The 57,671-nt window shown below is 62.6% G+C and carries 56 protein-coding genes (1 of these 56 running past the window's edge); 45 read left to right on the top strand and 11 right to left on the bottom strand.

Annotated elements, in window-relative coordinates:
* The 3 genes in view from GY725_14320 to GY725_14310 are tightly spaced (at most 12 nt apart) and all read left to right on the top strand, a layout consistent with a single transcriptional unit that may run on beyond the window.
* Positions 1-309, top strand: partial view of a MaoC family dehydratase gene (locus GY725_14320; GenBank protein ID MCP4005364.1) — the 3' portion only. The gene continues 186 nt to the left of window position 1, outside the view; 309 of the gene's 495 nt are visible here — the last part of the coding sequence; its start codon lies off the left edge, out of view; its stop codon occupies positions 307-309.
* 12 nt (positions 310-321) lie between these two features.
* A complete protein-coding gene (locus GY725_14315) occupies positions 322-738 on the top strand; it encodes a hypothetical protein (protein MCP4005363.1) in 417 nt (138 codons plus the stop codon).
* Between the two features lie 5 nt (positions 739-743).
* Positions 744-1,373, top strand: coding sequence for a hypothetical protein (locus tag GY725_14310; GenBank protein MCP4005362.1), 630 nt, complete (start codon positions 744-746; stop codon positions 1,371-1,373).
* Here GY725_14310 and GY725_14305 read toward each other — a convergent pair.
* Positions 1,370-1,960, bottom strand: coding sequence for a hypothetical protein (locus GY725_14305; GenBank protein MCP4005361.1), 591 nt, complete (start codon positions 1,958-1,960; stop codon positions 1,370-1,372). The genes GY725_14310 and GY725_14305 overlap by 4 nt on opposite strands.
* Before the next feature lie 19 nt (positions 1,961-1,979).
* On the opposite strand from GY725_14305, the gene queG reads away from it, so the two are divergent.
* The gene (queG, locus tag GY725_14300) at positions 1,980-3,068 is read left to right on the top strand and encodes a tRNA epoxyqueuosine(34) reductase QueG (GenBank protein ID MCP4005360.1); all 1,089 of its coding nucleotides are present in this window, start codon (positions 1,980-1,982) and stop codon (positions 3,066-3,068) included.
* A gap of 8 nt (positions 3,069-3,076) precedes the next feature.
* Here the strand turns inward: queG and GY725_14295 are convergent, their stop codons facing one another.
* Complete coding sequence (locus tag GY725_14295; GenBank protein ID MCP4005359.1) at positions 3,077-3,862, bottom strand: glycerophosphodiester phosphodiesterase; 786 nt, start codon at positions 3,860-3,862, stop codon at positions 3,077-3,079.
* A gap of 121 nt (positions 3,863-3,983) precedes the next feature.
* Between GY725_14295 and dcd the strand changes: the two genes are divergently transcribed.
* The 12 genes from dcd to GY725_14235 all read left to right on the top strand — a co-directional run bounded on the left by dcd (position 3,984) and on the right by GY725_14235 (position 15,656).
* A complete protein-coding gene (gene dcd, locus GY725_14290) occupies positions 3,984-4,499 on the top strand; it encodes a dCTP deaminase (GenBank protein ID MCP4005358.1) in 516 nt (171 codons plus the stop codon).
* Positions 4,496-4,945, top strand: coding sequence for a D-tyrosyl-tRNA(Tyr) deacylase (locus tag GY725_14285; protein ID MCP4005357.1), 450 nt, complete (start codon positions 4,496-4,498; stop codon positions 4,943-4,945). Before dcd ends, GY725_14285 begins: the two co-directional genes overlap by 4 nt.
* A gap of 14 nt (positions 4,946-4,959) precedes the next feature.
* Complete coding sequence (locus GY725_14280; protein MCP4005356.1) at positions 4,960-5,310, top strand: hypothetical protein; 351 nt, start codon at positions 4,960-4,962, stop codon at positions 5,308-5,310.
* Positions 5,311-5,426: 116 nt separating this feature from the next.
* On the top strand, positions 5,427-5,915 hold the full coding sequence (locus tag GY725_14275; GenBank protein ID MCP4005355.1) for a TlpA family protein disulfide reductase: 489 nt from the start codon (positions 5,427-5,429) through the stop codon (positions 5,913-5,915).
* A 131-nt stretch (positions 5,916-6,046) separates the two neighbouring features.
* On the top strand, positions 6,047-6,634 hold the full coding sequence (locus GY725_14270) for a Crp/Fnr family transcriptional regulator (protein MCP4005354.1): 588 nt from the start codon (positions 6,047-6,049) through the stop codon (positions 6,632-6,634).
* 60 nt (positions 6,635-6,694) lie between these two features.
* Positions 6,695-9,124, top strand: coding sequence for an LPS-assembly protein LptD (locus tag GY725_14265; protein MCP4005353.1), 2,430 nt, complete (start codon positions 6,695-6,697; stop codon positions 9,122-9,124).
* Between the two features lie 63 nt (positions 9,125-9,187).
* Complete coding sequence (gene trpE, locus GY725_14260) at positions 9,188-10,687, top strand: anthranilate synthase component I (protein ID MCP4005352.1); 1,500 nt, start codon at positions 9,188-9,190, stop codon at positions 10,685-10,687.
* A 2-nt stretch (positions 10,688-10,689) separates the two neighbouring features.
* Complete coding sequence (locus tag GY725_14255) at positions 10,690-11,274, top strand: aminodeoxychorismate/anthranilate synthase component II (protein ID MCP4005351.1); 585 nt, start codon at positions 10,690-10,692, stop codon at positions 11,272-11,274.
* The gene (trpD, locus tag GY725_14250) at positions 11,271-12,284 is read left to right on the top strand and encodes an anthranilate phosphoribosyltransferase (GenBank protein MCP4005350.1); all 1,014 of its coding nucleotides are present in this window, start codon (positions 11,271-11,273) and stop codon (positions 12,282-12,284) included. The genes GY725_14255 and trpD overlap by 4 nt, the downstream gene beginning before the upstream one ends.
* Positions 12,281-13,060, top strand: coding sequence for an indole-3-glycerol phosphate synthase TrpC (gene trpC, locus GY725_14245; protein MCP4005349.1), 780 nt, complete (start codon positions 12,281-12,283; stop codon positions 13,058-13,060). The genes trpD and trpC overlap by 4 nt, the downstream gene beginning before the upstream one ends.
* Positions 13,057-14,853 (top strand): tryptophan synthase subunit beta, encoded by a 1,797-nt coding sequence (trpB, locus tag GY725_14240; GenBank protein MCP4005348.1) that lies wholly within the window; start codon positions 13,057-13,059, stop codon positions 14,851-14,853. The genes trpC and trpB overlap by 4 nt, the downstream gene beginning before the upstream one ends.
* On the top strand, positions 14,850-15,656 hold the full coding sequence (locus GY725_14235) for a tryptophan synthase subunit alpha (protein MCP4005347.1): 807 nt from the start codon (positions 14,850-14,852) through the stop codon (positions 15,654-15,656). The genes trpB and GY725_14235 overlap by 4 nt, the downstream gene beginning before the upstream one ends.
* Here the strand turns inward: GY725_14235 and GY725_14230 are convergent.
* Positions 15,625-16,284 (bottom strand): dephospho-CoA kinase, encoded by a 660-nt coding sequence (locus GY725_14230; protein MCP4005346.1) that lies wholly within the window; start codon positions 16,282-16,284, stop codon positions 15,625-15,627. The two genes, GY725_14235 and GY725_14230, sit on opposite strands and share 32 nt — an antisense overlap.
* 157 nt (positions 16,285-16,441) lie before the next feature.
* Between GY725_14230 and pheA the strand changes: the two genes are divergently transcribed.
* The 12 genes from pheA to GY725_14170 all read left to right on the top strand — a co-directional run bounded on the left by pheA (position 16,442) and on the right by GY725_14170 (position 27,446).
* The gene (gene pheA / locus GY725_14225) at positions 16,442-17,503 is read left to right on the top strand and encodes a prephenate dehydratase (protein ID MCP4005345.1); all 1,062 of its coding nucleotides are present in this window, start codon (positions 16,442-16,444) and stop codon (positions 17,501-17,503) included.
* A complete protein-coding gene (locus GY725_14220) occupies positions 17,500-18,600 on the top strand; it encodes a histidinol-phosphate transaminase (protein MCP4005344.1) in 1,101 nt (366 codons plus the stop codon). Before pheA ends, GY725_14220 begins: the two co-directional genes overlap by 4 nt.
* Positions 18,597-19,457 (top strand): prephenate dehydrogenase, encoded by an 861-nt coding sequence (locus GY725_14215; GenBank protein ID MCP4005343.1) that lies wholly within the window; start codon positions 18,597-18,599, stop codon positions 19,455-19,457. Before GY725_14220 ends, GY725_14215 begins: the two co-directional genes overlap by 4 nt.
* A gap of 1 nt (position 19,458) precedes the next feature.
* The gene (locus GY725_14210; protein MCP4005342.1) at positions 19,459-21,204 is read left to right on the top strand and encodes a 30S ribosomal protein S1; all 1,746 of its coding nucleotides are present in this window, start codon (positions 19,459-19,461) and stop codon (positions 21,202-21,204) included.
* A gap of 48 nt (positions 21,205-21,252) precedes the next feature.
* The gene (locus GY725_14205) at positions 21,253-21,579 is read left to right on the top strand and encodes an integration host factor subunit beta (GenBank protein MCP4005341.1); all 327 of its coding nucleotides are present in this window, start codon (positions 21,253-21,255) and stop codon (positions 21,577-21,579) included.
* A gap of 38 nt (positions 21,580-21,617) precedes the next feature.
* Positions 21,618-22,121 carry an HIT domain-containing protein gene (locus tag GY725_14200; protein MCP4005340.1) on the top strand — a complete coding sequence of 168 codons (504 nt, stop codon included), beginning with the start codon at positions 21,618-21,620 and terminating at the stop codon, positions 22,119-22,121.
* On the top strand, positions 22,118-22,438 hold the full coding sequence (locus GY725_14195; protein ID MCP4005339.1) for a LapA family protein: 321 nt from the start codon (positions 22,118-22,120) through the stop codon (positions 22,436-22,438). Before GY725_14200 ends, GY725_14195 begins: the two co-directional genes overlap by 4 nt.
* 6 nt (positions 22,439-22,444) lie before the next feature.
* Positions 22,445-23,530, top strand: coding sequence for a tetratricopeptide repeat protein (locus GY725_14190; protein MCP4005338.1), 1,086 nt, complete (start codon positions 22,445-22,447; stop codon positions 23,528-23,530).
* Positions 23,531-23,728: 198 nt separating this feature from the next.
* The gene (locus tag GY725_14185) at positions 23,729-24,403 is read left to right on the top strand and encodes a TraB/GumN family protein (protein ID MCP4005337.1); all 675 of its coding nucleotides are present in this window, start codon (positions 23,729-23,731) and stop codon (positions 24,401-24,403) included.
* A gap of 62 nt (positions 24,404-24,465) precedes the next feature.
* Entirely contained in the window at positions 24,466-25,476 is a 1,011-nt protein-coding gene (locus GY725_14180) for a hypothetical protein (GenBank protein MCP4005336.1), read from the top strand.
* A gap of 113 nt (positions 25,477-25,589) precedes the next feature.
* Positions 25,590-26,561: a DUF4097 domain-containing protein gene (locus GY725_14175; GenBank protein MCP4005335.1), complete on the top strand. Its 972-nt coding sequence runs from the start codon at positions 25,590-25,592 to the stop codon at positions 26,559-26,561.
* Between the two features lie 9 nt (positions 26,562-26,570).
* Entirely contained in the window at positions 26,571-27,446 is an 876-nt protein-coding gene (locus GY725_14170; GenBank protein MCP4005334.1) for a DUF4097 domain-containing protein, read from the top strand.
* A 42-nt stretch (positions 27,447-27,488) separates the two neighbouring features.
* Here GY725_14170 and GY725_14165 read toward each other — a convergent pair whose 3' ends face one another.
* The 3 genes from GY725_14165 to GY725_14155 all read right to left on the bottom strand — a co-directional run bounded on the left by GY725_14165 (position 27,489) and on the right by GY725_14155 (position 29,835).
* Positions 27,489-27,962 carry a VOC family protein gene (locus tag GY725_14165; protein ID MCP4005333.1) on the bottom strand — a complete coding sequence of 158 codons (474 nt, stop codon included), beginning with the start codon at positions 27,960-27,962 and terminating at the stop codon, positions 27,489-27,491.
* Positions 27,963-27,974: 12 nt separating this feature from the next.
* Entirely contained in the window at positions 27,975-29,066 is a 1,092-nt protein-coding gene (locus GY725_14160) for a 3-deoxy-7-phosphoheptulonate synthase (protein MCP4005332.1), read from the bottom strand.
* 199 nt (positions 29,067-29,265) lie between these two features.
* Positions 29,266-29,835, bottom strand: coding sequence for a hypothetical protein (locus tag GY725_14155; GenBank protein ID MCP4005331.1), 570 nt, complete (start codon positions 29,833-29,835; stop codon positions 29,266-29,268).
* Positions 29,836-29,889: 54 nt separating this feature from the next.
* On the opposite strand from GY725_14155, the gene mutS reads away from it, so the two are divergent.
* From mutS to glnD, 3 genes are read left to right on the top strand one after another with little or no spacing between them, the layout of a single operon-like run.
* Positions 29,890-32,466, top strand: coding sequence for a DNA mismatch repair protein MutS (gene mutS / locus GY725_14150; protein ID MCP4005330.1), 2,577 nt, complete (start codon positions 29,890-29,892; stop codon positions 32,464-32,466).
* Positions 32,463-33,608 carry an N-acetylmuramoyl-L-alanine amidase gene (locus GY725_14145; GenBank protein ID MCP4005329.1) on the top strand — a complete coding sequence of 382 codons (1,146 nt, stop codon included), beginning with the start codon at positions 32,463-32,465 and terminating at the stop codon, positions 33,606-33,608. Before mutS ends, GY725_14145 begins: the two co-directional genes overlap by 4 nt.
* Before the next feature lies 1 nt (position 33,609).
* Positions 33,610-36,318 carry a [protein-PII] uridylyltransferase gene (gene glnD / locus GY725_14140; protein ID MCP4005328.1) on the top strand — a complete coding sequence of 903 codons (2,709 nt, stop codon included), beginning with the start codon at positions 33,610-33,612 and terminating at the stop codon, positions 36,316-36,318.
* Between the two features lie 21 nt (positions 36,319-36,339).
* Here the strand turns inward: glnD and GY725_14135 are convergent, their stop codons facing one another.
* Entirely contained in the window at positions 36,340-37,023 is a 684-nt protein-coding gene (locus tag GY725_14135) for a peptidylprolyl isomerase (protein MCP4005327.1), read from the bottom strand.
* Between the two features lie 174 nt (positions 37,024-37,197).
* Here GY725_14135 and GY725_14130 point away from each other — a divergent pair, with 174 nt between their 5' ends.
* The 11 genes from GY725_14130 (at position 37,198) to GY725_14080 (ending at position 47,273) form a co-directional block, all read left to right on the top strand.
* Positions 37,198-38,088: a tyrosine recombinase XerD gene (locus tag GY725_14130; GenBank protein MCP4005326.1), complete on the top strand. Its 891-nt coding sequence runs from the start codon at positions 37,198-37,200 to the stop codon at positions 38,086-38,088.
* On the top strand, positions 38,085-39,359 hold the full coding sequence (locus tag GY725_14125) for a CCA tRNA nucleotidyltransferase (protein MCP4005325.1): 1,275 nt from the start codon (positions 38,085-38,087) through the stop codon (positions 39,357-39,359). Before GY725_14130 ends, GY725_14125 begins: the two co-directional genes overlap by 4 nt.
* A gap of 35 nt (positions 39,360-39,394) precedes the next feature.
* The gene (locus GY725_14120) at positions 39,395-40,327 is read left to right on the top strand and encodes a segregation/condensation protein A (protein ID MCP4005324.1); all 933 of its coding nucleotides are present in this window, start codon (positions 39,395-39,397) and stop codon (positions 40,325-40,327) included.
* A gap of 3 nt (positions 40,328-40,330) precedes the next feature.
* Positions 40,331-41,086: an SMC-Scp complex subunit ScpB gene (gene scpB, locus GY725_14115; protein MCP4005323.1), complete on the top strand. Its 756-nt coding sequence runs from the start codon at positions 40,331-40,333 to the stop codon at positions 41,084-41,086.
* Entirely contained in the window at positions 41,028-41,846 is an 819-nt protein-coding gene (locus GY725_14110) for an rRNA pseudouridine synthase (protein MCP4005322.1), read from the top strand. The genes scpB and GY725_14110 overlap by 59 nt, the downstream gene beginning before the upstream one ends.
* 132 nt (positions 41,847-41,978) lie before the next feature.
* Positions 41,979-42,863, top strand: a complete 885-nt coding sequence (locus GY725_14105) for a hypothetical protein (protein MCP4005321.1) — start codon at positions 41,979-41,981, stop codon at positions 42,861-42,863.
* Between the two features lie 207 nt (positions 42,864-43,070).
* Complete coding sequence (locus GY725_14100; protein ID MCP4005320.1) at positions 43,071-44,330, top strand: hypothetical protein; 1,260 nt, start codon at positions 43,071-43,073, stop codon at positions 44,328-44,330.
* Positions 44,327-44,818, top strand: coding sequence for a CAP domain-containing protein (locus tag GY725_14095; GenBank protein MCP4005319.1), 492 nt, complete (start codon positions 44,327-44,329; stop codon positions 44,816-44,818). Before GY725_14100 ends, GY725_14095 begins: the two co-directional genes overlap by 4 nt.
* A gap of 30 nt (positions 44,819-44,848) precedes the next feature.
* Entirely contained in the window at positions 44,849-45,355 is a 507-nt protein-coding gene (locus GY725_14090; GenBank protein MCP4005318.1) for a GNAT family N-acetyltransferase, read from the top strand.
* A 527-nt stretch (positions 45,356-45,882) separates the two neighbouring features.
* Positions 45,883-46,539 carry an HAD family hydrolase gene (locus GY725_14085; protein ID MCP4005317.1) on the top strand — a complete coding sequence of 219 codons (657 nt, stop codon included), beginning with the start codon at positions 45,883-45,885 and terminating at the stop codon, positions 46,537-46,539.
* A complete protein-coding gene (locus GY725_14080) occupies positions 46,536-47,273 on the top strand; it encodes a hypothetical protein (protein MCP4005316.1) in 738 nt (245 codons plus the stop codon). The genes GY725_14085 and GY725_14080 overlap by 4 nt, the downstream gene beginning before the upstream one ends.
* Before the next feature lie 31 nt (positions 47,274-47,304).
* Here GY725_14080 and GY725_14075 read toward each other — a convergent pair whose 3' ends face one another.
* A complete protein-coding gene (locus GY725_14075; GenBank protein MCP4005315.1) occupies positions 47,305-48,681 on the bottom strand; it encodes an MATE family efflux transporter in 1,377 nt (458 codons plus the stop codon).
* A gap of 318 nt (positions 48,682-48,999) precedes the next feature.
* On the bottom strand, positions 49,000-49,338 hold the full coding sequence (locus GY725_14070; GenBank protein MCP4005314.1) for a PEGA domain-containing protein: 339 nt from the start codon (positions 49,336-49,338) through the stop codon (positions 49,000-49,002).
* Between the two features lie 144 nt (positions 49,339-49,482).
* On the opposite strand from GY725_14070, the gene efp reads away from it, so the two are divergent.
* The gene (gene efp, locus GY725_14065) at positions 49,483-50,031 is read left to right on the top strand and encodes an elongation factor P (protein MCP4005313.1); all 549 of its coding nucleotides are present in this window, start codon (positions 49,483-49,485) and stop codon (positions 50,029-50,031) included.
* 45 nt (positions 50,032-50,076) lie between these two features.
* Here efp and GY725_14060 read toward each other — a convergent pair whose 3' ends face one another.
* On the bottom strand, positions 50,077-53,874 hold the full coding sequence (locus tag GY725_14060; GenBank protein ID MCP4005312.1) for a hypothetical protein: 3,798 nt from the start codon (positions 53,872-53,874) through the stop codon (positions 50,077-50,079).
* Positions 53,871-54,539, bottom strand: a complete 669-nt coding sequence (locus tag GY725_14055; GenBank protein MCP4005311.1) for a TetR/AcrR family transcriptional regulator — start codon at positions 54,537-54,539, stop codon at positions 53,871-53,873. Before GY725_14055 ends, GY725_14060 begins: the two co-directional genes overlap by 4 nt.
* 98 nt (positions 54,540-54,637) lie before the next feature.
* Between GY725_14055 and GY725_14050 the strand changes: the two genes are divergently transcribed.
* Both GY725_14050 and GY725_14045 read left to right on the top strand, forming a co-directional pair.
* Positions 54,638-57,091, top strand: a complete 2,454-nt coding sequence (locus tag GY725_14050; GenBank protein MCP4005310.1) for a beta-glucosidase — start codon at positions 54,638-54,640, stop codon at positions 57,089-57,091.
* A 16-nt stretch (positions 57,092-57,107) separates the two neighbouring features.
* Positions 57,108-57,527: a lactoylglutathione lyase gene (locus tag GY725_14045; GenBank protein ID MCP4005309.1), complete on the top strand. Its 420-nt coding sequence runs from the start codon at positions 57,108-57,110 to the stop codon at positions 57,525-57,527.
* Positions 57,528-57,671 lie beyond the last annotated feature (144 nt).

Below are 57,671 nucleotides of genomic sequence, written 5' to 3'. Positions count from 1 at the left end.
CCCTGTTATCTGGGTACGCCCGTGTTCATTCCCGGTCGATCCAGTGACACGTTCAGCGGTCCCGTCGATGGCCAGCCACGGGTCGATCACGGCCTGCCAGGTTTGCTCGACGGTGGCACCGAGACCGAGTATTTCGACCAGGTCTGCGCCGGTGACACGCTGACGGTCGTCAGCAAGGTTGCCGATCTGACCGTTCGTCAGAGCGGGAGTCTGGGCAAGATGTTGCTCGTGACCAACGAAACCACATACACCAACCAGCAGACCGGAAAGCTCGTCGCGAAGCAGACTTCGCAGGCGATCTTCTACTAGGGGTTCAAGACCATGGCTGTTACCTGGGACACGATTTCAGAGGGACAAGAACTGCCGGTGCTCGAGAAGAAGCCGGGGGTCACGCAACTCGTGAAATACGCCGCCGGTTCTGGCGATTTCAACCCACTTCATCACGACTACGCCTTCCCGCAGGCCAAACAGATTGGATCGATCATCGTGCACGGTCGTTTCAAGTACGCGGCGTTGGGAGAACTGGTGTCGAACTGGCTCGGCCACAACGGTCGAATCCAGAAACTGTCCTGCCAGTACCGGGGCATGGACATGCCCGACCAGCCCGTCACGTGCAAAGGCACGGTGGCGAAGAAATTCGAAGAGGGCGGGCAAAAGCTGGCGCAGTTGAAGATCTGGACGGAAAATGGTGAGGGCAAGAAGACGACGCCGGGCGAGGCGTTCGTCGTCTTCGACTGATGCCGGTGAGTTCACCCGGAGCTGAACTGGTCGGTCGGCTGCGCGAGCGGCCGATCCGGCCCCGAGCGATCGCGAGTTTTCTCGATGCGCTTGCGCACGGAGAACGCGTGGCCGCGATTCGCGCCGTGGGTCGCACGGATCAGCGCGCCCTCTACGAAGCGGTCGAAGGTATTGCGGAACTCGAACTGGCCGATTTCGTTCCTTCCGTTTGCGGAGATCTCGAACAGGTTCGCCATTTCGGCCACAACTCGCTGCCGTTGTTTTCCGATTTCGAGAAGCGCTTCTGTCGACCGGCGAACATGGAGCCGAAACGGCCCGAGGCCTTGTACGGCTTCAATTTCCAGCCTCGCCGTGCCCTCGTGGCCGTCACCGGTCCCGGTTTTTTCGTGGCGCGAGACGACGAATCGCGGCGCGAAGTGCTGATCGACTACACACTATTGCCAGTCACCCGGCCCGAGCAATGGCCGGAGATCCGACGCAACGATGCCGGCCTTTCTCGTTTCGTCTACGGATATATGGTCGATACGATGCGGCGCGTATCGGAGCACGTGACGATTGGCTCGGCCGCGCGCAGGGGCAAGGACCTGGGCAGTTGGTTTCTGTTGACCCGCGAAGACCGGAGCGCGACCTGCTAGAAGGAATTCTCGCGTCGGAGTCGGTCTGCGTCTCGCTTGAGTTCGGCCAGCACCTGACGTGTTGCCGTGCGCGCCAACGTGTCTAGCGCCTCGGTTTGCATGCGCTTCTTGTTGGCGTAGATCTGGTAGCGGTGGCGGATCGTCGAACGGGCGCGGTAGGTCTCGACCAGTTTCCGGTTCTTCAAGAGCAGCGCTTGAAGCTCCAGTGTGTAGTCGTTCTGGAAGTAGACGAAGATCGCGACCGGAGGCACGGCCTGGGTGAAGAACCCCTTCCAGAAATTCGAGTCGGGTTCCACGCCTCCGTCGCTCGCCGAAAGTTCCAGTTGCCACATCGGGTCGATGTCCGCTGGCATCGGGTGCATCACGCCCTCGAAAACCCGGCTCTGTCGCAGTTCGTCGGCAAAGTGGGCGACGATGGCATCGCCGTTCAGGTTTGATTGATCGAAGGAGCCTTCGCGAACTGCTACCGTCAGGCGCAACGGTGGATCGGGCGGACTCAAAGCCGGCGGACTCTCGCCCATCGGAAGCACCTGATACGCGCAACTGCAGAACACCGCGAGCGTGCAGAGCAGCCCGGCCCGGCCCATGAATCGATCTCTTCCCCACATGAGCGAAAACGTAGCAGCGGCAGGGAAAGCCAGCGAACACGCGCCCGCAATCTTGCGCGAACGCCTGACTGAGTTGGCACAGGAGCACGGTCTCTCGCGGATCGGGGTGGCCGCCGTTGCGAACTATCCGGAGGCCCGGCGTGTGCGCGAATGGGTCGAACGCGGCTACGCCGGCGAGATGCACTACATCGGGCGGCGACTCGAAGAGCGCGAAGACCTGACCCTCGTGCTGCCCGGGGCTCGTTCCGCGATCGTGGCGGCCGTTCCCTACGATACCGGTGCTGCCGATTCGAGTGCACCACGAGCGCCGGGATCGGGCTGGGTTTCGCGCTATGCGTGGGGCGACGATTATCACCAGATCGTGTCCCGACGACTGGAGGAACTCGTGGCGGCGCTTTCAGCGGAGCAGCCGGATGCGAAGTTCAAACCCTATGTTGACACCGGGCCGGTACCGGAGCGCTTGCTCGCGCAGCGGGCCGGCGTCGGATGGATTGGCCGGAATGCCTGTGCGATCGATCGAGAACTCGGTTCCTATCTGTTCCTGGGAGTCGTGCTGACCGATCTGCAGATTGCTCCGGATGCGCCCGCGGTGGACCATTGCGGTAGTTGTCGTGCATGTCTGGATGCGTGTCCGACCGGCGCCTTCGTGCAACCGGGAGTGCTGGATGCGCGACGCTGTATCGCGTACCTGACGATCGAGAATCGCGGTGCGATACCGCGTGATCTACGCGAAGGCGTGGGCGATCACTTGCTCGGCTGTGATCTGTGTCAGGAAGTTTGCCCCTGGAATCGGCGCAGTGCCCGGCCGCTGAGCGAAGACGCTTGCTTCGAACCGCGCCCCGAATGGTATGCACCGTCGATTGCAGAGTTGCTCGATCTCGACGATGAGGCTCTGCGCGTTCGGCTTCGCAGATCATCCATCAAACGCGCCAAACTGGCGGGTCTGCGCCGCAATGCGCTCGTGGCTGCTGGCAATCTGCGCGATGTGGCTCTCCTGTCCCGCGTCGAGCCGTACCTGGAACACGACGATCCGGTGTTGGCCGAGGCGGCGTCGTGGGCGCGCGACCGTATCGAGAGTTCGGGATAGACGAGAGCTCAGCCGACCGTTTCGATCAATCGCCCGGGAAAGTCCGACATCAAGCCGTCGACGCCCAGCGCAAGCAGCTTTTTCATTTCGGCCGGATCGTTGATCGTCCAGACATGGACCAGAAGGCCATGGTGGTGGGCGGCTGCGACCAGTTCTTTGGTTACCAGTGGTTTTCCCAAGGCCGTGGCCGGAATCTGCAAGGCATCGCCCCGCGGTTGGAAGCTGTCCATGCGATCTTCTGCGGCCGCCTGCACGAAGGCGATACAGTCCGCCAGGGAAGAGCCCAGGGCCGTGCCCGGATCCAGCTTGCGGAGCCTCTCCATGATCGACTCTTCTTCGGCTGCGAGCAGAGTGCGATCCAGAGCGCCCGCGCGCACGAGCAGACGCACGACTTCTTCGGCGATCTCCGGCTCCTCCTGTTTGATCTCCAGATTGATACGCGCCTCGGGAAACGCGTCGAGTACCTGGCTCAGCTTCGGAATGCGCACACCCGCAGCCCGAAAGGGGTGAGTTCGACCCGCATCCGGGGAAAAGTGGTAGCCCGCATCGAGGCGCTGCAATTCCGCGAAGCTGTGCTCTTTCAGTGGGCCTTCGCCGTCGCTGGTTCGCGCCAGGTCCGCGTCGTGAAAGATCAGTATTTCGCCGTCGCTGCTGGCATGACAATCCATCTCGAGATACGGAACACCCTCACTCCAGGCGCGCTCGAAAGCGGGCAGGGTGTTTTCGGGTGCCTCGCCACTCGCGCCGCGATGACCGAAGAGGTGGGGTCGGGAGGAATCGAAGTAGGGATGCATGCCGCAAGCCTAGCAGTCCGTCGCAGCGCTCGTGTGAAAGGTCTGGTCGGGATCAGCGCATCGAGTCGCCGCCTTGACATCCCGCAGCGGACCGCGAAGTTCCCCTCCGGGGGGACTGGCGATGAGTGTCTTGACCAGGGATTCGATCATCCGCGAACTCGAGAGCGGGCGACTGCGGGTGGAACCCCTTGGCCGCGATCAGATCGGCCCCGCCTCCATCGATCTGCATCTGGGCTCCGAGTTGAGGGTGCTCCGATTGCACCAAAACGGCCCCGTACAGGTCACGGACGACGGCGAGTCCGAACCCGAGACTGAAGTCATCCCGTTCGAGCGTCCATATGTTCTGGATCCGGGGCACACGGTTCACGGCGTCACACTCGAACGGATCTTTCTCCCACCGGATATCTGCGGCTGGCTGGAAGGGCGCAGTCGCATCGCACGACTGGGTCTCACGGTTCACGTCACGTCCGGATTCGTGCATCCGGGTGTTGCGAATCACCAGGTGCTCGAGATGAGCAATGTCTCGAGCGCACAACTCGCCATCCATCCGGGGATCCGGATCTGCCAGATCGTGTTGCAGCGCTGTGAGGGGGAAGCCGTCTATTCGGGCAAGTTCGCTGATCAGGATTCCCCGTGAGAGCCGTCGCCCAGCGCGTGAGCCGAGCGTCGGTGACGGTCGATGGCGAGACGGTTGGCCAGATGGAGGACGGTGTTCTGGCGTTGGTGGGAGTGGCGCACGAGGACCGGGAGGAAGACGCGCGCCTACTCGCCGAGAAACTCGTCCACCTGCGAATCCTGCCCGATTCCGAGGGGCGAATGAACCGGTCGCTCCTCGAAGCTGGAGAGATGCTCGGCGTCGTGTCGCAGTTCACTCTTATGGGCGACTGCCGCAAGGGACGCCGCCCCGGGTGGGCCGACGCGGCGCCGCCCGAGCAGGCCGAACCCCTGATCGAACTGCTCGTGAGTCACGCTCGTCAGCTCGGTGCACCTGTGACCACCGGACGCTTTCGCGCGAAGATGAGTGTCGAGTTGTGTAATGAAGGTCCTGTGACGTTGCTGCTCGACACACGCAAGCAGTTTTAGCTAGCTTCGCCGCGATGAAGAACACGACGATCTCCATGGTGCTCAGTGCGTTGATAACCATCACAGCCGCTCTTCCTGGAACGGCTCAGGCAGCGCGTCCCGCTGCTACAGAGTTTGGTCTGGGGCTCGCAACGGCTGTGGTGAACCTGGTGTATGGGCCTGCCAAGGTGCTCTACGCGGTCGCAGGTTCGATCACAGGGGGCCTGGCCTGGTGCGTCACGGGCGGCCGCACGGATGTGGCCCGCGCGATCGTGCAACCGGCGGTGCGCGGTGATTACTCCGTCGTCCCGGAGCATTTGACTTTCGAGAAGTCGCTGAGTTTCACCGGGCAGGATCCTGAGTATCTCTCCGGGCTTCCCAACTAGGAACCCGCTCGAGATGATCCAATGGTTCGGGTCGACTCTGCTTCGGCCTCCGGGGTACTGCGCTCGATTCGTTCGAGAATCGCGTAACCCGGCGGGTGCTGACGCGTAATCAGGCCATGAAGAGCTTCTTTCTCAGCGCGATCACGCTCCTGGTCTGTGCGAGCTGCACGCCCGATACTCCGAAGCCAGAGGCGGAACTTGCGCCCCCCCTGGCCCTGAAGCGCCTTGATGGCGTGAGCGTCAGCCTGGACAGCCTGCGCGGCAAGATCGTATTGATCGACTTCTGGGCCACCTGGTGCACACCGTGCGTTCGTGAAATCCCCGAACTCAATGCAGTCTGGAATGCCCACAAGGATCGCGGTGTCGAGTTGCTCGCCATTTCTGTGGACACGGAGCCCAAAGAGGTGATCGCGAAGTGGGTTCGCGACAAGGGCGTACTCTATCCCGTGGCGCTGGCGGATCTGGACCTGGCAATGACCTATGGCGCCCAGCAATTCCCCTACCATCTGGTGCTCGGCCCTGACGGGACCGTGCGAGAACGACTCGCCCCTGGCTACCACGATCGCGAAGAACTGGCCGAGGTACTGGCTCGCCACTTGCCCTGATTCGCAATTCCGCGCCAGTTCCGGTCACCAGACCCGCCGAATCGGACCCCGTTGGATTCCTGCAGCTACCGCTAAATCTTGACTTCCGTTGCGTCGATCGTGGGAAGGACGGGTTCTATACGGCGGGGTGTATGAAGGCCGAAGAGATCGAGCGCCTGTTTTCGGCGGGCGATTGTATAGCGGAGCGAGGGTCTGAACGACTCGAACTCTACGTGGTGCGTTCGGGCAATGTCCTGGTGCAGTGCGAATCCCCCAGTGTCGAATACGTCCTCGGCCCCGGAGAGATCTTCGGAGAGACCACTGCGCTGCTCTCGCGGCCCAATCCCCATCGCGTCGTTGCCGAGGGGGATGTCTCGGTGCTCGTGTTGGCGCCGAAGTTGGTCGAGCGCCTGTGCCGCGAATGCCCCGAGTTCAACTACCGCCTGATCCAGACTCTCGCGGCCCGAGCCGACCGACCCGCGGCCGAAGAGGTCGAGTCGTCCGAGATCACACCCGCCCATCGTGCCCTCGCCAGTTCGATTCTGGCGCGCATGATTTCGGGTGAGGGGCCCGCTTCGGTCAAGGGCCGTCTGCGCGATCTGGCCGAAGCCTCGGGATTGCCGATCCATGAGGCGTATCACTGTCTTCGGGAACTGCTCGATCGGCGCATGCTCGGGCTGGTGGACGATCAGTTGACCGTCCTCGAAGCCAGTGAACTCGAGGCGATCACCCGTTTCTGAACCGGATGGGCGGCACACACGCCGCTTGCTTTGGAGCCGGCCTACAGGTAGAAGTGGCCGATGCACCGTCGCTTCCGCGCCCTTCTGTTGGGGGCATTCCTCTTGTTCGTTGCGCCCGCGACCGCCTTCGCCCAGGCGGATCCCCTGCGCGAGAATCTCGGCTCCACTGACTTCGACCTGACCGCGGACGAGGTCCGCTACGACCGGAATACCGACGTCTATGAGGCGTCGGGCAATGTGAGAGTCGAGCAGAGCGACGGCCGCACGCTGGCCACCGATTGGCTCGTATTCAATGGGACGACGCGTGTAGGTGTGGCCAGCGGTCATGTGCGCATGGTCGACGCGACGGACACGGTGGAAGCCGATTTCATAGCGGTCGATCTCCGTTCCATGGTGGCGATGGCCACCCGGGCTTCGCTCGATACGCCCACGCCGGGCTTCGTCGTGCGTGGCGATGCATTGCAGCGCAGTGGACCCAACTCCTACTCGCTCGAGAAGGGGATGTTCACGACTTGCCGCTGCCCCGGGGACGCGAAGCCGCGGCCCTGGGAACTCGAGGTCGAGGACGCCAAGATCGATATCGGCGGTTACGCCGTCGGAAAGCACTTGAAGTTTCGTGTCCTGGATGTGCCCGTCTTCTATCTGCCCTTCATCGCGTTTCCCGCCAAGACCGAGCGCCAGACGGGATTGCTATTGCCATCTTTTTCGGCTTCTGGTCGCGGTGGTGCCGAGGTCGAGTTGCCTTTCTTCATGACGCTTGGGGAGCAGGTCAATCTGATCTTGCGTCCCACATGGTTTGCCAAGCGCGGAGTAAAGGGAGCTGCCGAGATCGAGTACGTGTTCGGCTCAGAATCAGCCGGGGCCGCCGGTCTAGCGGTTCTGCCCGGGGATGACGAGGTATCGCCCGACGATTTCGAGACGCCATTCAGTGACAATCGCTGGGCGTATTGGTGGCAGCACTCTCAACCGCTGACCGATCGCGCTCGCTTTGGTCTCGATCTCAAAGGCGTCAGTGACAACCAGTACGTGGTCGATTTCGACGATCTCCCGCGCGAACTGCGCAATAGTCGCTTCCTGGAATCCACCGCCTGGGCCAGTCACGCCGACTGGGGTCTGTACGCGGGTGTCGAGACCGCCATGATCGACGATCTGCAGAGCCCATCGGATCTCGATCGCGATGATTTCCTGCTGCAACGCCTCCCCGATGTACGCCTTTCGCGCCTGCCGAGGCCCATCGCGGGATCGCCGCTGCGATTCGGCTTTGATTCCCGTTACACCTACTTCCATCAATGGGACGGGCGGTCGAGCAAGAGCGGGCACACGCCCTTGAACGGCCAGTTCTTCGATACCGGCCGAGACGGGTTATTCGATGGCGAGGAACCGGACGGGAACGGATTCCTTGATCCGCTCGCGGACCATCACAATGACAACGCCGCTTCGCTGGGGAGGGATCGCTCCGAGGGCGATGGCTTCTACCAGGAAGGCGAACTCCTGGCCGACAGAGGGCATCGGCTGGATATCTATCCCCATCTGAGTCTTCCACAGCGTCTTGGTGTATTCGAAACACTCAGCGAACTGGGCTATCGGGAAACGCTCTATTTTCCCGACGTCGGCGAGACCGAGCGACGGGAGATGTGGACCGGTCGTTTCGACGTGCGCACTCGCTTCGCCAAGTCGATGACGTTTCGCTCGCTGCCGATGCGCCATATCGTCGAACCGCGCGTCACTCTGGTCGCGGTGTCGACCCCATCCCAGAACCGCAACCCGCTATTCCTGCCCGCCCTGTCTTCCGGGGCGCGGCGTCTGATCGACGGCGACGCCCGACTCCTGACTCGCAATCCCACCGATCGCGTCGAAGACGAACGCATCCTCCAGTATCAGATCGGAAACCGCTTCTACGGACCTTCCTTCGATGGCGGAAGGGTTCCACAACTTCTCGGCGAGATCCGCGTGGGCGCGGGTTACGATTTCGACCGGAGCGAGAACACCCGTGTATTTGCCGACGGGCTGGTCAGGCCGTGGAAAGACTTCGAGTTCCGGGGCGAAGCTGGTTGGGACCCCGAAACTACCCGAGTGGATGAAGCATTTGCATCGGCACGCTGGGATTCAGCGCGGGGGCATCTCCTGGGACTGAGCTATCGCTATCTGCGTGACCGCGTACTGACATTCGAGAATTTCGTGCGACAGAACGCAATCTACGATGAGTACGACGACGGGACGAAGGTGAGCCAGATCGGCCTGGACTCGGTACTCGTCGTATCGCGCAGGCTCGAAATCTTCGCGAGCGGTTTCGTCGCACTCAATCAGTCCTCCTCGAGTGCAGGCCGGATCGGTTTCCAGCTCGGGTCTGATTGCCGTTGTTGGGATCTCCTGGCGCAGATCGAGCATCGAACCCGTCCCTCGGAGACGCGCTTCAGCCTGGAGTTGCGGCTTGCGGGATTCGGTCAGCGTTCGCGGGTCCGGCGTCGCAAGGAGCGCGAGCGTCGCTGAACGCTTCCAGGTTGACGTGGCTGGCTTCCTATGGGAATCTCCCGGCCCTATGAGGAACGCACCATGGTCCGGCCCGATCGTGACTCGTTCTCGGCCCTTGCTCGGCAGGCTGGTCGAGGTTCTACCGTTCCGCTCGTTCGCGAGGTTCTAGCAGACCTCGACACCCCGCTTGCGGTCTTCCTCAAGGTAGACGACGGAGCTACGTCTTTCTTGCTCGAGTCTGCCGAGAGTGAGGAACGTCGCGGGCGCTTCAGCTTCATCGGTGTTGGCGCGCGTGCGCGTTTCATCGCCCGCAACGGCCAGGTCGAGATCCAGCGGGGCGAGCGTATCGAGCGAATCCAACTGGCTGCTGAGCACCGGGAGGATCCACTCGATCACCTGCGTGCGCTCATAGCCGAGACCCGGCCTCTGGAGTTGCCGGGTCTGCCGCGGTTTTCCGGCGGGGCCGTCGGGTACGTCAGTTACGACTGGGTGCGCTACGTCGAGGAGTTGCCCGAGGACAATCCGGACACCCTCGGCGTGCCTGATTGCTATTTCACGATTCCTCGCACCGTGCTCGTGCACGATGGCTACCACCAGCGCCTGAGCATCATTCATCCCGTCGAAATCGACGAGTTATCGGAAATCGACGCGGTCTATGAGCGGGGCCTGGCAGAGATCGACGCAATCACCGCCAAGCTATCGGGGCCGGTTCCCGAACAGGTTTCATCGGTGGGCAGCGAAGCGACCCAGACGCCCGTGTCCAATACGACTCGCGAGCGCTATCACGAAATGGTCGAGCGCTGTAAAGAGTACATCCAGGCCGGGGATATCTTCCAGGTGGTCCCTTCGCATCGCTTGAGCCTGCCCATGACGACGGATCCGTTCCCCGTCTATCGGCAGTTGCGCGTGCTCAATCCGTCGCCGTACCTGTTCTTCGTGCGCTGTCAGGACCACGTGGTTCTGGGTTCATCGCCGGAGATTCTCGTGCGACTCGAAGGGGACGAGATCGAGTTGCGTCCGATCGCCGGAACCCGCGCTCGCGGCGCGACTCCTCAAGAAGACCACGAGCATGAACGCTCGCTTCTCGAAGACCCCAAGGAGTTGGCCGAGCACGTGATGCTGGTCGATCTCGGCCGCAATGACATCGGACGAGTGGCGGAGGTGGGTTCGGTCGTCGTCGACGAATTCAAGGTGATCGAGCGTTACTCGCACGTCATGCACATCGTTTCGAATGTGCGCGGCAAACTCCGTCACGGTCTCGATGCGATCGATCTGTTGCGCGCGACCTTTCCGGCGGGCACGCTCACCGGTGCGCCCAAGGTGCGCGCAATGGAAATCATCGAAGAGATGGAGACCGATCGCCGCGGTCTCTACGGCGGTTGCGTCGGCTACTTCGATCATCACGGCAATATGGATATGTGCATTGCCATCCGCACCCTGCTGGCCAAGGACGGCAAGATTCACGTTCAAGCCGGCGGTGGAGTCGTCGCTGATTCCGATCCGCAGGCGGAGTTCGAGGAAGCTGGCCACAAGGCGGGTGCGCCGCTGCGCGCGGTCCTGCTGGCCGGCCGGGGAAAGTGAAGATGCGCCTTCTCGTAATCGACAACTACGACTCCTTCACCTACAACCTGGTCCAGTACCTGGGTGAACTCGGTGCGGACTGCGACGTGGTGCGCAATGACAAGATAGGCGTGGAGCAGGTCGGGGAGCGCGACGCCGAGGCCATCATCATCTCGCCCGGCCCGTGCACTCCGAAGGAAGCGGGCATCAGCGTCGAAACCGTCAAGCGGTACGCGGGGCGTCTGCCGATCCTGGGCGTGTGTCTCGGGCACCAGTCGATCGCGGTGGCCTATGGCGGACGCGTGGTGGCGGCCAAGCACCTGATGCACGGCAAGACCTCGATGGTGAGCCACGACGGACGCGGGATCTTCGAGGGGCTGCCCAATCCGTTTGAGGCGACCCGCTATCACTCACTGGCCGTCGCGGATCTGCCCGACGAACTGATCGTCACCGCGCACACCGAAGACGGCGAGATCATGGCTGTGCGGCATGTGCGAGATATCGTGATCGGGGTGCAATTCCATCCCGAATCGATTCTGACCGGCCAGGGCAAGGCATTGCTTGCCGGTTTTCTACGCGTTGCGGGTTTGACGGAGCGCGCGGCGTGATTCGGGAAGTACTCGAGCGCGTGATTTCGGGAAACGAGATTCCGCGCGCAGAGATGCGCGCTCTGATCGTCGCCGTGATGAACGGAGAGGGCGACGATCTGGAGATTGCCGGACTGCTTGCGGCCTTGCGAACCCGCGGTGAGACCGTCGATGAAGTCACGGGCGCGGCCCAGGCGATGCGTGAACTGGCCGTTTCCCTCCCGCCAGCTCCGGAGGGCGCGATCGACACGTGCGGTACCGGAGGGGACGGTTCCAATAGTTTCAACATCTCCACGGTTTCGGCTCTCGTCGTTGCCGGGTTGGGTGTGCCGGTCGCCAAACACGGCAATCGGGCTGCGAGCAGCAAGTGTGGAAGCGCTGAAGTCCTCGAGGCGCTCGGAGTGCGTCTGGATACGGCCCCCGAGCGCATGGCCGAATGCGTGCGCGAAGTCGGAATCGGCTTTCTGTTCGCCCGCGCCTGTCATCCCGCCATGGCCCGGGTCGGACCGATCCGCGCGAAGCTCGGCGTGCGCACGATCTTCAATCGTCTCGGCCCACTGACCAATCCCATGGGTGTGAAGCGACAGCTCGTCGGCGTTGCCGATGCGTCCCTGCTCGAACCCACGCTCGCCGCGCTAGTCGAACTAGGCGCGGAGGTGGTCTGGGTGGTGCACGGGGAAGACGGGTTGGATGAGATTTCGCTCAACGCCCCGACCCACGTGCATCGCTACGATACGGGGGAGCACATCGTCGCTTCCATCCGTCCGGGCGAGATTTTCCCGGCGGCGTCTGCATCGGATCTCGAAGGCGGAGATGCCCTGGAGAATGCCGAGATCGCGCGCAGCATTCTGGGCGGAGAACGAGGGCCACGGCGCAATGTCGTGTTGCTGAACGCCGGCGCCGCGCTTTGTGTGGCGGGTCGGGCTGTCGAACTGCCTGAAGGAGCGAGGCTGGCGGCCGAGTCGATCGATCAGGGCAGGGCGCGGGGCGTTCTGGAACGCTTCGTCGCGTTCACGCAAGCGGCGCAATGACGATCCTCGATGAAATCCTCGAGCGAAAGGCTCAGGAGGTCGCTGCACTGCGCCGCGATGAGGGCCTGTCTGCCATGCGCGAGCGAGCTGAAGCGGCGCCTCCGGCACGCGCTTTCGAGAACGCTCTTCGCGACAGCGAGGCACCGCGCGTGATCTCCGAGTTCAAACGGGCTTCCCCTTCGAAGGGTGAGATCCGCGCAGGAGCGGATTCGGCCGAGATCGCAAAGGCCTACGAAGCGGCCGGGGCGGCAGCCCTTTCGGTACTCACCGACACGGCATTCTTCCAGGGCAACCTCTCGGACTTGAAGGCAGCGCGGGGTGCGTGCTCGCTGCCCGTGTTGCGCAAGGATTTCACGGTCGACGCGATACAGATCTTTGAAGCTCGTGCCGCGAACGCGGATGCCGTCTTGCTGATCGTGGCGGCACTCGACGATTCCAGGCTCGCCGATCTGTACCAGACTGCGCGCGAAATCGGGCTCGACGTACTCGTCGAAGTCCACGACCGGACGGAACTCGAGCGGGCGGTGCGCCTCGACGCACGCATCGTGGGTGTGAACAATCGCGACCTGCGCAGTTTTTCCACGGATATCGCAGTGACACGAGAACTCCTGCCGCATCTCGGTGGCCGCACGATCGTGAGTGAGAGCGGACTGTCCGACGCGACGACTCTGCGGGAACTCCAATCCGAAGGGGTGCACGCATTCCTGGTCGGCGAGGCGTTGATGAAGCAGCCGGATCCAGGAATGGCGCTGGCGAAGTTGAGAGGAATGGCATGATCCAGGTCAAGGTCTGCGGAATTACCCGAGTGGAGGACGCCCAAGCTGCGGTCGAAGCCGGAGTTGACGCGATCGGCTTGAACTTCGTGGACGGTACGCCTCGCGCACTGGATCTCGAGACCGCACGCGCGATCAGTGCAGCGGTCGCGGGTCGTGTCGTGCGTGTCGGCGTGTTTCAGGATGCGCCCGTCGAACGAGTGGCCGAGCTGGTCGAAGAAGTGGGCCTCGACGTGGTGCAACTGCACGGCGATGAGTCGCCAGATTACGTGGGGAAGCTTCCGTTTCCGGTCATCAAGGTGCTCGCGGCGCAGGACGGTGTCGAGGAGCTCGCCGATCGCTACCCGCGCATCGACCTGATGCTCGATCATCCCTCCGGGGGAGGGAGTGGTGAATCCTGGGATTACACGCGGGCGCGTTCGTTGGAATCCAGGGGCCGGCGAGTCTGGATCGCAGGAGGACTCGCCGCGGACAACGTCGAGGACGCGGCGAGAAGCGCCCTGCCGCACGGTGTCGATGCTTCGTCGCGACTCGAGTCGGCTCCGGGCCGCAAGGACCGGAAAGCCGTCCGGGAGTTCGTCGCGCTAGCGCACTCCGTCGAGTCCGAACGCGATCGTCCGGATCCGCGCGGCTATTTCGGAATCTTCGGCGGGCGCTATGTGCCAGAGACCCTGGTCCCGGCTACGGAGCAGTTGACCGACGCGTACGAAGCGTTGCGCGAAGATCCGAGCTTCTGGCAAGAACTCGCCGCCGAGCGCAAGGAATACGTCGGACGACCCACGCCGTTGTACTTCGCGCGGCGTATCAGCGAGGACCTCGGTTGCCGGGTCTATTTCAAACGCGACGAACTTGCCCACACCGGCGCGCACAAGATCAATAACGCGATTGGCCAGGCGCTGATTGCAAAGCGTATGGGCAAGACGCGCATCATCGCGGAGACGGGTGCCGGTCAGCACGGTGTGGCAACTGCGACTGCGTGCGCGCGCTACGGCCTGCAATGTGAAGTCTTCATGGGTGAAGAAGACACGCGTCGGCAGGCCCTGAATGTATTCCGCATGGAATTGCTCGGGGCCAAGGTCCACGCGGTCACGTCGGGCACACGCACGCTCAAGGACGCGATGAGTGAAGCCCTGCGTGACTGGGCTACGAATGTACTCGACACCTACTATCTGATCGGGTCCGCTGCTGGACCTCACCCGTACCCGCTTCTGGTTCGAGATCTTCAGGCGATCATCGGACAGGAGGCGCGTGAACAGATTCTGGCGGCAGAAGGGCGCTTGCCCGATTACCTGTACGCCTGTGTGGGCGGAGGCAGTAACGCAATCGGGCTTTTCCATCCGTTCTTTGGCGATGAGGGCGTGAAGATGATCGGCGTCGAAGCGGCTGGTGAGGGCATGCAGAAGGGGCGGCATAGCGCACCGCTTACGGCGGGAAGCCCCGGAGTCCTGCACGGAAGCATGTCCTATCTGCTTCAGGATGACTCCGGCCAGGTCTTTCCCGCACATTCCATCTCGGCGGGTCTGGACTACCCGGGCGTGGGTCCGGAGCACTCGTTGTACAAGGATTCAGGTCGCGCCATCTATTCCGCTGCGACCGACGACGAGGCACTCGACGCTTTCGTCTACTTATCGCAGAAGGAGGGCATCATTCCCGCCTTCGAGCCGTCGCATGCGATCGCTGAGTTGCGCAAACGCGCGGCGGACTACGGCGAGGACACCCTCGTGATCGTAAACCTGTGCGGACGCGGGGACAAAGACGTAGCCGAAGCTCGCCTGCTGCTGGAGAAGCGCCGATGAATCGCATCGATGCCGTGTTCGAGCGGACCCGGGCCGAAAATCGCGCGGCACTGATCGTCTTCGTGACGGCCGGTGATCCGGATCTCGAGACCACAGAAGAGTTGATCCCCGAACTCGCCGCCGCCGGCGCTGATATAGTCGAACTCGGCGTCCCTCATAGCGACCCGATTGCGGAGGGGCCGACCATCCAGGCGTCCTCGGCGCGTGCGGTCGCTGCGGGCACGACTCTGGCGGGCGTCCTGGCGATGTGCGCGCGCGTGCGCAAACTCACCGACGTACCGCTTGTCGCGATGGGTTACCTGAACAATGTGCTGGCCCGCGGAGAGGACCAGACAGTGGCGGAGTGCGCGGCTTCCGGGATCGACGGACTGATCATCGTGGATGCGCCTCACGAGGAGGGTGCCGATCTGAGCCGCGCTTGCGAGGCGAAGGACGTGCATCGCATCCTGTTGATCGCACCGACCAGCACGCCCGAGCGAGTCGTGCAGATCGCGTCGCTGAGTCGCGGCTTCGTGTATTGCGTGTCGACCACGGGTGTGACCGGTGCGCGCAACGAACTGCCGCCCGACCTCGCGCATCTCGTCGCCAAGGTCCGACGGGTGACGGACGCGCCCGTCTGCGTGGGCTTCGGGATCTCGACGCCCGAGCATGCTGTCGATGTCGCTCGTATGTGCGATGGAGTGATCGTCGGTAGTGCGCTGGTGAGTCGAATTGCGGCTGCGAAGGATCGCGCCGAGGCGATCGCTTCTGCGAGCGGGTTCGTGCGCTCTCTCAGTGAGGCGATGAGGTCGGCGAAGCGTTGAGCCAGGTCTCGTATAGTTCGCGCACCTGCCTGTCGGTCTTCTCCCAGTCCACACTATTGTCGATGATCACGTCGCTCAAGGCCCGCTTTTCCTCGATCGAGAGCTGCGAACGGATGCGCGCGAGCGCATCTTTTTCGGGCAAGCCGTCGCGTTCCATGACGCGCCGGAGTTGTTGTTCCTCGCGCGCGTAGACCAGAACGATCTCGTCAAAGGGGAGCAGCGCACCGCTGCCGCGTCCGGCCTGTTTGCCTTCGAGCAGCAGCGGGATGTCGATCACGATCACCTGCACCTCGGCGCTGCGGTGCCGTTGAATTCGACGGTCGAATTCCCCGAACACGAGCGGGTGGATGATGCCGTTGAGCACCTGGCGAGCCTCGGGGTCGCTAAAGACCAGGTCTCCGAGCTTTGCGCGATCGAGTTCTCCAGCCGCTGTCAGATAGGTGTTGCCAAAGTGCTCGGCGATGGCCAGCAGTCCAGCGCCTCCCGGAGCCTGGAGTTCGCGCACGATCAGGTCGGAACACTCGATCGCCGCACCCAGTTCTTCGAGCAGCTTCGCGACGCGCGATTTGCCCGTTCCGATGCCTCCGGTCAGGCCGATCAAGCGGCTGCTAGATCTTCTTTCGCTCATGGGCCGCAGTATAACCAGTCCAATCTGCTCCGAGTCCGGGTCATCCCGTAAGGCGCTGTGATCATTGAGAAATATTGGCAATGCCGGACCTCTGGGGTATCATCGGCGCGCTTCGAAGGGCGGTAACGTGAGCGATGTGGAAAAACCGATTGGCGAAATGCGGGAGCGGATCGATCGCATCGACGATCAGATCCTCGATCTGCTCAACCAGCGAGCGGGCTGCAATGCCGAAATCGGCCGTCTCAAGGCGGCCGACGATTCCACGCCGTTCGTCCCCGGACGCGAACTCGACATCTTCGAGCGTCTCGAACGGCAGAATCCGGGGCCGTTTCCCTCGGATGCGATCCGCAACGTCTTTCGCGAGATCATCTCCGCATCGATCTCGCTACAGCGCGGCGTGAGCGTCGCCTACCTGGGGCCACCGGCCACCTACACCCATCAGGCCGCGATCCAGCAATTTGGCAGGATGGCCGAACTCCTGCCGGCCGCGACGACTGCCGAGATCTTCGAGCAGGTCGAGAACGACACCGCCGAGTTCGGTGTGGTGCCGGTCGAGAACTCCAATGAAGGCGTGGTGAGCCACACACTCGATCTCTTCGTCGAGTCTCCGGTGACCATTTGCGCTGAGATCCACGTTGCGATCCACCACGATCTGCTCTCGAAGAGCGGCGACCTGCACAAGATCAAGACCGTCCGCTCGCACCCCCAGGGGCTGGCGCAATGTCGCGGTTGGCTGGCCTTGAATATGCCCAACGCGACGCAGGAGTCTTCGCCCTCGACCGCGTTCGCGGCGGAGCAGGCGGCGCGGGACGATACGAGTGCCGCGATCGCGAGTTCACTTGCTGCGGGTCTGTACGGACTCGAGTCGGTGCAATCGGGTATCGAAGACAACCCGAACAACACGACGCGCTTCCTGGTGATCAGCAAGACGCCGCCGAAGCGCAGCGAACGCGACATCACTTCCCTGCTGTTCTCCATCAAGCGCGATCTTTCCGGTGCCCTGTACAAGGCGCTCGAACCGTTTGCGGAGCACGATGTGAATCTGACGCGCATCGAGTCGAGGCCGACGAAAGCGCGGGCCTGGGAATACGTGTTCTTCTGTGACTTCGAAGGTCACGTCGACGACGAGCGTGTCGGAGCAGCGATCGAATCGCTGCGCCCGCGTTGTGATTTCGTGAAAGTGCTTGGCAGCTATCCGCAGGCGGAGACGTTGGTATGAAGTTGAAAGAACTCGTGAATCCGCATATTCGCGATCTCGATCCCTACCAACCCGGCAAACCGATCGACGAACTCGAACGCGAGCTCGGCATCGCGGATTCGATCAAGCTCGCTTCGAACGAGTCCCCACTTGGGCCCTCGTTGCGCGCGGTCGAAGCACTGCACGCGACGACGGAGGAGCTCAATCGCTACCCGGATGGTTCTTGTTTTCACCTGCGCGAAGCGCTCGCGACGAAACTCGGTGTGACGGGAGATTCGCTCACCTTCGGCTGTGGTTCGGATGAACTCCTCGAGGTGCTGGCCAAGTGCTTCGTTGCACCGGGCGACGAGATTGTATTTGCCTGGCCGAGTTTTGCGATGTACCCGATCGTGGCGCAGGGAATGGGCGCGGTCTCCGTCCCGGTCCCGACCGACGCCGAATACAAAAGCGATGTCGGCGCGTTGCTCGCTGCGGTCACCGACAAGACGAAGTTGCTGTTTTTGGCGAACCCAAACAATCCTACCGGCACCTCGATCGGCGAGGCCGAGTTTTCGCGTCTCGTCGACGAGTTGCCGGAACACGTCGTGTTGGTCGCGGACGAGGCCTATCTGGAGTACGTGCGCCGTCCCGACTTCCCCGACACGCTCAAAGCGATTGCGCGGCGAACGACGCTCGTCTCGTTGCGAACGTTTTCGAAGATCTACGGACTGGCGGGCTTGCGCATTGGCTATGTCGTTGGCGATCCGGAACTCATTTCCTATCTCGAGCGCGCGCGCCATCCCTTCAACGTGAACAGCCTGGCGCAGGCTGCGGCGATCGGTGCCCTGAGCGATGTGGAACACGTGGCCCGGGTTCGCGAGTTGACCCACGCCGGTATCGATGCTCTCGCGGCTGGTTTGGAGCGACTCGGATTGAGCTGCACGCCGAGCGATGCGAACTTTCTGCTGGTCGATGTCGGAGACGATGCCGGCGCGGTCTATCAGGGGCTGCTTCGCCATGGCGTGATCACCCGGCCGATGGCGGGCTTCGGCTTGAAGCGACATCTGCGCGTGACCGTCGGTCTGCCCGAAGAGAACGAGCGCTTTCTCAGCGCGCTCGAAGCCGAGATTCGCGCTTGAGCGGAACCCGTTCGCAGCCTTTATTCGAGCGCGTGGCCGTGGTCGGCATGGGGCTGATCGGGGGCTCGGTGGCATTGGCGGCGCGGGATCGCGGTCTGGCTGCGGAGGTTCGAGGGGTCGATCCCGGCCGGGACGCCATCGAGGGCTTTGAGATCGTGCCTCTTGCCGAAGCCGCCGCCTGGGCCGATCTGATCGTACTGGCGATTCCCGTCGAGCAACTCGACCCGGTATTGAAGGATCTGGACCCCCATCTAGGGGAAGCGACGCTGATCACGGATACGGCCAGCGTGAAGGTGCCTACGGCCGAGGCCGCTCGGCGCTGCCTGCGGCATCCGGAGAGGTGTGTGGGAGCGCACCCGATGGCGGGGAGTCACGAGGCTGGATTTGGCGCAGCCCGGGCGGATCTGTTGCAAGATGCTCCCTGCATCATCACCGTGAGCGGGCCCGAACCCCCTGAAATTGTGGACCGAATCGAGCAATTCTGGCAGGGTTTAGGCACATTTACGGTCCGGAAGACACCTGAGGAGCACGACGCTCTCACCGCGGTTCTCTCTCATGCGCCGCACGTGATAGCCTTCGCATTCGCTCAGGGGCTGCCCGGAGAAGAGGGGCTTCGCCTCGCGGGTCCGGGGTTGCGCGATTTCATCCGCATCGCACGCGCCAACCCCAAGCTGTGGTGCGAGATTTTGCTCATGAATCGTAGCCGGGTAACCGAAGAAATTGCCCGGTTTGAAAAGAATTTGGGACTGATCGTCGACGCCTTGGGGCGAGAAGATCGGGCAGTGCTGGAAGAAGTACTGCAAAACGCCCAGGCGAGCCTGGAAAGGCTAGAACGAACAGGAGACCGACAAAGGTAGTATGGCCGACGAAGTGCAAACCGCAGAACCGACGAATACACCGCCCGCAGTGATCGATGAGGAGAGCTTTGCCGATCTCTTCGAGAACAGCGCCACTTTGGTCAAAGAAGGACAGGTGGTAGAGGGCACCGTGCTCAGTGTGGATCCCGAGCATGTGCTGGTTGACGTCGGGTGCAAATCCGAAGGCATGATCGCTACTTGGGAATTCGCGGACGCGGGCGGGATCGCGCGCATCGAGCCCGGCCAGAAGGTCGAAGTTCTCGTCGAGCGCGCAGAAAACGATGACGGTCTGGTCGTCCTTTCCAAGGAGAAGGCAGATCGCCTGCGAATCTGGGATCAACTCGCCGAAGCGCACGATGACGGAAAGGTCGTCGAGGGCGTGATCAACGGACGCGTCAAGGGAGGCCTTTCGGTCAACCTGGACGGCGTCAAGGCATTCCTGCCCGGCAGCCAGGTAGATCTTCGACCGGTGCGAAATCTCGACCGTATGATTGGTGAGACGCACAAGTTCAAGATCATCAAGTTCAACAAACGCCGCGGCAATATCGTTCTGTCGCGCCGGGCGTTGCTCGAGACCGAACGCCAGTCGCTGCGCGACAAGACGCTCGATATTCTTCAGGAAGGCCTGGTCGTCGAGGGGATCGTCAAGAACATCACCGACTACGGTGCGTTCATCGATCTGGGCGGCATCGACGGTCTATTGCACATCACCGACATGTCGTGGGGTCGCATCGCGCATCCCTCTGAACTGTTCCAGGTAGGCGATCAGGTTCGCGTGCGCGTTCTGAAGTTCGACGGGGAGAGCGAGCGGGTCAGCCTGGGCCTCAAGCAGACCCAGCCCGATCCGTGGATCAATGTGACCGACCGCTATCCAGTCGGTCTGCGCATCCACGGGAAGGTCGTCTCTCTGGCCGACTACGGCGCATTCGTCGAGTTGGAGCCGGGAATCGAGGGTCTGATCCACATCTCCGAGATGAGCTGGACCAAGCGCGTGAAGCACCCCTCGAAGGTGGTGGCGATCGGCGACGAAGTCGATGTGCTCGTGCTCGAGGTCGACGAGGGCAATCGCAAGGTTTCGCTCGGCATGAAGCAGATCGAGCCGAATCCGTGGTCGCTCCTCGAAGAGCGTTATCCGGCGGGTATGCGGGTCAAGGGTGTGGTTCGCAACGTCACCAACTTCGGCGTCTTCCTCGGAATCGAGGACGGCATCGACGGTCTCGTGCACGTTTCCGATATCTCGTGGACGCAAAAAGTCCGCGACCCGAAGGATCTGTACAAGAAGGGCGACGAGGTTGAAGCCGTCGTGCTCAAGGTCGATACCGAAGGCGAGAAATTCTCCCTGGGTATCAAGCAAATCGAGCGGAATCCGTGGGAGGACATGCCCACGAAGTATCCGATCGGCACCAAGATCAAGGGCAAGGCCACCAGCATTGCCGACTTCGGTGTGTTCGTGGAGATCGAAGAAGGTATTGAAGGTCTGGTCTACTCCTCCGAGGTTGGCCAGGACGTCGAGAATATTCGCGACGTCGTAAAGGAGGGGGACGAGGTCGAGGCGCTGATCGTGCGAGTCGATGCTGCGGAGCAGAAGATCGCCTTGTCGATGCGCGCCATTCACGACCGCGAAGAGCGCGAGGCCATCAAGCGCGTTGCACAGCAATCGCGCACTCAGACGGCCACGCTGGGTGACCTGCTGACGCAGGCGGACCGAAATCGCCTCGCCGGTGATTCGCCGGATGACGAGGAGTAGGGGCGGAGGGCGGAGAAGCCCGAAGCGATCTGTGGGGGAGTTCTCGGGATGACGAAGAGCGATCTGATCGAACGCGTAGCGGCGCAGGTACCCTTGATCTCCAAGAAGGATACCGAGACCGTCGTCAATACGATTTTCGACTGCATGACCGACTCCCTGCGTCAGGGAGACCGGATCGAGATCCGTGGCTTTGGCAGCTTCCAGATCAAAGTGCGCGAGGCGCGCGAAGGTCGGAACCCGAAGACCGGTCAGGAAGTGAAGATTCCTGCCAAGCGCACGCCGTTCTTCAAGGTGGGTAAAGAGCTCAAGGAACGGATCGAGAGCAAGCGCAGGCAAGAGAGCACCGAGCCGGGCCACGCGAGCTCCGTTTCCTGAGCGTGAGCGATAGCAGGCCCCTCTGGGCTCCGTGGCGGATGGAGTACATCGAGTCCGCGAAGGGGCCCCGGGGCTGCATCTTCTGCACGACAGCGGATGACACGCCATCTTCGGCGTCTGGTGATGGGCCGTCTTCGGCGTCCGCAGCCGAGCGGCTGATCCTGCACCGCGGTGAGCGCTCCATCGTGCTGCTCAACCGCTACCCGTACGCGGCGGGCCATCTCATGGTGGCGCCACATCTTCACTGCGGCGAGATCGAGCGGGTCGACGCAGCGAGCTTGTCTGAACTCATGGCTCGCATCGCCGATACAGCCCGGATTTTGCGAAAGACGTATGATTGTGAAGGTATGAACATCGGTGCGAATCTGGGCGCCGCGGGCGGCGCGGGTTTTGCGGAGCATCTTCACTTTCACGTCGTTCCACGCTGGAACGGAGATACAAACTTCATGACGGCACTCGGAGAGGTTCGCGTCATTCCAGAACACCTCGAGCGAACCTACGAGCGGTTGTTGCCCCAGTTTCAGGAGCTTTCCAAGTCGTGAAAATCTGGACCACATTCATACTTCTGGCTCTCGTGATCGTCGGCGTGAGCGTGTTCGTAAGCCGCAATCCAGCCGAGGTGCCCGTCGATCTGGGTTTTCATATCATCGAGGGCGCTCCGCTCTGGATGTCATTGCTCGGTTCAGCCCTGCTCGGTGCGGCACTCACCGTCGGGGTCTTTACCTGGCCACTCGTTTCGATGCGCCTGCAGGTGCGTCGCTCGGGCAAGCAGGTGACGAAGTTGGAGCAGGAAGTTCACGGTCTGCGAACGCTACCGCTCAACGACGAGGCGACCGAGAAGCAGGCCGGCGAGGTCTAGCGGGCGATGGCGTTCGGTTTCCGGCGACGAAAGCGGCGCTCGGCTCCGGGCACCGCGACCTCGCAGATGCGAACCGCGTTGCATCTGGTGCTGGCGGGAGACCTGCCCGCCGCTGAAGGTGCACTGGCCGAAGCCGCCCGTCTGGATTCTTCATCGTCGGACGTGTACATGGCCTTGGCCAATCTGTACCGGGCGCGGGGTGAAGTCGGTCGCGCCATCCAGGTCCATCAGAACCTGCTTCTGCAGCATGACCTTTCCGAGCAGATGAGATTCGAAGCGCTCCTGGGCCTGGCACTCGATTTTCGCAGCGGTGGCTTCTTGAAGCGTGCGGCTGCATCGTTTGGCGAACTGCTCGAAGTAGATCCGAACAATCTGCAGGCTTTGCGCGAACTGGAGCGGATTCACGTGGAGACGGGTGCGTGGGAAGAAGCCTTGCAGATTCGCAAGCGAATCGGGCGTCGCGACAAGCGGACGCCTGCGACGCTGGCGCACCTCTGGGTGGGTATCGGGCGCGAGAAGGTCCAGCAGGGCGAAGAATCGGAGGCGCGAAAGGCGTTCAAGCGCTCACTGGGCCAGGACAAGAGCTGCGCTGAAGCGTATGTGGAACTCGGTGACCAGCGCATGCGTGAGAACAAGCCGGCCAAGGCCATCGGCTTCTGGAAGCGCACCCTGTCCATGCACCCGATGATCGGCATGATCTTGTATCCGCGCTTGTGGGATGCGTTTGGAAGTGCCGGAGATCTTGCGGGTCTGGAAAAACTTCTGCTCGAGCAGCGCAAGGCGGTTCCCGACGACCGCGAGGTTGTCGTCTGGCTGGCGCGTTGCATGATCGAACAGAAGCGCAGCGACGATGCGATTGCGTTGTTGCGCGGCGAGATCGAGAGTCGACAAGATGCGCTCGCGGCGTCTGCGGAGCTGGGACGCGTGCTCTTGGCTGAACAACGCGAAGGGGAGGCTCTGAAGGCTTTCGAGGAGCTCCTGGATCGCATGCCGATAGACCGGCGCAAGCTCCAGTGCTTCAACTGCGGTACTCAAGATACGGAGCTGCACTGGCGCTGCCCGCAGTGCGGCGAATGGGACAGCTTCGTCTGACCCGTCTTCACGCTTCGGTATCGAGTCGTCATTCCGTCCCCTCCCCCGCCCCTTCTTCCTCACTCGTGACCTGTTGCGAGATGCGGGCTAGCCTTCTACCGGTCCTTGGATCCGGACGGCGACTGACGCCTGGCCGAAGATCGGGAGACGGAAAGCCCGAGGAAATCGAGAAGAAGGCGAGAGGGAAGGGGAGAGTTCTTGATTCGCTGGGGTTGCTGGCTGAGCCAGATCGGGAGCCGAGAGTTCTGCGCTCCCTTGCTCGTGCGGGTTGGGTTTCTGCTGTTCATCGCGGTTCTGCCATCTGTTTCGAGCGCGCTCGACCCGCCTGAACGCAGGGCCCGCGGCGCGACGTCTACCGTCCAGCCCGTCCAGCGGCTCGCGCCCGGGCAACGTGCGTTGCCGATGTGGGAGGTCACCCGATTTGACCACCCCGACAGCGTTCTCTACGTGATCGCCGAATTGGATTATGGACGTCAGCCCGTCACTGAACTTCCCTCAGCGATCGAGCGAGTCTTCGACTCCGCCGATACCTTGATTGTTTCCGTCGACGATCTGCGCCCCGGATTCGCAGAGCGCGTTGCCAGCGCGGTGGACAGGAATCGCTGGCTTCGGCGCAAGAAGCTGCCGGATCTACTCGATGAGTCGACTCACGCGGGGCTTCGCAGCCTGTTGGTGGGAGCGGGCCAGGAAGGAGATTCCCTCGATTCGTTCCGTCCGTGGTATGCCCAGGGGTGGGTGGAGTGGACTTTCTGCGAAGGTCGCGGCTTCGACGAACAGTATTCGTTGCACCGTGAGCTACTGGCGCGCGCGGTATCAAGACGATCGTCGAGATCGAAGATCTGGAAGAGCGTTATGCCAGGGTCGGTGAGTTAGGCGATCAGACTTCGGTCGCGCTTCTGCGCTTCACGATCGAGAATCGGAAACGGCTCTCGCGCATGCCTGTGGTATTCGAAGAGGCCGTCACCAGTGGTGATCTGTCGGCTGCCGAAGACCTGGTCGCTCGCTTGCGGCGCCGCGAAAGCTCCTTCGATCGCTCCTGGGAGCAGCTGGTGGATGGACTCGCCGCACGCTACGCGGAGCGTCTCTTCGTGCTCTCGGACTCACCCGGGATGCAACTGGCTCTCTTGCCTGTGGGCGCGATGCTGGGTGCCGAAGGGGTTCCCGCGCGGCTTGCAAGACGCGGACTGGACGTGCGCCGCGTTGTAGTGGAAGCGCCAACTCGATCGCCAGAGCGACGGACGGTGTTGCCGTCGACCGGTCCAGTCATCGGCGCGCCGACGCAAGCGGGTGAAGATCCCGGGCATTCAAATCCTCTTGAAGTGCGTCGAGGCCGCGACGCGCGCCTGCAGAACCGGGCGTCGCTCGTAGCAGAGGACTCGAACGCGCATGTGCCAGCTCGAGTTTCGTCCTCCTCCCACACCGATACTCTGGAGTTCAGGCGTTTTGCGCCAGTGGGGAGCGACGGCGTTTTTCCCGACGCGATCAGCGCGCTCGGATGTCCCCCCTGTGTCGTGGTTTCGATGGATCACCCCGAGTGGGAGAGCGCCGTCGCCCAGGAGACTCCGGTGTTTGCTCTCGATCGCAGCGACGTCAGCGAGGCGTTGCTTCTGGACGAGGTCGCCCCGGCTTCGCTCGAATCGAATCGCTTCGCTCTGATCCTGGTGATCGCCGAGCACGCGCGCCCCAGAATCGCTTCGCACGCAATCGACTCGAACGGGGCTGAGGGGGTCGAAGAGGGGGTCGAAGAGGGAGTCGAAGAGGGAGTCGAATTCCTGGCGGCGTCGCTATCGGGTCAGACCCGAGCCTACAGGGCCTTGATTCACTCGCGGGGCATCAGCTTGAGCCTGCCCACCCGCAAAGAAGCGCTCGCAGTGGCCGCCCGGCTCGGCCTGTCGCCATCCTCTCGCAGCTCGGGCGCGATTCCAGCACGAGCCGCTGGGCGCTGAGCGACTGCAACCTCGTGTCTTCCCTCTGCAGCACTCAGGCTGCGCTCGACACTGCTCGGGCGGGATCTGCTAGCGTCCTGGCGTGGCATGCGGATTGCTATAGAAAGGCTCTAGTGACCGGAAGAAGCACGATTCTGGCGCTATGCGCACTCGCGCTGTGTTTGACACTGCCCGGTAGCGCGTGGGCACAGGATCTGGATCAACGAATTCCGGTGAAACCTGGAGGCTCGTTGCAATTGGATCTGGACATGGGCGAAGAGGCGCGCGCGGATCGGGTCAGTCTCGAGGTCCGTTCCCACGATGCCGACGAGGTGTACGCCGTCGCTGACCTCACGGGCCTGGGGGCCTCCACCGTCATGTTCCGCGTCGAGCAGGACGGGAACAACGTCCGGATCTACGGACGTGCGGGCGGGTTGATGTCCTGGTTGTTCGGGGGGCCCACCGTCGCGGTCCGGGTCTGGGTACCGCGCGACTTCTCGCTCGATCTTCGTTCGGCCTCGGGACCGATCCGGATCGAGGACGTGCACGGTTCGGTCCGCGCTCGCACGACCGATGCTTCGATCGAGGTTCGCGGTACGGTGGGCGATCTACAACTCCGTACGGGTACTGGCGATGTGCGGGTCGACGAGGCGAAGGGCGACGCGCTGATTCGCGCGACGCAGGGTTCGATCGAACTCGAGTGGGTCGACGGAAATGTCGAAGCGCGCAATGGGATTGGCAACATCTCCCTGCGTCACGTCAACGGCGAAGTCAAGCTCCGAACAGATGAAGGCGAGCTTCAGTTGCGCGAGGTTCGGGGGCCCGTCCACGCGGTGACCGAGCGCGGCGCAGTCTACGTGCTGTTTTCGGCGGAACCGGCGGGCAAGATCGATACCAGGCGGGGTTCGATCGTGGTGGCCTTTCCCGATCACGCCGGAGCCCAACTCGACGCGCAGGCGCGGGAAGGCAGCGTTGAGCTGGCTCCCGGACTGGTCAAGCGCCGCTCGAAAAAGGCCAGCGATCGCTACCTCGGGCCGATCAACGGTGGCGGTCCTCTGCTTCGGGTATACACGGCGCGCGGAACGATCCGCGTGGGCCGGCGTTAGGAGGGCGATATGAAACACGCACTTATCGCAGCTAGCCTGTTGGTTCTTTCGATCCCGGCGATCTCTTTCGCCGACGAGTTGAACAAGAGCGTGCCCGTACAGTCCGGGGGAAAGCTCGACGTCAACCTGAGTTCGGGCTCGATCGAGATCGAAACCCACTCGGAGGAAGAGGTTCGTGTCGAGACCAGCGCGACCGGCGTGGGTTCGGCCCGTGCAGAGTTCGAGCTGACCAGCGACGGCAAGGATTCGAAACTACGCGGTAGCTCGGGTGGTTGGTTTCAGTGGTTCGGCGGAACACGGGTTCGCGTGCGGATTCGCGTGCCGGAGAGGTATTCCGTCGACGCGCGCACTTCGGGTGGCCACATCGAGGTCGAAGAACTCGGCGGGAGCGCCGAGTTGCGCACCGGCGGTGGCAACGTCGACGTCCAGAACGTGCTCGGGTCCGTCGAGATCCGTACTTCGGGCGGCACGGTTCAGGTTGCGGACGTGGTAGGGGATCTGGACGCGCGCACGTCTGGGGGGCGGGTCAGCGTTTCGCAGGTGACTGGCAGAATCGATGTGCGCAGCTCGGGTGGAAGTCTGCGGATTCACGAGGTGGGCGGCCCGGTCTTTGCCAAGACCAGCGGTGGTTCGGTGTCCGTGCGCTTCAACGCGCAGCCCGAAGGCGAGATCGTGACTTCCGGAGGCAGCATCGAGGTCCGCGTCGAATCAGAGGCGCATTTCGATCTGGAAGCCCGGACCAGCGCCGGCCGAGTTTCGGTCGACGACGAGTTCGATCTGCACGGGGAGGTGCGCCGAGGCCGTATCGAAGGTCATGTGAACGGCGGAGGGCCCTTGCTGGAACTCAAGACCTCTGGGGGTTCGGTGCGCGTCGAAGCCGACTGATGTGCGATTCCCGCCCTTTCGGCGGACAGGCGGACAGGCGGTTCAGGAAACTCCGTCGTGGGCGCGGATGACTTCGTCGGGGGCCTGGACCAACTCGATCAGGACTCCCTGCCCGGACAGAGGGAACTCGTCATTTCCTTTCGGGTGGATGAAGCAGACGTCGTACCCCGAGGCTCCCTGACGGATCCCGCCGGGAGCGAAGCGCATTCCCTGATCGCTCAGCCAATCGACGGCTGCGGCCAGGTCATCGACCCACAATCCGACGTGGTTCAGGGGCGGCTCGTGGACCTTGGGCCGCGCCTCTGCGTCGATCGGTTGCATGAGATCGACTTCGACCTTGAACGCTCCTGCACCGGTTGTGGCGATGTCCTCGTCGACGTTCTCCGATTCCAAGCGTTTGTTCCCGGTCAGACTCAGGCCGAAGAGGTCGATCCAAAGGTGAACCAGTGCAGCCTTGTCAGTCGAGCCGACGGCGATCTGTTGCAGTCCGAGAATGCGAAACGGGCGATCTGTCACGTGTCCCTCCGATCAAGCGGTTGCCAGGGTACCCGCTCGGCGGCGCGGTTTCGAGGCGGAGGCTTCCGCCAGGTGGAGGATCAGCTCCTCTGTCTGCTCCCAGCCCAGGCAGGGATCGGTCAGCGATACCCCGTACTCGAGTCGTGTGTCGGGTCGCCAGTCCTGACGCCCCTCGAAGAGATGGCTTTCGAGCAATACGCCCAATAGCGACGGGTGCGGGCCGTCGGCGGAGACGACCGCTCGACAGACCTGCGCCTGAAGCGCCGGGTCCTTGCCCGAGTTGTCGTGCGAGCAATCGACCAGGATCGGGCGTTCCAGGATCGGGGCACCGGCGAGTTCTCTTACGAGTTCTGCTCCGCGTTCGATGTGTTCGCCGGTGTGGTTGGGGCCTGAGGCGCCGCCGCGCAACACCAGGTGCCCGTTAGGGTTGCCTTCACGGCGCTGCCGTGCCACCCGACCCTCCATGTCGATACCGAGTGATCTGTGAGGACTCCGGGCGGCCTGGATCGCATCTCGAGCGATCTCGAGGGCTCCACCCGTGCCGTTCTTGAAACCCACGGGCATGGCAAGCCCGCTCGCGAGTTCGCGGTGCACCTGGCTCTCGCTCGTACGAGCACCGATCGCGGCCCAGCTCAGCAGATCGCCCAGATAGTGCGGAGTGATCGGGTCGAGCACCTCACTCGCGCAGGGCAGGCCGAGTTCATTGACTTCGGCCAGAATCTGACGGGCCAGCAAGAGGCCGCGCCCGATTTTGCACGATCCGTCGAGATCGGGGTCGTTGAGCAGACCCTTCCAGCCGACCGTGGTGCGCGGTTTTTCGAAGTAGGTACGCATCGCGATGATCAGGCTCTCCCGGGTCGCGCGGGCCAGCTTGGCTAGGCGGTGCGCGTATTCCAGGGCAGATTCGCGGTCGTGGATGGAACAGGGGCCCACGATCACCAGGAGTCGCGGATCGCGACCCCGTAGGGCGGCTTCGATCTCGCGCCGACCGCGTTTCACGACCTGAGCCGTGCGTTTGGAGCCCGCTACCCGCGCCCGCGCCCGGCGAGGCGACGGCAGCGCGTCCTCTCTGTCGGCGAGTTCTGGTTCGATGGCTTCCCGCATGTCGATCTCCTGGTTCTGGCCGGGCCAAAACGGTGTGAAGGCAAAAAAAAGGCCCCGAGAGGTTTCTCCCGGGGCCTTGGATTCGTTTGTGACTCTGACCGGTCCTACACGTCTCCCAGCACCCCGTGGGCGTATGCGCAGCTAAACCAGCCAAAGAACAACTTCATGAGCACATCCTCGCCCACAGAGGGGATCGGAGTCAATGCCCTAGGTAGGCCGCACCGAAACCCAGGCCCTGCAATGCGCACAGCGCCAGCAAGCCAGCGCGGGCGATCCGGTTTTTCGAGCGTGTCCAGAGCAAAGCGCTACCGGCCACCACTGTGATGCTCTCCAGCGCAGCACCCCAGGCGCCGTTGTACGCGGGATCCCAGTAGGACACGGGGCTCGAGAAGCGGAATTCCGAGAACGGCAGGAAATGCCGGTGTCCGTCGTCGTGGTGCAGACCCAGGTCGACCAGGCAGTGCAGGATCACGGCGAGGAAGAAGACCCGCGTCCGCTCCCATCCCTTCCACCAGGCGAGGATCGCCCCGAGAGCCGCCGCCGGAATCGAGTTGAAAAGGTCGAAGAACAGCTGCCAATCGCCGCGGAAATACTCCGTTTCCCAGATCTGGGCCTGTGGATGCTGAAGTACGAAGCTCTGCCAGAAGAAAAACCCGAACATCGCAACGTCGGGCACCAAAGAGCCCGCGGCGATGGCTAGATTCCACTCGCGGCGGGGCCCCTTGCCCAGAGCGGCGAGCCCGAGAATCAGATGGGCCGGGGTGTTCACGACGCGATCGTACCCGAGGAGCCGCTAAGATGAGGTTCGGGGGAGGGGCCACGCATGGCGAAGTCCAGGACGACGACACCCATGATGCAGCAGTACCGCGCGCTCAAGGAGCAGGCGGGCGACGCGGTTCTGCTTTTTCGGATGGGTGATTTCTACGAACTCTTTGCCGAAGACGCGGAGCGGGTGGCGCCGATCCTCGATCTGGTGCTGACGACGCGCGACAAGGACACGACCAATCCCGTGCCGATGTGCGGCATGCCCTTTCACGCGGTCGAGGGCTATATCCGCAAGCTGCTGGCGGCGGGGCACTCGGTGGCCATCGGAGAGCAGACCGAAGACCCCAAGCAGGCAAAAGGCCTGGTGCGTCGCGAAATCGTCGAGGTCGTTACGCCCGGACTGGTGGCGAGCAATGAGCGGCTCGACGGCAGCGGGGCGAACTATCTGGCGGCGGTGCTCTGCGAAGAAGGGCGCTACGGCCTGGCCTACCTGGACGTATCGACCGGAGAGTTCTGCGCCACGGAGACCGAACGCAGGGAAGTCTTCGAAGCGGAACTGGATCGTGTCTCCGCACGCGAGATCGTCGCGCGATCTTCAGAGAAATCTCTTGTAACCCGCGCGCCCGTGAGGGCGACTTCGAGTCTGGACTTCGATCCTGAAAGCGTCGCAAAACGCGTGGGTCGCTTGCCCGAAGGTCTGGATGAAGATGCGACCGACGTCGCGGCCCGAGCGGCGGCTGCGCTCTGGTCGACGGTCGCGAGTCTGCAGCCCGCGGCACTCGATCAATTGACCGGTCTGCGCTTCTACACTGCCGCAGACACTCTTCTGCTCGACGCCTCGACGCGGCGCCATCTCGAGTTGTTTCAGAACCTGCAGGACGGTGGCAAGCGCGGAACCGTTTTCGAACTCCTGGATCGAACGCGCACACCGATGGGCCGACGACGCCTGGCGAACTGGATCGGTGAGCCGCTGATTCAGTTGTCGCGCATTCGCGAACGCCAGGAGCGGATCCGTAGCTGGATGGAGCCCGACAGCCGGCGCCAGGCCCTTTCGGAGGCGTTGCGCGGGGTAGGAGACCTGGAGCGACGCCTGACGCGGGTCGGGTTGCCCGGTACGTCGCCGCGCGATGTCGCGGCGTTGCGGGAGTCGCTTAGCGGTGTGGGACGGGTGCATGAAGTCGAGGCCTTGAGCAACCCGCTGACGGAGATCTGCGCAGAACTCGAGCGCGTGCTGGTCGACGAACCGCCGAATCCGCCGCGCGGTGAACCGTATATCGGCTATATCCGCGACGGCGTCGACGATCAGGTCGATCAGATCCGGAGTGAAGGGGAAGAAGGCAACGCCTACTTCGCCGATCTCGAGTTGCGAGAACGCGAGCGCACGGGCATCCAGACTCTGCGGGTCAAATACAATCGCGTCTTCGGCTACAGCATCGAGGTCGGCAAGGCGAAGGCCGATCTGGTGCCGGAGGAATACCGACGCAAGCAGACGACGGCGAATGCGGAGCGCTTCACCACCGATGAACTCGAGCGCTGGGAGGGTGTCGTGCTTCGCGGCCGCGAGCGGGCGGCCGCCGCGGAGTCCCGGGTGCTCCAGCAAACCCGCGGATTCGTGGGTGAGCGAGTCGAACTGGCTCGGGGAGTGGCGCGCGAGATCGCGGACCTCGATGTGGTTCACTCGCTGGCCCAGGTCGCTCGCGAACGCGACTACGTGTGTCCAGAGGTCGATGACTCGCTGCGGATCGAGGTCGAGGGCGCACGCCATCCGGTCGTCGAGACCTTCGTCCGCGATGGTTTCATCGCCAACGACCTGATCATGGACGCGGACCCGAACGACACCGAAGCCGGTCGTTCGATCATCCTGACGGGTCCGAACATGGCCGGAAAATCGACTCTGCTGCGACAGGTCGGGCTGCTCGTCCTGCTGGCCCAGATGGGAGCCTTCGTGCCGGCGCGGCGCGCGCGCATCGGTCTGGCCGATCGCATCTTCACACGCGTGGGGGCCTCGGACTCGTTGGCGACGGGCGAGAGCACCTTCATGGTCGAGATGCGGGAAACCGCCACCATCCTGAAGGAAGGGAGCGCCCGAAGCCTGGTTCTGCTCGATGAGATCGGGCGCGGGACTTCGACTTTCGACGGACTTTCGATTGCCTGGGCTGTAGCCGAATACCTTCACGATTCCCCGGGGTTGCGTTGTCGAGTCATCTTCGCGACTCACTATCACGAACTGGCGGACCTGGCCCGAACGAAGTCGGGAGTTCGGAACTTTCACTTCAGCTGTGTAGAGAGGGATGGAGAGATCCTCTTCCTGCGGCACATGGAGTCGGGTGCGGCCAGTCGCAGTTACGGAATCGAAGTAGCGCGTTACGCCGGTCTCCCCCCTCAAGTGATTCGGCGAGCGAGAGAGATCCTTGCGAATTTGGAGGGGGGCGAGTTCGACGAAAGCGGAACTCCGCGATTGGCGCGCGGTCCCGGCGAGCGCCCACCCGCGCAGTTGGGGTTGTTCTCCACTGGAACACCCGAGAGCGATGCCGTGCGAGAAGCGCTGCGCGCCCTCGATCCCGAGCGGATGACGCCTATCGAAGCAATCGTCGAACTCCAGCGCCTGAAGCAGTTGATCGAGGAGAAGGGTTGAAGCGGCGACGCCTCATTGCGGGTTGGATATTGCTTTCCGGTTTTGTACTGGTCGCAGCCACGCGACCGGACGGTCTCGGACAGGTGGAGGAGATCCGTCTCTTCGATCATGAAACGCACACGCGCGTGGTGATCGAACTCTCGCGCGAGGCGCAATACGAGATTCACGAGTTGTCGAATCCTCCCCGTTTCTACATTGACATCGAGGACACCTGGATCGAAGCGCCCAATCGCGAACCGCTCGCCGGTACGAAGGATTCGCCCGTGCGAACCGTGCGGGGCGGACAGAACATGCTCAAGCGCGCCCGAGTGGTCATGGAACTCGATGGTCGCGATGCAGGGCATCGCGTCTTCCATCTGCAGAAGCCGTTTCGCATCGTCGCCGATGTCTTCAACGGAAAGCCTGCGCCCAAGCAGGTAAAGTCGTACGGAGGAGAGGATTTCGACAGCCGCCCCGTTCGTCGCATCGTGATCGACCCAGGCCATGGAGGAAAGGATCCAGGGGCGATCGGTTCAGGCAGAGTGCAAGAAAAGAAGGTGGTGCTGGAGATCTCCAAGGAGTTGCGCAAGCAACTCGAGCGCGCGGGTTTCGAGGTCTTCATGACTCGCGAGAAGGACGTGTTCATCTCGCTGGAGAAGCGAACCGCGATTGCGAACAAGCTGCACGCCGATGTGTTTCTGTCGATTCACGCGAATGCCTCGCCCGATAAACGGACCCATGGCGTTGAGACCTATCTGCTCGACACCCGCTACGATCGCCAGACGGCGCGGGTAGCGGCTCGAGAGAACGGCACGACGGTCGGCCAGCTCAGCGAACTGCAGAAGATCCTGGCGTCACTGCGGCTCGGCTACAACGAACGCTTCGCCGCTCGACTCGCCCAGTCCGTCCAGACCTCGCTGCTGGGCAGCCTGGGCAAGAAGTTTCGCGGGACCCGCAACCTGGGCGTCAAGCGGGGGCCATTCCTGGTACTCTTCCAGGCGAATATGCCAGCGGTACTCGTCGAAGTCGGCTTCGTTTCGAACCGGAATGAAGCCCGAAATCTGAAGACTCCTGGGTTTGCCCGCGCCGCGGCGCGAGGTATTGCAGGAGGCATCGTCGGTTATCGGGAGCACCACGCGCGCAGCGTCGTTGCCGAGCGCTGAAATGCAGCCGGTCTGCGATGACTTCTTCAAGGTGGGGAAGTCCCCTTCGGGTCCGTCATCCGCGCACCTCAACCCGTTCCTGCGCGCGTACCTCGATGCCGTGCGCGAGTATCTGCTCAAGCTGCACGACGAGGGCGCACCCGCCCGGCGTGTGAACGAAGAACATGCGGAACTGATCGATCGCTTGATCCGCAAGCTTTTTCGCCTGACTGAAGATCACTACTTCGAACACTTTCCGCGGCTCAACTTCCGACTTGCCGTGATTGCGACAGGCGGCTACGGGCGACGTGAACTATCCCTTGGTTCCGATATTGACCTCTTGTTCTTGTACCGGGGAAAGATCAATCCGTATGTCGAAACGATTGCAGAGGCGCTCACTCATCGCTTCTGGGATGCGAAGCTTCCCATTGCCGATGCCACCCGTACGATCAATGACTGCATGCGCGTTGGGCGAGAGGATCTCTCCACTCTCACGTCATTGCTCGACGCGCGCTTCCTGATCGGGGATCCGGGGCTTTATGCCGAACTCGAACGGACCGTGCGCGCGCACCTCAAAGACCACAGTGATGACTTTATTCGAGGCAAAATTGCCGAGCAGGCCGAGCGTCACAAGGCCTTCGGAGAGTCCCTGTACCTGCTGCAGCCGAACCTGCGGGAAAGTGTCGGAGGCTTGCGCGACTACCACACCGCGCTCTGGATCGCCCGTGTTGCAATCTGGGAAGTGCGTCGGGCTGAGCACCTTCACGTGCACGGCTTCATCGACAGTCGCGAACTCGCCGACCTCGAGCGGTCGCTGGACTTCGTATGGCGTCTGCGCAACGAGTTGCACCGCAGTGGCCGCAAGGACGACCGATTGCACTTCGACGCGCAGGAGCGCCTGGCCGAGACACTCGGGTTCGAAACCACTAAAGAGGTTCTCGCGGTCGAGGACCTCATGCGTCACTACTATCTGCACGCGCGAGTGATCCAGCGAGTGAACGACCGCGTCATCGGGCACACCGCGGAAGTTCGCAGGCAGAAGACCGGTCGCGCCAGTCGTCAGACGCAGTCGGTGGCGGAAGGTTTCGCGATCGTCGGCAAGCACCTGGAGATTCCCCGCTCCTCGATGTTGGTGGAACGTCCCATGCGCTTGATGTCCGCCTTTGCAATCGCCCAGCACCACGATGTGGATATCTCTCCGCGCGCCCAGCGCTACATCCGTGAACACCTCGATCTGGTCGATGACGAATTCCGCAGCGATCCCGAAGCCGCCGACCTTTTCCGTCGAATGCTCAACGCGCCGGCGCGTGTCTATCGCATGCTGGAACTCATGGACGAAGTGGGTTTGTTAGGCGCATACATTCCAGAGTTCGCGCGTTTGGTCGGCCTGTGGCAGCAGGACCTCTACCACACCTATACCGTTGATATTCACTCCCTGTTCCTGGTGGAGCAGTTGAGGCGCATTGTGAAGGGCGTCTATCGCCAGGAACTTCCCCTGGCGACGGAGCTGATGCGCGAAGTGCGCTCGCCCTATCTTCTGTATCTGACCTGCCTGTTTCACGATATTGGCAAGGGTCTGGGGGGTGGGCACTCGGAAAAAGGCGCAACGATGATGCCCGCGATTGCGAAGCGCCTGGGTCTGGACGATGAAGGTGCGGAACTCGTCGAATTCCTGGTCCGGCACCACCTGAGCATGAGCGAAATGGCAGATCAGCGGGACGTGAACGACCACCGTTTGATCGAGAACCTCGCGCGCAAGTGCGGCAGTCGTTCGCGTTTGCGTCTGCTCTACCTGCTTACCGTTTCCGATATTCGCAGTACATCCGCGGAAGCCTGGACCAGTTGGAAGGCCAAGCTTCTGGATCAACTCTACCGCAACACCGCAGAGTGGTTCGAGGCGGGGGCTCGGCGTGACGGGAAGAGTTTCGTGCTCGAGCGTGCCATGAATCGCGCCGCTGCGACCCGGGAAGACGTCGTTGAGCAGGCGATCGAAGCGGGAATCGGAGTTGGGCTCGCAGAGAGTTTTCTCGAGCAGATGCCGCAACGTTATCTGCTCGATCACGAAGCCGATGAAATCAAAGCCCATCTGAACGCCGCGGTCGAATTTGCCCAATCCAAGACGCCATTCGGGGTCTATAGCTTCGGTGGCTCGAGCGAAGACGATGCGCCGTTCTGGGGCCTGGTTGTGATCGCCCGCGACCGCCCGGGTCTGTTCTCGCTAGTCAGTGGTGTGTTGAGCGTGTTTCGTCACGGTATCCTTTCGGCACACGCGTATACGACCCGGGACGGAAACGCGATCGAGATTTTCAAGGTGAACCCGATCGCAGGGGGGGCCGAGGAAGATACTGCGGAGCGTGAACGTATCGCCGCGCGTTTGAGTCGCGCGCTCGAACAGGGCCGGGTGGATGCGAGTTCGCAACCCAGAGCGCTGACGCCCGTCATGCGCGTCCAGGCACCCAGTGTGCAGATCACGAACGAAGACTCGGACTTCTACACGATCATCGACGTATCGGCACCGGATCGCGAAGCCTTGCTGTATGACATCACGAGCACTTTGAGCGAACTGGGCCTGGAGATCGTCGTGTCGCGGGCATCGACGAGGTCGGATCGCGCCACAGATGCCTTCTCTGTGACCGAGAACGGCCTCAAGATCTCGGATCCCGAGCGACTGGTCTTCGTGGAAGAGGCCCTGCTCGACGCGATTCAACAGGTTCGGCGCGGGGCCGGGTAGCTCCCTGAAACCCGAGTCGGGTCAGGTGCGCCGGAGCCCGAAGCAGAGCAGCGCCAGCGTGCCGAGCAGCAATGCGCCGAAACCGATCGGGGGAAGCGCAGGTAGCGAGACCTCCGTCGCAGCCGGGCTGAAGACCAGGTGGTCGGCGAACACGAGTGGATCTTCGACGGTCCAGTTCTTCAGCGGATTCTCCGTGCTCAGCGGGTTCAGGACGATCGTGGGCAGTACCGAGATCGCGTCGACCACGTCCATTCCGACGATGACCTCTCCGAACACCGTGAAATGCGGGTCGAGGCCGGTGTTATCGGCCAGATTGATGAACCAGCTGCTCGTGCCTGCGTCGGGGAGTGGAATCCCGTTTGGATCGCTCGGCAGTGCTATGGCGATCGTTCCCCGGGTATTCGAAATCCCCACCTCTCCGGTGACCGGAGGGTCGCTGGGGACGACGAAGAACGAGTTAGCCTGAAAGGTGAATGCACCGCCCTGGATGATGAATCCGGGAATCGCCCGGTGGATGAACGAGTTGGTGTAGTCCCCGTCGTTCACGTAGTTCAGGAAATTCTGGACGTTGGCCGGGGTGACCTCGTCGAAGAGTTCGATCCCGATCAGTCCGAGATCGGTCTGGATGTCGACGCGGCTGCGCGCTGCCGCGGGGCTGGCCAGAACCAGACACAGCAGTGCCAGGCCGATGCTTCGCAAGTACACGATCGGTTCCCTCCGGGAGACTTAGAAAGGCCGATCGGGATTATCGCCGATTTGCATCGAGATGTGGTTGAAAAATCCCAGAGCGAGGAGAGTCTGGTTGGCATCGCGGGTGGGTGTTACACAATGTGGAGGGGGGATCGGGCGATCTAGCGTCTTCGATCCAAAGGGTTGAGCTTGAAGCTGCACACCGCGATCGACGCATTTCTGACGCATCTGGCCGTGGAACGGGGACTGGCCCCCGCGACCATTGAGGCCTACGGGCGAGACCTGTCGGCGCTGGTCGGGAGCGTGGGTGACTGCGGGGTAAAACAGATCGATCCCGCGGCGCTGCGCGAGCATCTGGCGCGACTCGACGAACTGGGCCGGGCCGCATCCACCCGCGCTCGCGCGCTCTCGGCGATCTCGCACCTGCTCGCTTATCTGCGAGCGGAAGGCGAGCTGCATACGGACCCGTGTGCCGATCTGGCACGACCCAAACAGGGGCGCAAGGTCCCCAAGGTGCTGAGCCTGGAAGAAGTGCGTTCGCTGATCGCGCAACCCGATGACTCCGCCCTCGGGCTGCGCGATCGCGCCATTCTCGAACTGATGTACGCAGCGGGCCTGCGCGTTTCGGAACTGACGAGTCTTCGCCTCGCCGATCTGCAGCTTTCATCGCACACCTGCACGGTTTTCGGCAAAGGCCGCCGTCAGCGTCTGGCTTTCCTCGGAGAGCCTGCCGTGCTCTGGATGCGCCGCTATCTCGAAGAAGTACGCCCGCGCTGGGTCCGCGACGACCGGGTGCCCTTCGTCTTCGTGAGCCGTCGCGGGACCTGCATCACGCGCCAGGCCATCTGGTATCGCATTCGCCACTACGGGCTCCGGATCGGCATCGCGCACAAGCTCACACCCCACGTATTGCGCCACTCCTTCGCAACCCACCTTCTGGAGGGGGGAGCGGATTTGCGCGTAGTTCAAGAGATGCTCGGGCATGCAGACATCGGCACGACCGAGATCTACACGCACGTGAGTCGCAAGCGGTTGCGCGATCTGGTCGATCAGCGTCATCCGCGCGGCTCGCGTCGATGAGCGAGATGCGCGCGGGTCCGCTGCGCAAACGCCTGCGCAGCGCTCTTGGAAGCCAGTACGCCGGCTTGCGCGTGTTGATCGAGGAGGCGGCTCGCGTCGGCGCGCGAATCTGGCTGGTCGGCGGCCCGGTTCGCGATCTCCTCCTGGAACGGCCCGTTGTCGACGTCGATGTGCTGCTTTCCGACCAACTCGCACCGATCGCGCGCGCGCTGGCGAAACGGCTCAATGCCCGCGCGCTCGTACGCGCCCGATTCCTTACCGCGACGATTGAGTGTCCGGGCGTGCACCTGGATCTGTCTCGCGCGCGCAGTGAACGCTATGCGTCCCCCGGAGCCTTGCCTAGCGTGAAACCTGCGGATCTGCTCGCGGACCTGCCGCGTCGCGATTTTTCGATCAATGCCATGGCTCTGCCGCTGAATTCGCATTCTGGCGCGTGGCTGGTCGATCCCCTGGGGGGCCTCGCCGATCTGGATCGCCGGCGCCTGCGCGTATTGCACGATCGGAGCTTCGCAGACGATCCGACGCGCCTGTTGCGCGCAGCGCGGTACGCGGCACGTCTCGGATTTCGACTCGAAAGATCGACCCGCGATCTGGTCGTCGAAGCGCTGAGCGAGCGGCAACTCGATCGGATCAGCGGCGATCGCGTTCAGCACGAACTGGAACGCCTGTTGCTGGAGACGTCATCCGCACGTGCGGCGGGCGAGACCGAGCGTCTGGGGATTCTGTCTGCTCTGGTTCGCGGCTGGTCGCTGGAAACGAGTGCTCACAGTCCGCTGGGGCGCTTCGACCGCCTGGAGTCCGAGCGACCCGCAGCGCTCCCTGATGATCTCAGAGATGCCGGACTGCGCCTTCTGGTCGCGGGCCAGCCGAAAACCCGCCGAACTGCGATTGCCGCTCGGCTGGGCTGGCACGGTCGACCTGCCGAGGCAATCGAGGCCGATGTTTCGCGCCAGGCCAGGCGCGCCCGCACCCTTTCCACAGAGCTCGCTCCCGGGCGCCTGGACGCGCTGCTCGCTGGACTGTCCGAGCCCGCGCTGCTCTCGCTGCGTTGCTCGCTGCCCGCTGCGTCCGCCCGAAGACTCGATCGCTATGTCGACGAGCTGCGCTGCACCCCCGATCCGATCGACGGGCATACCGCCCGAAGATGGGGTGCGCGCGGCCCGGAGATCGGAGGCCTGCTGCGCAGCGCCCGGCGCCGGTCGCTCGACGGGCAGCCGGTGAATATTGCCTGGGCTCGTCGCTGGTTGGCCGGTCATCGTCGGATGGGGTAGTCTGGATTCGTACGGCGTAGCCCCGTCGAACCAACGTGATTCAAGCTGTCCAGGACACATCTTCCGCGCAGGCCTACACGGTCGTGCGCCACTCATGCGCAGTCAAGCTGCCCGCGTTCGAGGGCCCGCTCGACCTTTTGCTGCATCTGATTCGTTCGAACGAAGTCGATATCAGCGATATCCCGATCGCGCTGATCTCCCAGCAGTACATCGAGTACCTCGATCTCATGCGCATGCTCGATATCGACATTGCGGCTGAGTACCTGCTGATGGCTGCAACGCTGGCGCACATCAAGTCCCGTCTGCTCCTGCCTCCGGACCCGGATGCTCTGGACTCCGACGAAGGCGAGGATCCGCGGGCCGAACTCGCCCGTCGAATTGCGGAGTTCGCCCGTTTCAAGGAGGTCGCCGGCGAACTGGGTGAACGACCTCTCCTGGGTCGCGACGTGTTCGAGGTGCAACCCGATCTGAGCGAAATGCCCAGGCCCGACGAGGTTCTGGTCGTCAGCATGTTCAGTCTCGTCGAGGCCATGCGAAGGGTGCTCGACAAGATCCCCGCCGAGGAGCGCCATCATCAGGTCGCGCTCGAACGGGTCACGCTGAAGGATCGGATCGTCGCGGTCATGGATGCGCTGCGCGAAACCGGCCAGGGCACGATCTTGTTCGAAGAGTTGCTCGAACAGGGAGATGCCCCACTGACGCGTGAACACGTCGTCGTCACCTTCCTATCGATCCTGGAACTGGCCAAGATCCAGGCGCTGCGCATCTTCCAGAACCTCTCGGAAAAGGGCCAGCCCTACGGGCCCGTTCGCGTGCGTTTGGCTGTCGAGGGCGGCCCCGACGACTCCGAAATCGCGGCTGCGGCCGAACGGGCGGAAGCGGAGATGGCGGGAGACGTGGAGGAAGGGGAAGCCAACGCCGTGGTTCCGGACCAAGAGCCCGACTCTGACGAGCCGGCCGAGGAGTAGCCGATGAGCGCGATCGATACCGTTTCTCCGGCGCTCGAAGCGCTGATCTTCGCGTCGAACACCCCGACGAGTCCTCAGCGGATTCGCCGTGTGTTCAAGGACATGACACCGGCGAAGATCGCCGAGGCTGTGAAGGCGATCAACACGCAACTGGACAAAGACGGGCGCCCCTACCAGATCGCGGAGGTCGCGGGTGGCTACCAGTTCCGCACGCGTCCTGAGTACGGGCCGGTACTGCGGGCGGCGCAGCCGGAGCGGAAGGTGCGGCTCTCTCGCGCGGCCCTGGAGTGTCTCGCCGTGATCTCCTACAAGCAGCCGCTGACGCGTGCCGAACTCGAGGAACTGCGCAGCGTGGACTGCGGTGCGATTCTCAAGAGCCTTCTGGAGCGCGATCTCGTGCGCATCCTGGGGCGCCGGGACGCGCCGGGCCGGCCGAGCCTGTATGGCACGACCACGAATTTCCTGCAGTTATTCGGCCTGGCATCGCTTCGGGACTTGCCATCTCTGCGCGAGATCGAGAGTATGGCCGTCGAGTCGGGCGTATCGATCGAAGAGGCCAGCGGAAACGGGCTCTCCGAGCAGGACGCCGACTCAGCGGATCTCGACTCGCCAGATGATGATCCGGACGATGCGCAGTCGGAACTCGAGGCCGGCGCAGCAGAAGACGACGAGCCCGAAGTGCTCGAGGAGATCGAAACGGATGCGACCTCAGAATGGACCGGCGAAGAGCAGCCGGAAGAAGAGGACGCATCCGCCTGAGGCTCCGCCCGGGGAGCGTCTGCAGAAGCTGATCGCAGCCGCGGGCATTGCTTCGCGCCGCGCCGCAGAGCAGTTCATAATCGACGGGCGAGTGCGCGTGAACGGCGTGGTGGTCAAGGAACTCGGAGCCCGTGCGGATGCTTCCAGCGATCGCATCACGGTCGATGGCCGGCGTCTGCCCCGACGCGCCCAGGTCCGCTACCTGTTGCTCTACAAGCCCCGGGGTATCGTGACCACGACCCGCGACCCGCACGCCAAGAAGACCGTGCTGGACCTCATTCCGGGCAAGGAGCGGCTGTTTCCGGTTGGGCGGCTCGATTCGGCGAGCGAGGGGCTGATCCTCCTGACCAACGATGGAGAAGCCGCGCAGGCTCTCCTGCACCCCTCGTTCGAAGTGCCTCGTACCTACAAGGTGACCGTCGACGGTATGGTCAAGGCGGACTCGTTGCGCAAACTCGGCAGTGGGATCGAAATCGAAGGTGAGACGACGGCACCGTGCGAGGTATCCATCGTACAACGGGATGAGGCGCGCACGATTCTGGAGATGACCCTGATTCAGGGGCGGCGCCGACAGATTCGCTACATGATGCAGGCCGTCGGTCATCCCGTCCGGCGCTTGTTGCGGGTGCGCTTTGGTCCCCTGCGCCTGCGCGGGCTGAAGCCCGGAGACTGGCGACCGCTGAACCCCGGCGAGCAGGCCGCCATCGATCGGATGCGTGCGCAGGCCCTGCGCGCGCGACGCGCAAACAGGCGAGCCTGAAACCCAACGTCAGAGTGCAATCCATCCGCAGGCATTCCGGGCAACTGCGCAGCCGGGTTCCGGAATGGGCGAATCGAAAAAAGCTGAACTAATTCGGCTATTTACGACCCCTCGGCGTGTTATGATTGCGATATGTTCCGTCTCTGCCGACAACGCCCCGGACAGGTCGCCCGCCTCGCGCTCGCGAGCCTGATTCTCAGCGCCGCAGCACCTGCTGCGCTGGCCGAATCCGTTTCCGGCGTATGCCCCGACGGCAGTATGTTCATCGTCCAGCAGCGGTCGAGTGCGCCGTGCGCCAATCCGCGCTTCGTCAGAGCAACTGAAATTCCGCCGATCCGGCCGGAGTACATGCCGCACCCGTACACCTGGGAAGTGGATCAAAAAGCTCGCAATCCCAACAACCCGTACAACCTGCTCGAAGCGGCCAGGAAGATCCGGGCGGCGCATGCGGCGCGTAGCCAAGACAAGGCAGAGCGCACCAAGAATCTGCGGTCCGCGCCCGAAGCCAGCGCTCCCCTCGAGCGCACCACTCTCGCTCCCGAACAGCCGACGCCGGGCGTCGGGTCTTCGATGGTCGCTCTCAGCGAAAACGAGATGCGCGACCTGGTGCGTCTGGTGAGCTTGCGCCAGGAGACTGCGCCCGCGCAGATTGCCGTCGAGGATGTGCGCGGACACGAGATCCTCAAGATCCTGATTTCGCACTCGCATTCGTTCGAGTCGCTGGTACTCGGCGCACTCGGCGAGGAGTCGGCGGAGCGGCGCGTGCTCGCTTTCACGGCCAGCGCCCCGATCGAGAGCGAGTTTCATCCGAACTTTTTCGTGACGCAGTCTGGAAAGACCTTCCGCCCCGATCCGTTGGACAGCCACGAGGTGGCCTTCCTGGTCGGTGAGGCGGGACTGATTCCCGAGGGTGCGCTCGCTCTGGGGTACTTCGTTATTCCCGCTCACTTCGACCTGTCGCAGCCCATCTCTGTCTGGTGGAACGACCGCAGCGTTGAAACGCTGTTGATTCCCTGAACGGCAAGCGAGCGGAAACAAAGTCCCTCGAAGCATCCAGACCGCGCACGGGTTTTCACACCCGCTGCGAAGCAGGTGTGCATTTCATCGGCAGTCCGGGGCGTATCTGTCCGGAAGTCGGTTTTCGAGCGCCGGTGGTTTGAGGTTTGCATCCACTCGGTGTGGAGTTCGTGTTCGGCTTCGTAGGAGAGCGACGAAAGGATATCGATGCGCTGTCTAAAGCAACTGACGATCATCGTTCTATCGGGTTCGCTCGCGGCGTGTGCCCTGGGCTACCAGAACGACAGTACCTCCCAGCGTCCCGAGATCGCGAACGGCATGGGTGGGCGAATCATCTACCCCGGCCAGGGCGGAGTGGGGATGCCCGGCGTGGCGGGTGGGCCCAGTGGCTCGACCTCGGCTTCGTCGAACGGTCAACCCGGAACCAGTTCTGGTTCGTCGAGTGGCTCGGGTTCGGGAAGTCCCGCTGGCAACACGGCGATGATCAGCGGTAGCAGCGGCTCGATCGAGGGCGATTCCAAGTTGAAGCAATTCCCCGCACCCGGTGCGCTACTCGGTTATCCGTTCTGGATCTTCGGCAAGACGATCCACGAGAAAGCCGATGAATCTCAGGCGGACCGTGAGAATCCGAGGACGGAGGCTGCGCCTGAAAGTGGGGTGTACTCCCCGACCCCCGACGATGCCGAACGAGCGCGAATCGTCCGGGAAAACGAACGACTGAAGGACGAACTGGTGAACCGGGCGCGCGAGCGCAATCCCGCGCGCCGCGAGCCGGGAATGAACTCGATCGAGGCCGAACTGGCGGCACTGCAGGCATCCCTCGAGCGGCGACGGAGCGGTGAAGCCTCTTCGCCCCCCTTGCCTGCGGGACACCCTTCGACCCGTGCTCCGCTGAATGCGCCGGACACCGCGGACCGCAATCGCGACGGACAAGCAGATCTGTGGAGTCACCGGCGCAACGGACGCGTCGTGCGCGAGGTGATCGACGATGACTACGATGGTCGACCCGATCGCAACGTGTTCTACGGTCCGGACGGTTCGATCTCCCGGAGCGAGGAAGACCTGAACGGCGACGGCTCGCTCGAGACCGTGACCATCTACAAGGACGGGCAGCCGGCCCGGCGCCGCTCCGACTCCGATGCAGACGGTCAGTCCGATGCCTGGAGCTTCTACGAGGCGGGTGAACTCGTGCGCAACGAGACCGACAGGGATGGCGACGGCTTCCGGGACCTCATCCTGACCTACGAGGGTGGAAAGCTGGTTCGCGAAGAAGAGGACCGCAACGGAGATGGCCGCCCGGACGTCATATCGACTTATCTCGACGGAGATCTCGCAGAGAAGCACGAGGATCTGGATTTTGACGGTTCGGCCGACGTGGAGTCTTTCTACAAGAATGGCAAGCTCGTGCGGCGCAACCTGAACTCCGATATGAAATTCGAAAAGGGGAAGGAAGCCCCCCGGTCATGAGCGCGCTCACGACTGCGCTTCGCGCCGCACTCTGCTTCACCCTGGGCTTTGGTGCCGTCATCTGGCTGAGTACACGCCCTCTGTCCGCACTCGCCGGACCCGAAGCGGAACTGGTCAAGCGCGTGAATCAGTTGCGCACGGAGCACCATCTGATTCCCCTTCAAGGCAATTCGGATCTTGGGAAAGTCGCGCGCGCCCACGCGCAAGACATGGCGTTGAACCATTTCGTCAGCCACGTAAACCCAAAAGGCGAGAGCCCTCTGGATCGCGTGCAAAAAGCCGGGATTGCCGGATTCAGTCTTCTGGCCGAGAACCTCGCAGCCTCTAGCGCTAGCGGCGACCGCCTGAAAGACGTCATGCAGGAATGGCAAGCCTCGCGGGACCACCGAGAGAATCTTCTGAATCCCGCATTCAACCGAACCGGTGTGGCCGTCGTCGAGACTGTCGACGGTCGCACTCTTTACGTCCAGCTGTTCATGACCCAATAGGGGCCTGCGCGTCGTCTGGCGCAGCGAGCTATGCTCTTTCCTGTGTCCGATGCAGTGAACGTACGAGCGGCGCGGGATGAGGACGGTCCCGGCCTCATCTCCTTGATTCGTGCGGTCTTCGACGAGTACCCGGGATGTGTACTCGACGTCGAAAACGAAGCGCCCGAACTACTCGAGATCGCCACGCACTTCAAACGAGGTGGGGGCGAGTTCTGGATCGCAGAAGACGCGCAGCGCAGCGTCGTGGGGAGTGTCGGCTGGCTTCCTGCGCAGGCCGTCTCCGGCATCGAGTTGCGCAAGCTCTACGTCGCCGATGCACAGCGCAAGAGAGGCCTGGGCTCGGAGTTGTGCTCGCTAATCGAGCGTGAAGCGACTCGCCGGGGAGCGGAATTCGTCGACCTGTGGAGCGACACACGCTTCGAAACGGCCCATCATTTCTACGAGCGGCGAGGCTTTTCGCGCGGTTCCGAGACGCGCGAACTGGGGGATCTGAGCGCTTCTGTCGAGTACTACTACCGCCTGCGGCTTGCCGTCTGAAGCTGGTCACGGCCGTCTCCGCTGGGGGAATCCGGGGGGTGCGGCGCCCGGACCGCGGGAATTGGACAGGGCCCCAAAATGCAAGACACGACAGCGCGGGAAACGCTGCCGTGTCAATTTGCCTGCTCTCCGGAAGGGATAATCCTGAGAGCAGTTCTCTTGGCCTATGTCTGCTTCTCTTGGAAGGGAAGAGACACCAATTTAGCAGGGTCGTCACTCAGGGCGCAATATGGTGAAACTGCCGCGTGAAGGCGAGAACCCGCGCAATGTGGTGAATCGTCGCATGCCGTCGCTGCTCATCCCCTCGTTTGTTCGCCTAACTCGGTCTGCGCCGTTCTGGGGAGGTTGTGAATGTTCAGCAAGCACCTGAACGCCCAGTCAGTGAAATCGGGCAGTTGAGATTTTTCTGATTTTTTCTGGAATTTTCACCCTCGTAAACGGCCACTCTGAACTAGCGAACGCGGTCCTGGGTCGAGTTCCTGGCCGGGCGCTTGCCAGCTTGGGGCAGGAACACGAGACTGCGCGCCATGGTGCGAGCGGTTGTATTCGACGTAGGGGAGACATTGGTGGACGAGACCCGCTACTGGGCGGGCTGGGCGGACTGGCTCGGGATTTCCCATCTGACCTTCTTCAGCGTTCTCGGGCAGGCGGCCGATCGCGGTGAACACCATCGACGGGTGTTCGAGATCCTGTGTCCCGAAGTGGATATTGAATTGGAGAAGAAGCGCCGGGCTGCGGCCGGTCACGTCGACGAGCATAGGGCCGACGATCTGTATCCCGACGCCGTCGATTGCATACTTGAGTTGAAGCAGCGCGGCTTTTGGATCGGTGTCGCGGGAAACCAACCGGCGCATGCCGAACACAGCCAGGCGTTCTTGGGCCTGCAGATCGATGGGATTGCCAGTTCGGGCAGTTGGGGAGTGGAAAAGCCGTCGGCTGAATTCTTCGCGCGCATCGTGGAGTTCGCCGGTTTCTCTGCCGGAGAGATCGCCTACGTCGGGGACCGACTCGACAATGACGTGCTTCCCGCAGCAGAGGCGGGGTTGATGTCGGTCTTTCTGGTGCGGGGACCGTGGGGGTACGCGCACGTTCGACGCCCCGAGGCCGCGCGTGCCGATCTGTGTCTTCGCGACCTCGCCGCTCTGCCCGGTGCGCTCGAAAACTGGTCGGTGGCTCGGGCTTGAGCCACCGCCTGAGTATCGATCCTCGCTTCTGCGGGCCACCCGAAACAGGCAACGGTGGTTATGTGGCCGGTCGACTTGCGCGTTATGTCGGGGGAACGGCGGAGGTCACACTGCGGGCACCGGTTCCATTGGGCAGGGCGCTCGAAATTGGCGCAATCGAGGATGGGGGATTCGCGTTGCGCGACGGAGGTCGCGATCTTGCGACGGTCTGTCCCTGCGAACTCGAACTGGAGGTTCCCCCGACCCCCGATTTCGAAGCTGCGCTCGCCGTACAGGGAAGTTGCCGCGCTTTTCAGACCCATCCGTTTCCCGAGTGTTTCGTCTGCGGCCCCAGGCGTCATCCGGGGGATGGCCTGTGCGTGTACCCGGGCATGGTCGATTCGATCGCCGCGGCACCCTGGATTCCGGACACGTCTCTGGGCGGCGACGACGGTTTCGTCGACAAAGCGTTTCTATGGGCTGCACTCGATTGCACCAGCGCATTCCCGCTGCTCGAGGACGAGGCGTCGAAGGTTCTGGAACCACTGGTGCTGGGCCGCCTGGCGGTGGAAGTGAGCGGGCAGGCGAGCATCGGCGAGCGACTGGTGGTTTCGGCCTGGAAGATTGCTTTCGAAGGCCGCCGCGGTTTTGCCGGTTGTGCGCTGCATCGCGCGACCGGCGAGTGCATCGCGCGGGCGCGCGCGACCTGGATTTCGATCGCCGGCCGTCAGGCGGTTCCAGCGGCCAACTCATAGCGGAACTCCGCAACCCGCCGGGACTTCTGAGTCAGATCTCGATGGTCTCCCAGGCACCGGAAAGGAAACGCGCGACGAGCACGCCGGCGAGGATGATCACGTAGATCGTCCCGCCCAGCCATGCGCCGAACAGGCCCCCATCGAGCCAGATACCGAACAACCAGGCGATCGGCAGGAACAGGCCCCACTCCAGGGCGGCTTGCATCCAGAACGGCCAACTCGTGTCACCGGCTCCGCGCAGCGATCCACTCGCGACGATGCCGAAACAATCGAAGAACTGAAAAGTCGCGCCCAGCAAGACCAGAGGCACGCCCAGCATCAAGACCTCGGTGTCGCTGATGAAGATCCGCAGGAGCAACTCGGGTGCGCACACGAAAAGGACCGCGAGGATTCCTCCTAGCAGTACGGCCAGTTTTTGCGCCGAGCGGAAGCTTCGCCGCGCCGCCTCGAAGTCCTTGGCGCCGATGTAGCGACCGACGAGCGTCGATGCGGCCGATGAGATGCCGATGGCCTGCATGAACGAAAGCGACAAGAGAACGATGAAGGCCTGGCTGGCCGCCATCTGCACATCCCCCATGCGTGCGATCACCGTCGAGAAGACCGAGAAGGCCAGCATGCCCATGACCCACTGGCCGCCGATCGGCAGACCCGTTCGCAGCAGGCGACGGACATGAGGGACCGACAGCCCGACGGCATGAGTCGGATGGCGTTGGCACAGGTTCTTTCCGCGAAAAGCGATCAGCAGGTAGGCGAAGCCGATCCATTCGGCGATTCCCGTGGCTGCGCCCGCACCGGCGGCGCCCCATTCGGGCAGGCCGAGCTCTCCGAAGATCAATCCGTAGTCGAGAACTGCATTACACCCGTTGGCGATCAGGGTCGCGAACAGCGGCGTGCGTGTGTCGCCCAGGCCTCGGAAGAACGATGCCATGATCATGGTCGCCGTGACGGCTCCAGCTCCGAACATTCGCGGTCGCATATAGGAGACCGCGATCTCCTGCATCCCGATCGAAGGTCCGAGTTGAGCCATCAGCCATGGTGCGATCGCGTAGAAGATCGAGATCGCGAGAAGCGTCAGTGGCACGAGGCTGTACAACGCCTGCCAGCTCCAGAAGCCGGGGGCATCGCGATCCCCGGCACCGTCTGCCTGTGAGACGAAGGTCTGAACCGCACTCGAGGTGCCCAGGAAAAAACTCAGAGTCGTCCACAGCCAGAGTCCGCCCAGGCCTACTGCGGCTAGTTCGGTTGCGCCGAGACGCCCGACCATCGCGGTGTCGACGACTCCCATCGCGGTCAGGGACATCTGGTTCAGGATGACTGGGTAGGCGAGCAGGGCGACCTCGCGCAGGCCTCCGGCACCACTCGCCTGGGCCGAGCCCTTGTTCGCGTTTTCTAGAGCCGTTGTCGACACGTGCTGCTCCTGAGAATTCCGACTCTGCCAGAATGCGCGGTCTGGGCGGAGTCGATCGAGGCGTTAAATGCCGAAGGCCGCGGTTCGCTTGCGCGTCCGCGGCCTTCGGCATTTCGAGGTCTGCTTCTGGCGAATCAGTGGACGCGATTTCCTCCCGACTGAACGGTCGATCCGGCCCTAACGAATGCCCTCGGGCGCAGCACGGACCGGTCGACCTGGGAGATCGTCGAGATCTTTTTGGGTCGGTCGGTCATAGATTCCTCGCCAGAAGTGCTAAGCGAAAGGAGAATTAGCAGCCCTTAGGGTCGCCCGTCAAGATCATTCTTCGATCTCGACGTCGAGATCTCGATCCAGCGTATCTGCGAGTGGAGACAGGCGGGCGCCCACGTCTGCGGGTGTCAGGAAGTGAATCCCATCGTCCATCGAATGAAAGGTCAACACCACGAGTTTGGGTTTGAAGCCTTCCTTTTTCAGGTACACCGAGTGGTCGGTCGTGCGTGGGATCCGCAAGCGGGCCGGCGTCACCCCGATGACTTCGCCGTCCAGGAAGATCTGGGCTCCTTCCGGTTCGCTCAGGATGCCCACATTCTGATAGACGGCACAGCCGGGAAGGCAGAGACAGGCAAGCAGGCAGGCCAGGGTGGCGGTCTTCTTCATGGCCGTGCAGTGTGGGCCTTTTGCGGGCGATGCTCCAGGCTCGAAGTTCTCTGACCGCGGATTTCATGTGTGCCACGAGCGTGGGTGTACAGCCTCGCCAGCCGGTTCGCGTCCGCTCCGTGACGTGCTATCGTCCGCCGCCTCATGGCGCTCATCGACACCTCGAAAATGCGGCCGGGCACGCGCGTCGAAATCGACGGCCAGCCCCACATCATCACCCAGTATCAGCACGTGAAGCCGGGCAAAGGCGGAGCTTTCGTGAGGCTGAAGCTGAAGAGCCTGATCTCGGGATCGGTCATCGATCGCACACTCAAGAGCGGCGAAGGTCTGCCAGCCGCCGAAGTCAGCCAGCGCAAGATGCAGTATCTGTATCCAGACGCAGACACATTGGTGTTCATGGATCAGGAATCGTTCGACCAGTTCGAGATTGCGCGCGATCTGATCGAGAATGTCGATCTGGTCTCCGAGAACTGCGAAGTCGATGTTCTGCTCCACGACGGCAAACCGATCGGTGTGGAGTTGCCGAATTTTGTCGTTCTGGAAGTGACTGAGACTGACCCAGTGGCGAAGGGGGGCAACCTCAAGCCCGCCACACTGGAAACCGGCGCCGTGGTTCAGGTTCCGAGCTTCATCGATCGGGGCGAGAAGCTCAAGATCGACACCCGCGAAAGAAAATACGTGGAGCGAGCGTAGTTCGAAGTGGCTTTGGATCGGCTCCGCCGTTCTTCAAACCCCGTCTTACACGACGACTCTCGTTTTGCGTAGCGTTGCGAGCACCTCTTCTGGCAGAACGGCTGGCGGTTTTCCGACCGCGTATCCGCCCAGGATGACTTCGCAGGTGTGTTCGATGATTCCAATCAAGTCCGCGGCCTGGCGCAGCGTCCGGCCAGCGACCAGAAGGCCGTGATTCTGCATCAGCAGGGCAGGGCAATCGCGCATCGCTTCGGCGATGGCTTCTGCGAGCTTCTCGGAGTCCGACATGATGAACGGAATGCGCGGGATGTCGTCGAACTGGGCGGCCTCGGTCGAGATCGGAAGGAATGGCAGCCCGGCGTTTGCGAGGACGGTCGCGTTTGGCGCGTGGCTGTGGATCACGGCTCCCGCGTCGGGTAGTGCGCGATAGACTGCGCAGTGCATCGGGTATTCGCTCGAAGGAGGAGGCGCATCGAGATCGAGTACTCGGCCCGCGAGATCGAGGGCAACGACGGAGTCTGTTTCGATTGTGCTCTTGAGTGGCTGGTTCGCGGTGATCCAGATCGCATCGCGTTCGGGATCACGGACACTCAGATTGCCACCGGTTGCGCTGATCAGCCGTTGCGAGAACAGATCCTCGGCGATCTCTGCGATGGCTGAGCGCTCGGCGCTGCCGTCGGTTGAGCCTCTGGATCCGTGAGGACTCGCGCTTCCGGTCGTCAGGAAAAGGTCTCCAGGATCTGGCGAATCCGCGCGCGCGGCGAGGTAGTTGCGTTTGAGTTCGCCTCGCAGGTGTTGAAGCGCCATCGCTTTGACCGCGTCACCGGAGATGCTCAGACGTCCTTCCATGGCCATCTCGGCCCCGTCGATGCGTCTGCTCAGAACACCATCGAGCATTTCCGCAGTCGTACGCAGACAGACGTCTGCTCCTGTTGGGGGTTCGCCTATGCCTCCACTGACCGAGCCGTGCCTGAATGCGATCCAGAAAGCCAGATCGAGATCGTCCATGACGAACATCAAGGTCGAATCCTGGTCGACGGAAAAGCTTCGAACTTCGGAGTCTGAACTCATACCCGCCACGAACTTCTCAAGCGCGATCCGCATCGCGTTGCGGGTCCTGGTTGGAGCACCGGAGCGCGGCGCGGATCGGTGAATCCGCGCTTTCGCAGGCTGCGCCAGGTCCGACATCGTGGGAGCGGGTCGGGCTGCCAGCTTCAGATATTCCTGCTCGCTTAGAGAGTGGCGGTCGCCGTCTAAATCGAAGCCGTCCAGGACTTCGGGATTCACGATGTCTCTCGGGCGCTCCCGTCGGAGCAGGCAGTCGAGCTCTCTGGCCACGATCTCGCTCTGATGCATGGCCACTTCGTAGGTATTGCCTCCGACGTGGGGTGTGGCGACGACATTGGGAAGTTGAAGCAAGGGGTGATCGGTGCCCGGCGGTTCCACGCTGAACGCATCGAGGGCTGCTCCGCCGAGCGCCCCGCTGCGCAAAGCATCGTAGAGAGCTTCTTCGTCGATGAGTGCACCGCGCGCCGTGTTGATGAGGCAAGCGCCGGGTTTCATCTGCGCGATCCGTTCCTCATCCAGCAGGCCTCGAGAACTGCTCGTGAGCTCGGCGTGCAGGCTCACGAAATCGCTTTCGCGAAGCAGGTCGTGCAGGTTCGTCGGTTCTCCTCCTCCGCGCAGAATCGCTTCAGGTGAGATCTCCGGATCGTATGCGAGCACTCGGCAGCCGAAACCCGCCAGACGTTTCGCGACGGCTCGGCCAACGGCACCCAGGCCAATCAGTCCGACCGTCTGTCGCCACAACTCGTGCCCCCGCAGGCTCCGAAACGCATGACCCATGCGAGCCATGTCTCCCTCGTCTCCATTGGGTTGACGCAGAAATGCGTTGGCTTCCAGAAGCCGGCGCGATAGCATGAGCAGGAATGCAATCGTCAGGTCGGCGACGGCATCTGCGTTGCGCCCGGGCGCATAGAGCACCGGTATGCCGAGGGCGCTGCAAGCTTCGACATCGATATTGACCGTGTCGTTGCGACACGCGACGATCGCCCTGAGGTCGGGAAGCTGATGCAGGGCTTCCACGTCGATGACATCGACCTGGGTGACGAAGATATCGAATCCGCGCAGCGTCCTGACCAGTGCGGGCCCAATCAGAAGCCTGCGTTCATCTCGGTAGCTCGCGTACTCGACATCGCCGAGTGCGCGCAATTGCTCGAGCGCGTTCTCGTCGAGTTCTGCGGTAACGAGGATGCGTGGGCGTGTCTCCGAGGGGGCTCTCTGCCTCTGGCCTGGATCGTTGCTCATGATCTCCTGCAGGGTCACCGAGCGCACGATTCGATCGGCCGAGGCGCGCTCCTCCTGCAGCAAGCCCCAGGTCCCATAGAGGTGGGAGTAACGGGAGGCGTTTTCGGGAACGGGTGCGTGACTGCGGCCGATCCGGCTGAGCGCCTGTGCTCCTTCACTCAGGTCCGGGAATACGCCTGCTCCGACGCCCGCGCAGATCGCAGCACCGAGTGCCGATGCTTCCGGTACGGCGCACACCTGGACCTCGGCGTTGAGAACATCTGCAAGGATCTGACACCAGGTCCTGCTGCGCGATAGGCCACCGGCCAGCCGGACGAGAGGTTGGGCATTGCCCGTCGCGGCCTGTACCTGGGCAATATTGGCACGGACTCCGTAGGCGAGTCCCTCTGCGATGGCGCGAGCAAGATCGGAGCGGCGATTCTCGGAACCGACATCGGGCAGTTCGCTCATCGTGATATTGCCCAGTGGCAGATCGAACGTGCGCGCATCCATGACCCCGGAACCGAGCGTCGACAATACTCCGTGGGCGCCCGGGACCGATTCGCCTGCGAGGGCGAGCAGGCGGGCTGCGCCGATCGCGCTATCCGGGAACATCAGGCGCCCGAGATCTTCGAGTGTGCTGCCGACCAGGCCCGCATTGCTCTCGAGTACCCACATTCCATCTATGACGTGATGGCCGCTCCACATACGTCCTTCGGCGTCACAGAGTGGCTGGTTGACGACCTGTTGAACGGATCCCGTGACACCGATGATCGCAGCGATGTCGTCGGGTGAGACCGCACCACAACCGAGAAGTCCGCACTGTATGGCGTTGCCGCCGACCGCGACGGGTATTCCGGCCCGCAATCCGAGTGTCCTCGCAGCGTCGTTACTGAGAACGCCCGCATGTTGTCCGGAGCGAGCCAGATCGGGGAACAGGTTGCTTCGAATTCCGAGATCTTCGGCGATATCCCAGGCCCAGTCGCGAGTCTTCAGGTTCATCAGCAAGCTTCCGCCCGCTTGCGATGGTTCCGTCAGTCGCGCACCACACATCCTGTATACGAGCCAATCCGACAACGAAAGCCAGGTACTTGCTCGCTTCCATAATGCGGGTTGACTCTGAGCGAACCAGGCCATGCGAGGACCCGCGAATACCGGCATGGGTCGTCGTCCGACCCGCTGGAAAAGCTCGTCTCCTCGTGCTGCGGCGAGTTGAAGACCTTCGGCCATAGCGCGCACGTCGAGGCTCGGGACCGCGAGCAGCGGGAGGCCCTCCGCATCCAGCAGTACCAGTGACTCGCCCTGGCCCGTCGGTGCGATCGCCACGATCTGGTCAGGGGTTGCAGCGGCGCGCGCGACGACTTCGCGCACCATTCCTCCGAACTGTTCCCAGATAAGCTCCAGGTCCAGGTCGAATCCCATGCTGGCGGAGTTCGGGGTGGGTGCAGGCGTCCAGTTGCGCGTTGCGCTCGCGATCGTCTCACCAGAAGTGTCTACCAGAACGCAGTGGCCGTTCGTGCTGGCCGCGTCGAGTCCGATCAGGTAATCGCGCTTCACGTTCGTATCCCGGAAGCGGGATCGTTCGAGCCATCTTGACGACTCTCCAGAAGACGACTGGCAATGCGCAGAACGACTTCGCGTTGCGCTTTCAACTGTTCGGGTTCGAGCGGATTGAAATCCAGATCGGGATGAAGGGCGGGAAGGGCGCCTACCATGAAGAGCGTGGTTCCCGCGATTGCGCTCGCGAAGTGGATCGGAGAGAGGGTGTCGGAAACCACTCGTGGGCCGCGATGCTCGGAGGCGACCTTTCTGAACATCTCCAGGAAAGGTTGCAGGTGTCGCAGCATTCGCGGGGGCTGGTCGGGGGTGGCGCCCACCATTTCACGCAGTAGAAGCCGAGCCGCAGTCGGTCGCCCGGCGATGTAATCGGTCCAGACGGCGATTGCGTTCTCCATACGAACCCGCAAATCGTCTTCACCGGAGAGCGCTTTCTCGATCTGCCTGAACAGGTCGCCGAGCGCATTCCCGAGAACGGCATCGTAGAGTTGCGCCTTGTCCTTGAAGTAGTAGATGATCGATGCGCGGCGAATTCCGACGGCGAGAGCCACGTCTTCGAGCCTTGCCTCGGCCAGGCCCCTGGCCGCAAATAGCTCTTCTGCGGCTTCCAGGATCGCGGTGCGAGTTCGCGTCGCTCGCGGACTGAGGACGGCCGGGGCAATCATGGATCGAGCCTACCTGCGCGCAGGTAGGCAGGTCAAACCCGTTCGCGTGTGGGCTGTAAGATGGTCGGGACCCTGTATCAAGGGTGTCAGGAGGACAGATGGAAGCCAGGATTGAGCAGTGGTTGGCGGAGATGAGCCTCGACGAGAAGGTCGAAATGCTCGCGGGGTCAGATATGTGGCACGCACCCGGGGTCGAACGACTCGGAATTCCGCCCATCAAGGTGACCGACGGTCCCAACGGCGCGCGCGGCGGAGCGTTTCGCGGCGCTATGACCTCCGCGTGCTTCCCCTGCGGCTCGGCGTTGGGTGCTACCTGGAACCCGGATCTGCTCGAGCGGGTCGGCGTCGCACTGGCCGAAGAGACGCGCACCAAATCCGCACACGTGTTGTTGGCGCCCACTGTGAACATCCAACGCTCACCCCTGGCCGGTCGAAACTTCGAGTGTTATTCGGAGGACCCGTATCTCAGCGCGCGACTCGCTGTGCGCTTCGTCCAGGGAGTCCAATCACAGGGTATCGGAACCACAGTCAAGCACTACGTCGCCAACGATTCCGAGTTCGAGCGCCACACGATCAGTTCTGAAGTAGGTGAACGAGCCCTGCGGGAAATCTACTTGCCTCCGTTCGAGGCTGCGGTCTGCGAGGCCGAAGCCTGGGGCATCATGTCGGCGTACAACAAGATCAACGGTACCTGGGCCAGCGAGCACGATCGTCTGCTCAACACGGTGTTGCGCGATGAGTGGGGATTCGATGGATTTGTGATCTCCGACTGGTTCGGCAGCAATAGCAGCGCTGGCTGCGCGAACGGTGGTCTTGATCTGGAGATGCCGGGACCAGCTCGGCACTACGGTGACAAGCTACTCGAAGCCATTCGCAGCGGAGAAGTCACAGAGGCAACGATTGACCAGAAAGTGCGGCGGCTATTGCTGCTGCGCGATCGTGTTGGCGTGTTCGAGGATCCCGAAGAGAAGCCCGAGCAGGCGATCGATCGACCGGAACACCGAGAACTGGCGCGTGAAGCCGCGGCCGAGTCCTTCGTGCTGCTCAAGAACGACACCGCGGTACTGCCGCTGGATCCTCAGAAACTCCAGCGTGTGGCCGTGATCGGTCCGAATGCAGATGTCGCGGTCGTGCATGGTGGCGGAAGTGCCCAGGTCAAGGCGCACTACCGCGTATCGGCGCTCGAGGGCATTCGCGATCGATTGCCGGATCTCGAGATCCTGCACGAGCCAGGCTGTACGAACCACAAGCTCACACCGGCACTCGACAATCGATACCTCTCGCACTCAGAAGGCGAAGCCGGACTGCGGGTCGAGTACTTCAACAACACGGAACTCGAAGGTGATCCGGCGTTCGTTACGAATATGAGCGAAGCTGAACTGACCTGGTTCGGGGAAGTTGCCAAGGGTGTCGAACCGTCTGCGTTCTCTGCTCGCATCACCGGAACGCTGGTCGCGCCCGAGAGCGGAGCGCACACTTTTAGCCTGACCAGTGCGGGGAAGACCCGGATTCTCGTCGACGGCGAACTGGTGGTCGACAACTGGACGCAGCAAACGCGCGGTGAGAGCTTCTTCGGTGCGGGCACCATCGAGGTGAGTGCCAGTGTCAAACTGAAGCAGGGCCAGAGTTACGACGTGCAGATCGACTACAGTCGGCAAGACGCGCCCGTTATCGCGGGTCTGCGCGCGGGGCTGCTTCTGCCGGTTCCAGAAGACCTGATGGAGCGCGCTGTCGCCGCTGCGGATCGGGCGGACGTCGCGATCGTCGTCGTTGGCCTGAATCCCGATTGGGAGTCTGAAGGGCGCGATCGCCTCGACATGGAATTGCCGGGTCGACAGGTGGAACTGATCGAGCGGATTGCGGCGGCGAATCCCCGCACGATCGTCGTCTTGAACGCAGGCTCACCACTGCGCATGGAATGGCTCTCGAAGGTGCCCGCGGTATTGCAGATCTGGTATCCGGGGCAGGAACTGGGCAACGCACTCGCCGAAGTCCTGGTCGGTGACCGGGATGCGGGCGGCCGCCTTCCCTTGAGCCTGCCAAAACGGCTCGAGGACAATCCGGCCTTCATCAACTACCCCGGTGAGAAGGGGCAGGTCTTCTACGGCGAAGGCGTTTTCGTAGGCTATCGCTACTACGATACGAAGGATGTCGAACCCCTGTTCCCATTCGGTCATGGGCTCTCCTACGGTTCTTTCGAGTACGATCGAATGTCTCTCAGTGCGAGAGAAATCGGTCCGGGTGATGGCATCGAAGTGCGTGTCGACGTGCGCAATACCGGTTCCCGCGTTGCGCAGGAGGTCGTTCAGGTCTACGTCAGCGACCCCGAGGCGAGTATTGCACGACCCGAACAGGAGCTTCGAGCATTCGAGAAGCTCTTATTGCGCGCTGGCGAGAGCCGCACCCTGAGTCTCCAACTCGGTCCTCGAGCGTTCTCGTTCTTCGACGTGACGACCGCAGGCTGGGTGGCAGAGCCGGGAGCGTTCGAGGTTCGCGTGGGTCGCTCGTCCCGGGACATCCGGGCTCGTGCCTCGTTCGAATTGAAATCCTGAGAGAGGGAATCGAAACATGAAATTTCTGCATACGATGGTTCGCGTGAGCGATCTGGATGTGTCGCTGGATTTCTATTGCAACAAGCTAGGCTTGATCGAACAGCGACGAATCGAAATCGAGGCAGGGCGTTTCACTCTCGTGTTCCTGGCGGCTGAGGACAATCCCGATGTACAACTGGAATTGACCTATAACTGGGATCCCGAGAAGCTGGAAACCGGTCGCAGCTTCGGGCACCTGGCGTACGCGGTGAAGGACATCTACGCCACGTGCCAGAGATTGGCGGATGGTGGCGTGACGATCAATCGACCGCCGCGCGATGGCTATATGGCATTTGTGCGCTCACCAGACGATGTCTCGATTGAACTCCTGCAGGAGGGAGGGGCACTGGCCCCGCAGGAACCCTGGGCGTCACTGCCCAATGTGGGCAATTGGTAGGAAGACTCTTATGACCGGTGTCTAGACCTCTCGGGTGCAGCGATGTCCTCGCCCGCACCGGTGTGGGTGTGTGTACCTCATGAGCTTCCAGTTGTAGAAGAAGGCCGCTGCCAACGACCGGGTCGGACACCACTGATCGACGAT

Source organism: bacterium, from assembly GCA_024226335.1.
Classification (GTDB): Bacteria; Myxococcota_A; UBA9160; order SZUA-336; family SZUA-336; genus JAAELY01.
Note: the sequence above shows the minus strand (reverse complement) of the source record. Positions and strands in the feature narration are given on the sequence as shown.

Bases quoted from the DNA above. Each gene is read 5' to 3' on its own strand.
- GY725_14265 (MCP4005353.1), top strand. From the start codon at position 6,695: ATGCACCGTCGCTTCCGCGCCCTTCTGTTGGGGGCATTCCTCTTGTTC.
- GY725_14200 (MCP4005340.1), top strand. From the start codon at position 21,618: ATGGAGTACATCGAGTCCGCGAAGGGGCCCCGGGGCTGCATCTTCTGC.
- GY725_14230 (MCP4005346.1), bottom strand. From the start codon at position 16,284: ATGAGCGAAAGAAGATCTAGCAGCCGCTTGATCGGCCTGACCGGAGGC.
- pheA (MCP4005345.1), top strand. From the start codon at position 16,442: ATGCGGGAGCGGATCGATCGCATCGACGATCAGATCCTCGATCTGCTC.
- GY725_14205 (MCP4005341.1), top strand. From the start codon at position 21,253: ATGACGAAGAGCGATCTGATCGAACGCGTAGCGGCGCAGGTACCCTTG.
- queG (MCP4005360.1), top strand. From the start codon at position 1,980: ATGAGCGAAAACGTAGCAGCGGCAGGGAAAGCCAGCGAACACGCGCCC.
- GY725_14160 (MCP4005332.1), bottom strand. From the start codon at position 29,066: ATGCGGGAAGCCATCGAACCAGAACTCGCCGACAGAGAGGACGCGCTG.
- GY725_14090 (MCP4005318.1), top strand. From the start codon at position 44,849: ATGCTCTTTCCTGTGTCCGATGCAGTGAACGTACGAGCGGCGCGGGAT.
- GY725_14305 (MCP4005361.1), bottom strand. From the start codon at position 1,960: ATGGGCCGGGCCGGGCTGCTCTGCACGCTCGCGGTGTTCTGCAGTTGC.
- GY725_14255 (MCP4005351.1), top strand. From the start codon at position 10,690: ATGCGCCTTCTCGTAATCGACAACTACGACTCCTTCACCTACAACCTG.
- GY725_14100 (MCP4005320.1), top strand. From the start codon at position 43,071: ATGCGCTGTCTAAAGCAACTGACGATCATCGTTCTATCGGGTTCGCTC.
- GY725_14190 (MCP4005338.1), top strand. From the start codon at position 22,445: ATGGCGTTCGGTTTCCGGCGACGAAAGCGGCGCTCGGCTCCGGGCACC.
- trpB (MCP4005348.1), top strand. From the start codon at position 13,057: ATGATCCAGGTCAAGGTCTGCGGAATTACCCGAGTGGAGGACGCCCAA.
- GY725_14125 (MCP4005325.1), top strand. From the start codon at position 38,085: ATGAGCGAGATGCGCGCGGGTCCGCTGCGCAAACGCCTGCGCAGCGCT.
- trpE (MCP4005352.1), top strand. From the start codon at position 9,188: ATGGTCCGGCCCGATCGTGACTCGTTCTCGGCCCTTGCTCGGCAGGCT.
- GY725_14055 (MCP4005311.1), bottom strand. From the start codon at position 54,539: ATGATTGCCCCGGCCGTCCTCAGTCCGCGAGCGACGCGAACTCGCACC.
- trpC (MCP4005349.1), top strand. From the start codon at position 12,281: ATGACGATCCTCGATGAAATCCTCGAGCGAAAGGCTCAGGAGGTCGCT.
- GY725_14270 (MCP4005354.1), top strand. From the start codon at position 6,047: ATGAAGGCCGAAGAGATCGAGCGCCTGTTTTCGGCGGGCGATTGTATA.
- GY725_14045 (MCP4005309.1), top strand. From the start codon at position 57,108: ATGAAATTTCTGCATACGATGGTTCGCGTGAGCGATCTGGATGTGTCG.
- scpB (MCP4005323.1), top strand. From the start codon at position 40,331: ATGAGCGCGATCGATACCGTTTCTCCGGCGCTCGAAGCGCTGATCTTC.
- glnD (MCP4005328.1), top strand. From the start codon at position 33,610: ATGCAGCCGGTCTGCGATGACTTCTTCAAGGTGGGGAAGTCCCCTTCG.
- GY725_14050 (MCP4005310.1), top strand. From the start codon at position 54,638: ATGGAAGCCAGGATTGAGCAGTGGTTGGCGGAGATGAGCCTCGACGAG.
- GY725_14210 (MCP4005342.1), top strand. From the start codon at position 19,459: ATGGCCGACGAAGTGCAAACCGCAGAACCGACGAATACACCGCCCGCA.
- dcd (MCP4005358.1), top strand. From the start codon at position 3,984: ATGAGTGTCTTGACCAGGGATTCGATCATCCGCGAACTCGAGAGCGGG.
- GY725_14220 (MCP4005344.1), top strand. From the start codon at position 17,500: ATGAAGTTGAAAGAACTCGTGAATCCGCATATTCGCGATCTCGATCCC.
- GY725_14275 (MCP4005355.1), top strand. From the start codon at position 5,427: ATGAAGAGCTTCTTTCTCAGCGCGATCACGCTCCTGGTCTGTGCGAGC.
- GY725_14180 (MCP4005336.1), top strand. From the start codon at position 24,466: ATGCCTGTGGTATTCGAAGAGGCCGTCACCAGTGGTGATCTGTCGGCT.
- GY725_14105 (MCP4005321.1), top strand. From the start codon at position 41,979: ATGTTCCGTCTCTGCCGACAACGCCCCGGACAGGTCGCCCGCCTCGCG.
- GY725_14235 (MCP4005347.1), top strand. From the start codon at position 14,850: ATGAATCGCATCGATGCCGTGTTCGAGCGGACCCGGGCCGAAAATCGC.
- GY725_14110 (MCP4005322.1), top strand. From the start codon at position 41,028: ATGCGACCTCAGAATGGACCGGCGAAGAGCAGCCGGAAGAAGAGGACG.
- GY725_14295 (MCP4005359.1), bottom strand. From the start codon at position 3,862: ATGCATCCCTACTTCGATTCCTCCCGACCCCACCTCTTCGGTCATCGC.
- GY725_14315 (MCP4005363.1), top strand. From the start codon at position 322: ATGGCTGTTACCTGGGACACGATTTCAGAGGGACAAGAACTGCCGGTG.
- GY725_14085 (MCP4005317.1), top strand. From the start codon at position 45,883: ATGGTGCGAGCGGTTGTATTCGACGTAGGGGAGACATTGGTGGACGAG.
- efp (MCP4005313.1), top strand. From the start codon at position 49,483: ATGGCGCTCATCGACACCTCGAAAATGCGGCCGGGCACGCGCGTCGAA.
- GY725_14170 (MCP4005334.1), top strand. From the start codon at position 26,571: ATGAAACACGCACTTATCGCAGCTAGCCTGTTGGTTCTTTCGATCCCG.
- GY725_14095 (MCP4005319.1), top strand. From the start codon at position 44,327: ATGAGCGCGCTCACGACTGCGCTTCGCGCCGCACTCTGCTTCACCCTG.
- mutS (MCP4005330.1), top strand. From the start codon at position 29,890: ATGGCGAAGTCCAGGACGACGACACCCATGATGCAGCAGTACCGCGCG.
- GY725_14280 (MCP4005356.1), top strand. From the start codon at position 4,960: ATGAAGAACACGACGATCTCCATGGTGCTCAGTGCGTTGATAACCATC.
- GY725_14070 (MCP4005314.1), bottom strand. From the start codon at position 49,338: ATGAAGAAGACCGCCACCCTGGCCTGCCTGCTTGCCTGTCTCTGCCTT.